Origin of the sequence: Pseudoalteromonas sp. NZS11_1 (genome assembly GCF_015864275.1) — a bacterium.
Lineage (GTDB): Bacteria > Pseudomonadota > Gammaproteobacteria > Enterobacterales > Alteromonadaceae > Pseudoalteromonas > Pseudoalteromonas arctica.
Genome location: NZ_JADYXK010000011.1, coordinates 57,672 through 115,342, shown reverse-complemented (window position 1 = coordinate 115,342; position 57,671 = coordinate 57,672). Strand labels below are relative to the sequence as shown.

Here is a 57,671-nt window from a genome sequence, read left to right as displayed (position 1 = left end):
GCGCCTGCACCGGTGGCAAGTACTAACGGTACAACACCTGCTGTAAATGCAATTGAGGTCATTAATATTGGGCGCAAGCGCATACGACATGCCTCAAGTATTGCCTCTAAGTGCGATAAGCCTGAGTCGTGTCTATCTTTTGCAAACTCAACCATCAATATTGCATTTTTAGAAGCCAACGCGACCAGTACTATTAACGCTATTTGGGTGAATATGTTGTTGTCTGAGCCAACAAACCACACACCTAACAAGGCTGAGAAAATAGTCATTGGTACTATTAATATAATTGCCAGTGGTAAACGTAAGCTCTCGTACTGCGCTGCAAGTACCATAAATACAAGTAATACAACTAACGGGAATACATAAACCATGGTGTTACCGGCAAGTACTTGTTGGTACGTTACTTCAGTCCACTCATATTCAATACCTGTTGGTAGTGTGTCTGCGAGTACTTTTTCAATAGCAATTTGTGCTTGATCAGAACTATAACCTGGCGCTGGGCTACCATTTAGCTCTGCACTTGGGTAACCGTTGTAATGCATAACACGGTCAGGACCAATCGTTGGAGTTACAGTTAGTACAGACCCCAGTGGCACCATATTACCTGAGCGGTTACGTACTTTTAAATTAAGTATTTGATCAGGATCTAAGCGATAGTCAGCATCAGCCTGTGCATTTACTTGGTACGTTCGGCCAAACATATTAAAGTCATTTACGTACACAGAGCCTAAGTAAATTTGCAGTGCATTAAATACTTCATCAAGTGGAATACCTTGAATAAGCGCTTGCTCACGGTCAATATCAATATCCATTTGTGGAACTTGGATACGGAAACTTGAGTACAAGCCCATTAATGCAGGGTCTTGTTGCGCTTTAGTAATTACGGCTTGCAGACTATTAAATAAGGCTTCAAATCCTTTATTAGCTCTGTCCTCTATTTGCAGTTTAAAACCACCGGTAGTGCCTAAACCTTGAATTGGCGGCGGTGGAAATACCGCTACAAATGCTTCATCAATGGCAGCAAAACGTTTATTCAACTCTGCAGCAATCGCCATCGCTGATTGGCTTGGGTCGGTACGTTTGTCAAAGCTTTCAAGTGGTGTGAATACAATGCCGCTGTTAGGGCTATTAGTAAAACCGTTCACTGATAAGCCAGGAAAAGCAACTGTATGTGCAACGCCTGGTACTTCTAATGCAATTTGCTGCATTTGAGCAAGTACGTCTTCAGTACGATCAAGGCTTGATGCGTCAGGTAACTGCGCAATAGCCACTAAATACTGTTTATCTTGCTGTGGAATAAAGCCACCTGGTACGGTATCAAATAACTTAATTGTGCCACCAACAAGTGCAATGTAAGCCACCATTACAACAACGGTCATACGAATTAGTTTTTGTACCAGTTTTTCGTAACCTTTAGCACCACGATTAAATACGCGGTTAAATGGTTTAAATAACCAACGACCAAACAATTTATTAAGTAAACGCGTAAATGCATCTGGTTTTGCATCATGCGATTTTAATAACAATGCAGCAAGCGCAGGCGATAACGTTAATGAGTTAAACGCTGAGATAATCGTCGAAATTGTAATTGTAAGTGCAAATTGCTTATAAAACTGACCTGATAAACCGGTAATAAACGCAGTAGGAATAAATACAGCACTTAGTACTAGCGCAATGGCAATAATAGGGCCTGTTACTTCACTCATTGCAACGCGGGTTGCTTCAAGTGGCGATAAGCCTTTTTCAATATTACGCTCTACGTTTTCAACAACTACAATCGCATCATCTACAACAATACCTATGGCCAATACTAAACCAAACAACGACAAGGTATTAATTGAGACACCTAACCACTGCATTACGGCAAACGTACCAATAAGTGAAATAGGCACAGCAATTAGCGGAATAATTGATGCTCGCCAGGTTTGTAAAAATACAATAACAACAATAACTACCAGCACAATTGCTTCAAGCAACGTTGCAATTACCGCGTCAATTGAGCCGCGAACAAATACCGTAGGGTCGTACACAATGTCGTATTCAACACCAGTAGGGAAATCTTTAGATAAGCGCGCCATTGTTTCGCGTACTTGATCGGAAAGCTCAATAGCGTTTGAACCTGGGCGTTGGAATATTGGCATTGCAAGAGCTGGTTGGTTATCAAGCTCAGCACGCAGTGCGTAAGTGTCTTGACCTAAATCAACACGGGCTATATCAGATAAACGCGTTAACTGACCTTCGTCGCCTACTTTAATAATAACTTGTTCAAATTCTTCAATACTGTTTAAACGACCTTTAACGTTTAACAATATTTGAAATTGACTGTCGTTTGAAATTGGTTGCGCACCTAAGCTACCTGCAGCAACTTGCTGGTTTTGCGAGCGAAGTGCTGTTACTACATCTGTTGCTGTTAATTCGCGTGCAGCAAGTGCATCTGGGTTTAGCCATACTCGCATTGAGTATTTGCCAGCACCAAACATGCGAATATCACCTACGCCTGGTAAGCGCGCAATTTCATCTTTAATGTTTAAATCAGCATAGTTAGATAAGTAAGCTGTGTCGTGCGTTTTTTCAGGAGAGTATAAATGCACTACCATGGTTAAATCTGGTGATGACTTTTCAGCCACAACACCTAAACGTTGTACTTCTTCTGGCAAACGCGGAAGTGCACTGTTTACACGGTTTTGTACTTGTACTTGAGCACGGTCTAAATCGGTACCTAACGCAAAGGTTACCGTTAGTGTCATGCGGCCATCACTGGTACCTTGCGAAAACATATATAGCATGTTTTCAGTACCGTTAATTTCTTGCTCCAGCGGTGTTGCCACTGTTTGCGCAATAACGGTAGGGTTAGCACCCGGGTAGTTAGCGGTAACAACAACTGTTGGAGGAACTACTTCTGGGTATTCACTAACTGGTAATTGGAATAGTGATATACCACCAGCAATTAAAATAACCAATGACAGCATGGCCGCAAATATTGGACGCTGTATAAAGAAATGCGAGAATTTCATCAATAAACCTTATTGCTTAGCCACAAGTTGTGCGTTGTCATTTAACAATGTAAATGCCACACCACTTGTATCAATTGTTACTGTTTGCGGAGAGATTGGCATACCAGGGCCTACGCGAGCTGGGCCATTTACAGCAATAACATCACCTTCGTTAAGGCCCGATGTAACCGCACGTAATGCACCGTAACGCTCACCAGTAGTGATAAGTTTGTATTCAAGTACGTTGTTTTCGCCAACCGTTAATACAAAACGATTTTTTAAGTCGGTACCAATTGCACGTTCTGGGATAATAATCGCGTCGCTAATAGAGTTGGCTGCAAGCTTAATACGTGCAAACGAGCCTGCGCGTAATTGGTTGCTGTCTTCATTAAATACCGCACGTACGCGTAATGTACCCGTTGATGAATTAATTTGGTTATCAATAAAGTTAATGTAGCCTTTGTATGCAAAATCGCTTTGACCCACTTTTTGCATTACAACAGTTTGGTGGCTCGCAGCAGTAACATCATTAAAAGAGCTATTCCATGTGCGTTCATCAACATCAAAATAAGCGTACATAGCTTGGTTTGAAACAATTGACGTTAATACGCTTTGACCCGCAAGTATGTTATTACCTTTGGTAATATTTGCGCGAGAAATAATGCCATCAATTGGTGATACTACTGACGTAAACTCTAAATCAAGCTCTGCTGAAGTAAGTTGTGCTTGAAGTGCAGAAAGCTGTGCTTCGCGTTGGCGTAGTGTTGAAGTACGCGCTTGTGCTTGCTCAGTTGAGATTGCCTTGCGGTCTAATAAGCGTACCGCACGTTTGTCTTCACTTTTAGCTTGCTCTAAGGCAGCTTCTGCGCTATTGATTTGTGCTTTTAAGCTTGCAACAACCGCTGCAAATGGGCGAGCATCTAATTGAAATAAAACATCGCCTTCTTTAACCACGTCGCCTTCTTTAAATTCAATGCTATCGATGATTCCCGATACACGCGGCATTAAAGCAACTTCTTGTGGAGACTCTAAACGAGTTGTATATGTGTGCCAGCTTTGTACCGGCTTAACAAGCACCTGTGCTACATCAATTGGTTGAAGTTGCTGTGCAGGTGCTGATTGAGCTGTGCTCTCATCAGCACAACCCGCAAGTGTTAAAGATGCCGCAGTAAGTGCAGCAGCAATTAGATGTTTGTTCATGAAGACGCTCCATTGTTGATTAGCCTCGCATAATACGGATTAAACCCGTGTGTAAAAACCATAGATTTTTAAATTCATTAATGCCAAAATGGCATCAATAGATTAGTTAAGGTGTAATAATGGATACAACAAGTCGACTTTTAATGTTACTTGAAGTGGTTGAGCAAGGCTCTTTTGCAAAAGCTGCAGAAATACGCAACATAGATCGCTCTGTTATATCTAAACAAATTAGCCGTTTAGAGGATGAGTTAGGCGTTAGGTTACTTAACCGAACCACGCGTTCATTTTCGCTCACAGCGGCGGGTGCCGAAATGATCAAAAAAGCCGCTGAGCTTAGAGAGCTGCTCGGCGAAACCGTACGCATGGCTGAAAACTACCATTTAGAACCGCGTGGCGTATTAAAAATCACTTCTTCAACACTTATTGGTCGTCGTTATTTACAACCTGTACTTAATGATTTTCAAAAACGCTTTCCTCAAGTAGAAGTTGAACTGCGTTTAGACGATAGATTAGTAGATATAGTCTCTGAAGGATTTGATTTGGCTTTTCGTGTAGGTGAGCCTAAAGATTCGTCACTTATTGCACGTAAAATAGCGCGTAACCGATTATTAATTTTAGCTGCACCGCAGTTTATTGAAACTTACGGTATGCCAAAAACAATCGAAGAGTTAGCGCAATTACCAGCAGCAAGCTATGCCAGTAATTCTATTCGAGTAGAAACCATAGATTACTACGATAGTAAGGGTGAACGCTGCGAGCAAAAAATAAAAAGTGTGTTTCGTGCTAATGATGCCGAGTCATTGTTAATGAAAACATTATCGGGAACAACTTACTTTGTTGCCCCTGCATTTATTATTGGTGATGAAATAATACAAGGTAAGCTAGTGCCTTTATTGACCGATGTAAAACTGATGGAGTTTAGTGCGATGTATGCCGTATATCCGCACCGAGATTTACCAGTGAGGACCCGGTTGTTTTTTGATGCTGTGCGCGAGCATTTAGGAAAAGATAAACCGATTTGGGAAAACGGGATCCCCAATTTTGAGCAAATGTATTAAGTAACCCTGCTTAAGCAACTACCGTTTCGTAGTCATGTTCTTTTTTAAACTTACAATACACTTTATTGCGGCCAAATTGTTTTGCTTTATATAACTGTTTATCTGCTTGGTTTACAAAGCTTTCCAATGAATTAGTACTTTTAAATTTTGCAACACCAATACTGGTTGTAACATTAATTGCAAGGCCGTCAATGTCAAATGTGGTATTTTCAAAGCGTGCTCTTATTTGTTCAGCGGTATTAAGTGCAGCCTCTTCATTTGCAAAAGAGCTAAATAAAGCAAACTCTTCACCGCCTACTCTAAATACATACCCTCTACCAAGCACAACTCTTAGTAAAGTGGCCACTTCGATAAGTACTTGGTCACCGACACCATGGCCATGCTCATCATTTATCTGCTTAAAAAAGTCTAAATCGAGTAAAAACAAATATAACTGTGACTTATCTTGTAGTTCAACTTCAAAATAGTGGTTCATTGAAAGGCGATTACCTGCACCCGTTAACGGATCAAGTAACGCTAAATTTTTAAGGCGCTTTGAAAAATGTGAGCGGCTCCCTTCAAAAACATGAGAAATCGCCCAAATACTTAAATAAGCACAGAGTAGATTAAGGGATAAGTTAAAAGTTTCAAAGGGGGCAAGTGTAGACTTACTCCCTAAAATAAACACTTGGATAACTAATAAATTTGCAGAGAAAATTACACCATATTGTTTACCTAATAACAGGTAGTACAAAATAGGTAATGCAAATGACCATACAAACACACCATTACGAGGCGATGCTAAGGATGTACCTAAAATAACAATTAGCGTTATAAGTACACACATTATTAAGGATTGCCAAAACTGTAGTGGACGGCGTATAAGTGAAATATAAGTAAATATACAATAAATAGAAAAACAGATTTCGATGTAGCCAAGCAATGGAAAGTTATTTACGGTTAAATTAAATCCCGCAAATCCTACCGATAAAAAACCAAAACAAAGACACATCCCTCTCAGAACGTCCTTTCTTAATGATTTAGTGCTATTAAGAGCCGCGATATCCATTCTAATCACTTAATAAAAATAAAAAGTAAGTTTAACGTGAAAATACAATTTAACAAGCCTTGTTGATATAAAACCATGTAGATACAACCAGTTATTTACATTTTAGGGATAATGTAGTGTGTTTTAGAAACACGTTTGATGCTTTAATATCACTAAGTGGCTTTAACAACTAGCCACCTAACATGGATAAATTAGTAGTAATACCTGTATTACCTTGGTGTAAAAGGTGAGTTGGCTTTTTGGTTTTAATATAACGAGATAACAATGCCATTAATTCACTGTTTGAACTGTCGTTCATATATTCTCTTAGCGAAATACCCTCTTCAGAAAACAAACACAAGTGCAGATTCCCTTTTGCTGTAACCCTTAATCGGTTACAGGTACTACAAAAGTCGTTGCTGTAAGGCATGATCAAACCAATTCTGCCTTGATAATCAGGATGAGCAAACTCTTGAGCAGGACCTGCTGATGCACTACGCGCAACTTGCTGCCAACCCGTTTGTAATAACTGAGTTTTTAAAACTTGCCCAGAAACATGGTTAGCATCAAAAAAAGCTTTGTTGTCGTTTGTTTGCATCAATTCTATAAAGCGGATGGTAACGGGACGGTGTTTAACCCAGTTTAAAAATGTATCAAACTCTTTTGCGTTGTATTGCTTCATCAGCACGCTGTTTATTTTTACCGAATCAATACCCGTTTCAAGCGCAGTATCAATGCCTTTCATTACTGAGGTAAATTTGTCATGCCCAGTAATGGTGTTAAACATGCGTGAATCTAAACTATCAATGCTTACATTAATGGCGTTTAAGCCTGCATCTACCCAGTCATGAATATTCTTATGAAGAGAAAAACCATTGGTAGTCATTGCAATTTTTTTTATGCCCGCGACATCTTTTGCCGCGCGAACAACATCTATAAAATCTTTTCTAAGGGTTGGCTCTCCGCCAGTGATCCTTACTTTTTCGATACCATGGTGTGCAAACGCTTTAAGCGTGTTGCTAATTTCATCAATTGTGAGAAAACCACGGTCATGACCGCCCTGATAACCATCTGGTAAACAATAAACACACTTAAAATTACATACATCAGTAATAGACAAACGTAAGTAACTAAACTCTCGCCCTGTTGGGTCGATTAGCATAAATAAACCTTAACTAATATCAACAAGTAATAACAACCTAATACCAATTTGCAATAATACTTAATCATTTAATTAAGCGAATTAGTATAAACAACGCTACTTATTGATACATAAATAATAATTACATAAATATATTTAATAACTTAAAGGAGCAGCATAAAGCATACCCCTTTAGTTATTTTTGTTTTACGCTTCTAAGCCTTTTTTAAGTTCGCTTGGCTTCATTGGTAGGTCACGTAAACGCACGCCTACTGCATTAAATACAGCATTACCAATCGCAGGAGCAACCCCTATAACGCCAGGTTCGCCTAAACCAACTGGAAACTCATCACTTTGTAAAAATTCAATGTCAATATCTGGCACATCTTGCATTCTTAGCGGTAAATAAGTATTAAAGTTAGTCGCTGATACCTGTCCATCTTTATACGTATTTGATTCATGCAATGCAAGGCTGCTGCCCCATAGTAACGACCCTTCAATTTGCGCCAATGCGCCATCTGGGTGAACTATTAAGCCCGCATCTACAACAACATAAAGCTTTTTAAGCGTTATTTTACCACTATCACGGTTAACGTGAACATGCGCTGCGGTTGCAAGCCATGCTGGCATAGTACGTTCTTGCCCTGAGCTTACAGAAAAACCAATGCCCTCATCTTTAGCTAATTTAACAGAAGCTACTTTGTCAGACACCGTTTTAAGCACATTACGTAAGCGCAGTGCTCCACCAACGCTCTCAGGTGCTTTACCCGCTTGCTTGCCTTTACCATCTAACATTTCAATTCTAAATTGAACTGGATCTTTGCCTTGCTTATGGGCAATTTCATCAATAAACGACTCAAGGCTCCAAGCAATCCAACCTGGCCCTACTGAACGTAACCAACCTGGAGTAAAGGTGCTTTGTGCAACTTCGTTATTAATAGCGCGTGCACGATGACTGCTCATGCTATACCAATGATCGGCGCCCGATGCCGAAAATGCATCAAATTTACCTTTACCATCAACACCCGGTGATAAAAACCCAGGTGCCATTGCTTTAGTAGGCCAACCTGCAGCAAATGCATGCTCTAAACCAGTAAAAGTACCGTTTTTATCAAACGACGCCGTCATTTTTGCAGCAGATGCAGAACGAGACTGATCGAATAAACTATCGTCTGCTCGTGTAAATACCAGTTTTACTGGTTTACCTACTGCTTTTGCGGTTAGAGCTGCAGGTACAGTCCAGTCACCAAATAATCGACGACCAAAACCACCACCTAAATAATAAGGACGAATAATTACTTTGTTTTGTTCTATTTCGAGTGCTTTAGCAAGCGCAGGTAACGTAAGTGACTGCCATTGGTTACCAGTATGAATAATCCAATTTCCGTCTTTAAATTCTGCAACCGCATTTAATGGCTCTAGCTGATAATGACTTGCTGTCGCTGTGGTATACATTGATTCTAACGACTCACTGGCGTCTGCTTGGGTTTTCTTTATATCGCCTTGATCAACAAATAAAGTACCCGAGTCGCGTTGCTCGCATAATCGCTTACCTTCTTTTTGAATATCAGCTTCAGATATATTTGCTGACTCACCCTTTTTGTAACTCACCTTTAAAGCATCTACTGCTTTAATGGCACTTGGGTAACTATCAGCTAATACAACAACCCAGCCTTGCACTGTGTTACTAGGGTCATTTAAAATTTCATAGCCTTTGTAACCTTTAATAGCTTTTGCTGCACTATCGTCAACGTTTGTTACTGTGCTGCCATAACGGGTTGGCGGTATTACTGGTCGCGCGTACAGCATGCCTTCAACTTCTACATCTATCCCATATACTGCGGTACCATTTGTTTTGGCTGGTATATCAAGCGCTTTAAAGTCTTGTTTAAGCCCAGTTAAATGACGTTTATTAGCAGGTTTTAGTGGAAGGTTTGCAACTTCATCACTGGTAAATGTACGATTAAACTCGCCTTTTTTAACTATGTCAGCATAACTAACCGATTTTTCGCCTGCAATAATATAGCCCTTTTCAGCACGACATTTGTCTGCAGGCACGCCGAGCATTTTAGCTCCGGCTTCTATTAATGCAATTCGACCCGCAGCGCCGGCTTGAGATAATGGCTTGAAGCTTTGAAATACAGACCACGAACCACCCGTTACCATAAAGCCCCATTTTTCATGGGTATCTACGTAGGTAATTGATACTTTATCCCAATCACATTCAAGCTCATCAGCCACAATGCGCGCAAGAGCAGTACCAATATGTTGACCCATTTCAGCTTTAGCAATACTCACTTCTACGGCGCCGTCGGTGCTCATAGTCCACCAAATAGTGGGTGAAAAAGCTTGTTGCGCAATTGATTCTTTTGCACTGACCGAACCCGAAAATAACGCAGGGGCAAACGCCATGACTAAGCCTGCGCTAGCAGTGCCAATCATAAACGAGCGACGATTTAAATTAACGGTTTCGCTATTTTTTTGAAATAATTTTTTCATTATCGGCTCCAGTTAAGCGTCTTGTGCATTTGGATCAAATATATTTACTACACTTTGTGACTCATCTGCAGCGCGTTGAATAGCAGTTTTAATACGTTTATAAGCCATACAGCGACAATAGTTACCATTCATATGGCTTACTATTTCTTCATCTGAAGGACTTGGATTAGCTGCTAGTAATGTAGCAGCTTGCATTATTTGCCCCGACTGACAGTAACCGCACTGTGGTACTTGCTCTTCAACCCATGCTTTTTGAAGTGGGTGTTCGTTATTAAGCCCTTCAATTGTAGTAATGTTTTTTCCTGCAATTGCGCCAATTGGTAAAACACATGAGCGAGTTGCTTGCCCATCTAAATGCACCGTACACGCACCACACATTGCAATACCGCAACCAAACTTCGTACCTTTTAATCCAATTTCATCACGAATAACCCATAACAATGGTGTATCTTCACTTGCGTGTGATTCAACCACCTTGCCATTAATTGTAAACGTCACCATAGCTTGCCCCTTGATTAAGCTTTATAACCCGTGTTTAAATTATTTAATTTAAACACGGGTTATAACAGTTAAGATTGTTGTAACTACTAACCCATAACACATATAGTTACCGCATCAGCTACATTAACAGCTAAATACCATAACCACTGCACTAAAGCGTTAGCGCAGCTAAAACTTATTTTGCCCTACTAATACTTTTTCACTCATTTTTAGCTATAAAATTACTTAGCTGCTTTTGAGTATCTATGTCTAAACTCGCACTACGTAAACTAATTGTATTGACGACCTCACTGCTGAAGCGCAGTAATTGCTGTGCACCTCTATCTGAAGTTAAGCTTGCAAGCTGAGATAAATCAACCACTGGGAATATAGCGGGTACACCTAAACGCTCGCCATAGTTTGCGCACCAGCGCGATGGATTACGTGTAAAACCAGTAACTAGCTCACTTAAGTGCGCTACTTTTAGCTCAACCTGATCCGCGAGCATAAATAAAATCCCATCAAAGGACTTATTTTTAAACACTGTTTGAGAAGCTATCGCGATTGAATTACCTAAACCTTGGCTCCATTGCTTGTTCTCAATGAGCTCTATGTTTTTATAACCTGCCAGTGCTTGTGATACTTCTTTATGCCATGCCCCGGTAACTACATACACCGGCGTGTCATCAAGTGCTTGAAGTGTATTTACTGCATGCTCAATCATTGTTTTGCCAAACCCGATATCAGCCGTTAATTTACAGCCGTTAAAGCGAGATGATTGACCTGCGGCTAAAACAACTTTTGCAATTAGCACGCCTCTTGCCCCCAATGGCTTAGCGATTGGGCGTTTTTGTCACACAGCACTGCATGTATTTCGCTGATCAGCGATAGTGCAATACTCTCTGGCGAGTCGCCGCCTAAATTTAAACCGACAGGCCCAAAAACAGGAGACTTTATTTGTGAAACACGCGTATTTGCGTGCTCTAAAACTTGTTCACGTCTGTGCTTAGGACCCAATAACCCTATGTATTTAAATGGAACATCTTTAAATTGAGCCAACGTACTGGCGTCAAGTTCAACGCTGTGAGCCATTAAAATAGCAGCATCGACTTTATTGGTTATGCAATATTCTTTTAACTCACTCGGTGTGGAGCGCAAAATAGCATCTGCATTTTTAAAATATTGCCTTTTTGCATTAGCCGCGCGTGTATCCCATACAGTTACACTCCAACCAAGTTGTTTGGCAAATGTATAAACCGGAACTGCATCGGCCCCACCACCCACTATTAATAAATGAGGAGGCGGATAAATAGAAGTTTGCAAGCACGTAGCGCCTTGTAATTCTACCAACTGCGCTTTGCGGTTCATTGATAAACCATGTAACTCATCATTTTGCGTAAATACACCACTGCCGGCTGGCAAAATGGGGCTTACTTGTTGAAGGTATCGCCCTGGTTTATTCTCATTAAGTGCTTTAGATACAAGCTCTAGCTGTAAATAGTCATTAGCTTTGTGAATGGGCTGCAGTAAAATATGTACTATGCCCCCACAACCAATGCCAAGTTGAAATGTTAAATCGTCTTCATCGGTGGCATCATAACTAATGGTTTTACTGGTTAAAGTACTCATTACTTGTTTAGCGTGGCGCTGTATGTCAGCTTCTAAACAGCCTCCCGAAAGCATCCCCAAGCGCTCGCCTAGGCTCGAAATAAGCATCATAGCCCCTAGTTTTCTGTAGCTAGAGCCTTCAATTTTGTACAAAGTAGCTAAAACCCATTCTTGGTTGTCCCTATTGAGATACCAAGTGTTTAAGATACTTTTCAAATCTGTAACCATATATTGCCCTTTAAAAAGCATTTTTTGCGTTTAAAAACAAACCAGCCTAAACAGCTAATTTAAAACTTAATAATTCACGCACAATTTAGTTTTCTATTATATCGTTTAAGGTCTCAATTAACTCATCAAATTGATCATTAACGCTTTGGCGTTGTTTATCATTTAGAGTTAGGTTTAATTCGTAGAGTAAATTTATATATAAATTTAAGTTTGCTTCATTGCTTTTCAATAGTGCGTCGCTCATATAAAGTTCGCGCTCTTCAATAACCGTACTTAACTGATTTATAAGTTCTTTTTTTGTAATTTCAGCATTTGTAAATACCTGTTTGGCTGCATTCAAACGGTTTTGCTTGTACTCTAACCACAGCGCTCCTGAGTCTTGATGTTGTTCATTAGTTGATTTAATCAGCGCTTTTTGTTGTTTATTAAGCTTGCCTATCCACTGCTCGTAGTATTCAAATTGCTCTTCTAAACGCTCACTTTTTCGCTCAAGCGGGGTTTGTTCGTTAAACTCTTCGCGTTCGTCGTTAATTTTTATTTGGATATTGTCTAAAAGCTCACCTCTTTGCTCACTTGATAGGGTTGCCCCAAGTTCAGCTAAAGGCAGTTTTGCGTACCCAAGTAGGTTCTGCCAATGTTGTTTTGCAAGCACAACCTGTGTTTTTAATTGTTTAGCCTCCAATGTTTGGTTAAACAATACTTTTATATTTTGTATGTCTTGTCTGTAGGCGGGTAACTGGGTAGTTCGGTGCCAATTTTGTGTTGTTGTAATTATGTTTTTTAGCTGTGTATTTTGCTTTTTATTTAAATCAACATAATCGTCAACCCAAAACGATGAAAGCCAACTCAAATTATTGTAAGTAAAAGATGCCGAACAACTACATAAAAACAACATACTTACAGCAAGGCATATCTGTTTTAGTTTTTTTGCTTTGAAATTATTAAGCATAACCTTCTCTATTATTTAGATTGTGGCAAAGCTCAAAACTCATTTGATAATAATTATCATTTAAGTGTTGACTTGCATTTAGATCTAACTGATAATCGTTCGCACAAACACAGTGTAACAACCTCAGTGCCTACGGAAGAATATTCAGCAAGGATGCTGACACATTAAAAGAAGAGCGTGCCGCTTCGTGTTATTACTTACTCGACCCAAGTAATAACATCAAATATCACATTTACTTGCTACATTGCTCATATTAGTGACGGTTAATATGACTCAAAAAAGCCCTAACGGGCTTTTTTTATTTCTTTAAATTTTCTATAAAATCTGTATCTTACACTTCTTAAACTCGTTTACTTACCTTAAAAGTCCACCGCGCTATTATTTACATTTTATACGCACGATCTGATAAGGTATCGCCTTGCGTTTGCGCTAAAGCTGGCGTAAAACATAACAGTAGACACCCTTTTTTGCATCTATTTATAATAATCGATTTAGTCTCTACTTAAATGCATTGAGTATTAAACGTTTAAAATGCGCAAATAGTGCAAAAATTTAATAATTTAGCATTTAACTAAAGTCTGTTTACCTTTCGGGATTAAAACTTGTTCTATTTAGGCCCTATTTAATCGCGGCAAGATATACTGGCCCTAAAACCTATCGTAACTATTACTAATTGGAGACATTAATATGTCACAGTTTAATTTGAAAGCACTCGTTCTTGCTGGCGTTTTACTTGCCAGCCCTTTCGCTCATGCAACATTAGAAGATGGCATAAGAGCAGCTAACGAAGGTGAATTTGCAGTCGCCCTAAAAGAATTTCAATACCTTGCCGATAAAGGTTTTGCGCCAGGAATTTACGAACTAGCTAAATTATACGAAGGTGGATACGGTGTAACACGCGATTACCGCAAAGCAGCTGCGCTTTATCAACAAGGCGTTAAAAAGAACCATCCGGATTCAATGTTTGCGTTAGCTGTTTTATACGACGAAGGTAAAGGCGTAAAGCTTGATCACCAAATGGCTGTTACCTTATTTGAAAAAGCAGCCAATAAAAACCTGCCTGCGGCTCAGTTTAATTTAGGTGTAATGTATTCCAATGGCGTGGGCGTTACGCGAGATTATGAAGCGGCACGCAACTGGTACGAAAAAGCAGCTGCAAACAATTACTCTTTAGCACAATTCAATTTAGCCCTCATGTATTTTGAAGGGCTAGGTATGCCAAAAGATTTAGAAAAGTCGTACATTTGGAATACTATCGCTGAGTACAACGGCAATATGCAAGCGAGTCATAGCCGCAAACTTGATGAGCGTAAAATGCTGCCTAAAGAAATTGAAGAAGCTAAAGAAAAAGCCGATGCCATTTATGCAAAAATACAAGTGGGTACCTATGCTGGCGAAGGTCGCTTATTTTAAAGTTTAAGACTATTAAGAGTTTAAGACCTTAACCTTAGTTTGAAACTAATCTAAAAAAGGCTGAATTACATAACGTAATTCAGCCTTTTTAATATATCTTGATTTAGCAGATTCAAAATCTATTCAACTTTACAAAATCAACACACTCTTATTTTATGTAAAGCCACTTTAGTAGCTTAATAAGAAGTTTGCTTTGTTTTAGCAGCATAACAATACGAGGATTAAACGAGCCCGATACTAACGTATTTTTAGCATGGCTAAACGTTAAAAACCCTTCTATGCCATGATAATGCCCCATTCCTGAATGCCCTACACCACCAAAAGGGGCATCGTCAGCAGTTACTTGCACTAACGTATCGTTTATTGCCACAGTGCCACTGATTGTTTGCTTCATAATGTATTCTTGAGCGTGCTTATCTTGCCCTAAAATATAAAGCGCTAACGGGTGGTGATGGGCTTTAATATAGTCAATTGCGCTGTCGAGCGTGTCATAACTCATTATTGGTAGTATTGGGCCAAATAGCTCATCTTGCATTAGCTGCATTTCGTCAGTTACTTGAGTCACTAAATGCAGCCCCATACGATGTTTTTGCTCATCTTGCTGGTTTTGCTCAAGTGGCTTAATAATGTTTGCGCCAAGCTCTTGTGCTTGCTCTAAGTAGGTTGCTAAACGTTTATAGTGTGCATCGCTAATAATAGAGGTTAAGTTTTTACCTTCAACACCGTCTTTAAAGTGCTTTTTATAAAGCTCGCATAATTGCTGAACCAGCTGATGCTCAAGCGCTTTGGGTACAAATACGTAGTCGGGAGCAACGCATATTTGCCCTGCGTTGGCCATTTTTCCAAACAGTATGGCTTGTGCCGCTTTTTTAATATCGGCATTTTGCGTAATAATAACTGGCGATTTACCACCGAGCTCAAGCGTTACTGGTGTTAAATTACGACTCGCTGACGCCATTACTAATTTACCTACGGCCGATGACCCCGTAAATAATAAATGAGCAAATGGCAGTGATGAAAACTGCGCGGCTACGTCGCTACCGCCTTGTATTATTTTGCAATGCGTTTGCATGTCGTCTTTAAATATTTTTTCGATAACGACGTTTGTGTGAGGTGTAAACTCGCTTAATTTAAGCATCACTCTATTACCGGCAGCTATGGCGGTAAGCACAGGTACTAACGCTAACTGAATCGGGTAATTCCACGGTGCAATAATACCAACCACACCTTTAGGTTGGTAATTAACACTTACTTTTGAAGGCCACAAACTTAAACCTACAGAGCGATTACTTGGCTTTGCCCATTTTGATAGCTTTTTGATAATGTGCGCGAGTGTTTGAACCGTAGGCAATATATCGCCAAGTAAAGTATCGAAAGCGGTTCTGTAACCAAAGTCTTTTGAAGCAGCATCCACTAGCTCTTGCTCAAGTTCAACAATACGTACACGGAGTTTTTTTAATAAAACGAGACGTTTATCAATTGGCAAGTAAGGTGTTTCGAGAAAGCTTTTTTGCAATTCATCAAATTGGGGAATTAAAGGCATTGCCTGTGATGTGTCGGTGCTCAAAATAGATTACTCAATTTTTAAAGTTACCGCAGACTATAACCTTGTTCTGTTTTTCGAGCAATAACACTAATTTGCTTGAAAGCGTAATATATAACTTGAGTTTTTAAGGGTAAATCTACCCTAAGCAACTCTTTTGAACACTAATGGTGTGAATTTAACTGAAATGATTGGATATAAAGAGTAGCTTTGCTTTAAGTTATAACTTTAAACAAAACTACTCTAATATAGGTTGGTTGGAACTAATTTAGTACAGTTTTAAAAGCCAAATACTTGGGCTGCAATCGTCATTGTTACAAGTGTTATTAAAACAATTGCGACAATATTTAGCACAAAGCCGGCTCTTATCATGTCGCGCATTTGAATTTGCCCTGAGCCAAACACAATCGCATTAGGTGGTGTTGCTACAGGCATCATAAATGCGCAACTACACGCAATAGCAGCAGGAATAACCCATACAAGGGGTGAACCTGTTATCGATTCAGCAACAGGACCTAATAACGGTAAGAAACCTGCAGCGGTTGCTGTATTGCTTGTAATTTCAGTTAAAAATGTAATTAAAGCAACCACAACAAGTACGCTCATAACAAGAGGAATCGCACTTGCGCCTTCAATCATGTGAGCAATAAACTCGGCAAGACCTGACGATTTAATTTGAGATGCAAGCGTAAGTCCGCCCCCAAACAATAGCAATACGCCCCAAGGTACTTGTGAGGCGTTTTGCCAATCAAGAATACGCTCATCACTGCCTTTATTAGCAGGCATTACAAACAGCAGTAATGCAGCAGCAATTGCAATTGTAGTATCTGAAATTTTAAGACCTGTTATATCACCCAATAAAGGTCTAAATATCCAGCAAAGTGCAGCAAGCACAAATACAAACAATACGCCTTTTTCTGCGCGTTGCATTATTCCAAGCTTTTTTAACTGTTCAGAAAATACCGCTTTGGTATCAATTTTTTGATCGTTTTTAACATTAGCATCTACTTTATACGCAAATTTGGTAAGCCAAACCCAACTAATAATAAGCATACTTAAAGACAGTGGTACGCCTACAACCATCCACTGAGCAAAGCCTATTTCAATTTGGTAACTGTCAGATAGGTATGCAGCCATTAATGCATTAGGCGGTGTACCAATTAAAGTAGCAATACCACCAATGCTTGCACCATAAGCAATTGATAGTAGCAATGCTTTGCCAAACCCTTCATTACTTGGGTCTGATTGCTTAACCAAATTGGTAATTGAAAGTGCAATAGGCAACATCATTACGGCTGTCGCAGTATTAGACATCCACATAGATAAAAATGCAGTAACAAGCATCATAGCTAAAATTTGTAAACTTGGTTTTTTACCCGCATATAACATGGTGCTTAATGCAATACGTTTATGTAAACCCCAACGCTCCATAGCAATTGAGATTAAAAATCCGCCTAAAAATAAAAAGATTAACGGGTGTGCATATGGCGCAGCCACACTTTTTATTGCTGCTATGTCAGCCAGTGGTGATATTACCAGTGGTAGCAATGCAGTTGCCGGAATTGGTACAACTTCACTTACCCACCACGATGCCATCCAAAACGCTAAACCTGCAGTTTTAAATGCCGCAACCGACATTCCTGTTGGCGGATCAAGTAAACATGTTAATAGCATTACTAAAGGGCCCAGTACTAAAAAAAGCCATTGAAAATGTCTGTTCTTATCTGGTTCTTGCGTCAATATATTATCTGTCATGGCTAGCCTCTAAAACTTGTATTTAAGACCAAGCGCAACACTGCTGTCGTCTTGTTCTTCTAAATTAAGATCGGTATATAAAAGATAAGCTGTAGTTTGCTTATCAAATACATAATCAAGGCCTGTGCTCCATTGCGTTGCCTCAGATGCTTGACGAAGAGTTGAGTCATCTTTAGCAAATTGAATTTTTGGCACCCACTTATCAAGTGTATAACTGGCACTTAATACGTAACCATTGCCCGACTTTGTGCCATCTACTGATTCTGAATGTTGGTATAACGCACCAAGTTGTAATTGTTCGAACTTATAAACACCGGCAATTCTGCTTGCAGTAATATTATTAAGTGAATCAACATGGCTTAACGATAAGTAATATGGCGTATTATTTAAATTACGATCACCATAAATAAGCGTAGCAGCAAAACCTGCTTCATTATCTTTATTATCGTCTTTAGGAGCGTAGGTAAATGAAAACTGCGTATTATGCCAATAGTTTGAGGTGTAAGTTATTGTGTCACCGAGGCGGTCTTGACCTGCAATAACCTGTGCCATATCGGCTTGAGTTTCGTTAAAGTTATCGAGTTTACCTTCAGAGTATTTAAAGCGAGTGTCGTTACGACCTACAACAACTTCACCAAAAGCACCTTTTAAACCTAAGTAAGTATTACGTGCAGTAAAAGGCTCTTGCGTATCATCTTCTTCAAAACCTTTAACTTGTACCTCATATTTAAAAACAGCACTTAAATATTCGTTAAGTTTATGATCGCCCTTAATACCAATACGCGAGTATGGCGCTTCAATTTGAGTACCCTCTTCGGCATAACGCATTATGCCCGTATCAGTACTGGCAATTTGTACTTCGGCTTTACCGTATACAGCGTACTCTGCAGCAAAAGATGTGTGTGAAAATGTAGCTAAGCAACCATAGGATAGAAATAAAATACAGGTGTGTGTAGTTTTTGTCATCGTGTGCCCTAATTATTAGAATCTACTTGTTGTAGCGCTAATAAGGCAACTTTACTGCCAAGTGTATAAAAGTAATCTATTTCAATAGCTTACTAAAATAAGTCGTTTAATTTAAATAAAAGCGTGTGAATTACCACACATAAGAAAGTGGGTCTTGTCACCAAACCCACACATTTAGTCAGTAAACATATCTCTATTAAGATTGTATTTACTCATTTTATCGTAAAGTGTTTTACGGGCAATTTGCAGTGTTTCCATGGTGTTTTTAATACTGCCGTGGTTTTGCTCAAGCGCGTACTCAATAAGTGACTGCTCATAAAAAGAGACTTTTTCAGATAAGCTTAAATCGGGAGATAAGCCACCTAATTGTTGTGTTTTAACTTCAGCAAAAGCAAGTTCGGCACCAAGTAATACAGCTCGCTCTGCTTGATTTCTTAGCTCTCTCACATTGCCCGGCCAGTCATAGGCAACTAACCGCTGTTGTATTTCGTAATTTACTGCCGCCGGCGGCTTATGATAGCGAGTTGCAGCAATAGAGCTAAAGTGTTTAAACAAAAGTAATATGTCAGCTTTTCGCTCTCGTAATGGCGGAATATTAACGTTAACCAAACTAAGTCTGTAGTATAAATCAGCTCTAAAATCACCCTTTTCAACTAACGCAAGTAAGTCTACTTTTGTAGCTGCAACAATTCTGATGTCTAAATCAATTGCTTTGTTATCGCCTACAGGTGTTACTTTTCGCTCTTCTAATACGCGTAATAACTTAACTTGCAGTGCCATTGGAGTGCTTTCTATTTCATCTAAAAAGACCGTACCACCTTGTGCATATTCAAACTTACCTTTTCGACTTTGAGTAGCCCCTGTATAGGCACCACTTGCTGCACCAAACAATTCGCTTTCTATTAACTGCTCTGGTACTGCGCCACAATTAATAGCAACAAAATTACAGCTAGAGCGATTACTCTGATCGTGTAGATACCGCGCTACAAGTTCTTTACCTGTGCCAGTTTCACCTTCAATCATTACATCGGTTGGGGTGTCTATAATTGTGTTTAATAAGTGCATCATGTGTTGCATTTTAGGTGTGTCACCTAGTATGCGTACACCTGGGGCTGAGGTTTTCTGTACAGCCACTTTTAATGCGCGGTTCTCCATAACAAGGCTTCGTTTGTCGCACGCTCGTGCTATGCAATCAAGAAGATGCTCGTTAACTGGTTTTTCAAATAAATCATACGCACCTAATTGCATCGCTTTAACTGCTATCGATACATCAGCGTAACCAGTTAAAAATATTACAGGGAGCTCACTATCAAAAGCCGTTACTTGCTCTAAAAGCGTTAAGCCATCCATGTTCGGCATATTTATATCGCTCAGCACAACTCCAGCAAAGCGCCTATTGAGTTTGCTAAGAGCGGTACTTGCGTCATTAAAGCACTCAACGGTGTATCCTTCGAGAGTGAGCAATTGCTTTAAAGAGTCTCTGATCATTGCTTCATCATCAATGACTATTATGTGATTACATGGGGAGCTATCAATCATCTTTATTTTCCTGCCTGTTAGAGAGGCTAATTATAAATTCAGCCCCGCCTTCAACTCGATTGTGCGCGCTCAAACAACCATTAAACGAATCTATTATTTGTTTTGATATAGATAAACCAAGTCCTAAACCTTTACTTGATTTAGTACTATAAAAAGGTTCAAACAAATTACCAAATGCATGTTGCTCAATACCAGAGCCAGTATCTAAAATCGACAGTTTTACTCGCTCTTCAAAACACTCCAGCTGAAAACTTAAGTTACGAATAATTGCACCATTCATAGCTTGGCTAGCATTAGTAATTAAATTAACCAGTACTTGTTCAAATTTAAGCGAATCGACCCACACAACGACTGTTTCATCAAACTGAGGTGGCTCTACTTGTACGTTATCTTGCTTTAACTGCGCGCTAGAAATCATTAATGCGTTATTAACAAGCCCTGCAAGAGGGTAAGGTCTGAGCTGCATTTTTGAAGGTTTACTAAAATGCTTTAACTGACCTACAATTTGGTGCACTCGATTAACTAATCCCTCAATCACTACTAAGCTTTCACCAAGTGCTGAAGTATTTCCTTTAGCTAATAAACGCTTTGCTGAAGCTAAATAAGTATTAATAGCACTGAGCGGCTGGTTTATTTCGTGGTTGATTCCTGCACTTAGCTGTCCTATTGTCGCAAGCTTTGCAGATTGAACTAAAGCCGTTTGTACTTTTTCCAAAGCCTGAGTGCGCTCAAGGACTTCAAGTTCAAGGCTATGTCTGGAGTACACCAGCTTTCTATAGCCCGCAAAACGAGTTAATAAAATATAACTAACAATAATAACTAAACTACAGATAATAAATACCCAAAATAAGCGAGGCAGTTGAGCTGAATTAACTTTTGTTATATCAACGAGTACGTTCATTGTGGCATTAAAATATCGTAAAGGTCTTTGCGACATTACGTAAAGTTTTTTGTCTATTTTTAAATGTTTAATACCTTCATTAGAAAATTGAAACTGCTTTATATACAAAGGCTGATGATCTAAATAAGCCCGACGAGATTTAATATCTCTGCGCATAGTTATATCAAGCTCAGTGAAGCTGTTTAATCGCCACGTTTGCATATCTGACATTGCAATTACCTCATCTGCAAGCTGCAAAAAAAAGTGACTACCCTTTGAAGTATTTAGAAGCTCTCTGTCATCCTCAAATTTACTTACATTCACTTTTAACACAACAACACCAATGGCTTTATTGTCGCGATATACTGCTTGTGAAAAGTAAATACCACGCTCTTTAGAGCGCATGCCTAATGCAAAGTACGCTACTTTTTCGCCTGCAAATGCACGTTTGAAATAAGGTCTAAACGCAAAGTTGCTACCTAAAAAAGTATAATCTGCTTGCCAATTACTACTGGCAATAACTTCGCCTTGAGTATTTAGAACAAAAATATCTGAGGAACCGCTAGCTTGTTGAATATCAGCAAGGTAGTTATTAATAGCGTTATAGTGCTGTGGCTGCGCATCTACAAAGTCTATCATTAACGAGTTATAGGTAAGTAACTGGGGAATAGCAGAAAAACGAGCAAGCTCAGTATCAATATAGTTATTTAATTGCGTAACTTGGCGCTCAGCCTGGTAGGTTGCTTGCTCAACATCATGAGAACGACCAAGCCAAAAAGTAACAACTAATATAAGTACGAGTAACACACAAACAGTAATGATTTTTTTAGAAAAAGAAAACATGAAGAACTCGCAAAAAATAGCCAAGAAAATTTTAGGGCGCTAGTGTAACGGCTAATCTCTAGCAGAGATATAAACTTTTTGTTAACAACAGTTTTAAAGTGTTTAAAAACAAAAATCGCCGTAAACAACTATGTTTACAGCGATCTGTTTAGCATTAAATTAAAAAACAATTAATTTGTAGCTAATGTTGATCTATTTTTAACATATTTATATAAGCCAATTAACGATGCTGCAATCCAAAATATTTCGATTACAAAGCTCGCTAAATTAAAGTTATAACAAAGGCTAATTAACAGTAAAATTGCCCCTGTTAAATTCATCATATTATACGTTAAGCTAGCTGGAGATGTTTTACCTAGCTGCAGTAAAAAAAATGAACCAACTACTAAAAAAGTACCTGTCATGCCTATGATGTCAAATAAGAGTGCTATCACGAAACTATCCTTTATCCATTTTTAAATAACCCAATAAACTGGCCCGATCCATGGGGAGGGTATTTTTTCATTCATTGAAACAGCAAACCGGGCGATTCTATCAATATGGTAAATTCTAACAAGGCCATATGTCCGCATGCACAAGGCTTTATACTTATTCGCTTAATTAAGTATTATTGCGGTTTAGTATTACTTCATATACCTTATTTAAAGGTTACTTTGCCGCCAATTATTTTATAGGCCGGCGCACCGCGAATAATCGTCTCTCGGGCAAATGGCCGGCTACAGTTAGGGCAAATACAAGCCTCTGTTGTAAAGTCTTGGCTAATACGCTCTTTAAAGCACTTAACTAATGCTCCTTTCCCCCCTTTTCGATATTTAAATAAAGAGGCTTTACAAGCAGAGCAAAAAATATCAACCGTTTTAGTAGGGCCTTTTTTATTAGGTTTCGCCATTAAGTTCTGCTGTATTATAAGAAGAGTTATTGACTATGATATCAGTTTAGATAGGTAAAAGTGACAACTGGGTTTTAGAATTTTTGTGCGGTATGTTCATTCAAGCTAGCTCATAATAAATTATTGGTTATGAGGAATATAACCTAATCTCTAAAAAAGAAGCGGTTTAATTGAGATGATAATACATTCATATTAAAAGGTTTAATTATAAACCCCGATACTTTAGCTGCGATAACTTGCTTAACTTTATCCGTACTGTCTTCACAAGTAACCATTAAAACGGGAATATCAGCGAGTTCTTTATCTTTTCGAATATTAGTGAGTAAATCAACGCCATCCATTTTTGGCATATGAAGATCTGTAATAACCAAATCGAAATGCTGGTGGCGTAATAAAGCCAAAGCTTGCAATCCATCAGTTGCTTCAACGATATTGCTATACTCTAGTTTTCTCAGCATATTAATTAATACATGTCGCATAAGCGGCATATCATCAACAACTAATATTTTCATTAGTACGTTTACCAAGTCATGTAAAGGGGATTATATAAAACTACTCTACTCGAAGATAAGGAGCAAATTTGGATTTGCTGATTATTTAAATCTTACGGCCATATCCCTAAAATGAACCCCATTAACGAAAACTGTAAAATATGATAACCCCCGTTAATTAAAAAAAGCTTTAAAGGACGTTGCTCAAATATATAACTCAATCCAAATGAACTACTGATCCAAAAAAAGCCGATCACAAAGCCGGTTCCTATACTTTCACCTACGCTTGCATCCTTATCTAAAAAAAGAGATAGCATTAAAGCCGCTATAAAAACTAAAAAAAAACTGCCACCAAATATCAACTTAGGGTTAGCCGATTGTAAATCCAGATCAGTTAAGCCAATACTTTCTAGCCATGCATTTTTAAAGAGAGCTTTTGAATACCATATACCGCCAAGCATAAAAGAAGACAGTGCAGCCACTAGTATCGCAAAATAATCTACATCTAAAAGGTTCATACAAACAGCCGTATACAAAGAGTGTAATACCGTTTGGTATTAAATATTAACGGTATAAAGATACTCCCAATGTAGTTATAAATAGGGGATTGAGCAAATGGCCTAACTTAAATTAATTTTTGGTATAGAAGATAATTATAAAAATAAAATTTATAAATCGCCAAATTTTGCATTGGTCAATAAGGCTAAATCAGTTGGCGAGAGTGCTATTTCTAAGCCTCTTTTTCCGGCGCTCACATAAATAGTGTCAAACAGTGAAGCACTGCTATGAATAAACGTAGCTAGACGTTTTTTTTGTCCAAGCGGACTCACCCCTCCTAAAATATAACCGGTACTAACTTGTACTTTTTGTGGGGCAGCCATAATTACTTTTTTAGCCCCACATAATTTAGCTAACTGTTTTAAATTAACTTGTTGAGATACAGGCGTTACAGCAACAATCAGTTGCCCTTCATGTGTTTCAAGTACTAAGGTTTTAAATACTTGTGCACTGTCTAAATTTAACTTTTCAACGGCTTCAAGCCCGTAGTGGCTATTATTCTTATCGTGCTCATAACTGAGTACTTCAAAGGTTTTTTTTTGCTTTTTAAGTAGATCTATTGCTGGTGTCATGCTGTTTCATCTTTTTTATTCACAGTAACAAAAATTAAGTTTAAAGCAAAAAAAACGACGCTAAAAGCGTCGTTTTTTTGTTCATAATAATTTAAATTTATTTAGTTAAATCATCAAAAAACTTTTTAACACCGTCAAAAAAGCCTTGCTCTTTAGGACGGTTTTTAGAGCTATCTGTGCCCATGCTTTCATCTAACTCTTGAAGTAGTTCACGTTGACGCTCGTTAAGATTAACTGGCGTTTCGATTACCACTTTACAAATTAGATCGCCTTGGGCACCACTGCGTACAGACTTAACACCTTTGCCACGCATACGGAACATTTTGCCCGTTTGAGTTTCAGACGGTATTTTAAGTTTTGCACGACCATCAAGTGTTGGCACCTGAATTTCGCCACCTAGGCCTGCTGTAGTAAAGCTAATTGGTACTTCACAATATAAATTATTCGCTTCACGTACAAATATTTCATGTTCACGAACCGATACTTGCACGTACAAGTCGCCCGATGGCGCGCCGTGCATTCCGGCTTCGCCTTCACCCGTTAAGCGAATACGGTCGCCTGTATCAACGCCAGCTGGAATTTTAACTGAAAGCGTTTTAGTTTTTTCTACGCGGCCTTGTCCATGACAACTGTTACAAGGGTCTGAAATAATTTGACCTTGTCCCTGACACGTTGGACACGTTTGCTGAACAGCAAAGAAACCTTGGCGCATTTGCACCTGGCCAGCACCATGACATGTAGTACATGTTTTAGGCTTAGAACCCGCTTTAGCACCACTGCCATCACATGGCTCACAACCAACCCATGTAGGTACTTTAATTTCAACTTCTTTACCACGAACAGCTTCTTCTAAGCTTAAGTCCATGTTGTAACGTAAATCAGATCCACGTTGTTGACGAGATTGACGTCGACCACCGCCGCCACCAAAAATATCGCCAAATACATCGCCAAATACATCACCAAAGTCGCCATGTCCGCCACCAAAACCACCGTGACCACCGCCACCGCCTTGTTCAAAGGCTGCGTGACCATGTTGGTCATACATTTGACGTTTTTGATCGTCGGTTAGTATTTCGTACGCTTCTTTAACTTCTTTAAATTTTATTTCGAGATCTTTATCGCCTGCGGTACGATCTGGATGATATTTCATCGCTAAGCGTTTATACGCTTTTTTTATGTCTCGCTCACTCGCATCTTTGCTTACGCCGAGGACTTCGTAATAATCGCGTTTTGACATATCTATCACACTACTCTTTTCTGTTTACAGCGTAAGCTGCTGGATAAACCGATAAATCGCATCGATTTATCATTGAATTTTTAAACCTTGAATACATGCAAAAGGCGCGACAAGCTATTGCTCGCGCGCCTCAATTGTTCATCCTAACCTAAACACCTAACTGAGTTAAGTGTTTTTGGCTAGCGAGAAGCGGTAGCAACAATTACTTGTCGTCTTTCACTTCTTCGAACTCTGCATCAACAACGTCGTCGTCTTGCTTAGTTGACTGTTGTTCGCCAGCGTCTGCTGAACCTTGCTGTGCTTTCGCTTGAGCAATTTCCATTAGTTTTTGAGACTTTTCAGCAAGAGCTTGAGTTTTAGCTTCAATCTCTTCTTTGTTGTCGCTTTTAATTGCAGCTTCTAAATCTACAACAGCAGCTTCAATTGCTTCTTTGTCTTCGTTTGGTAATGCATCGCCAGCTTCTTCAATTTGCTTACGTGTACCGTGAACTAAAGCGTCAGCTTGGTTACGAGCAGCTACAAGTTCTTCAAACTTTTTATCGTCTTCAGCATGTGCTTCTGCATCACGAACCATCGCTTCAATTTCGTCATCGCTTAAGCCTGAAGATGCTTGAATCGTAATCTTTTGCTCTTTACCTGTATCTTTATCTTTCGCAGATACATGTAAGATACCATCGGCATCAACATCAAATGTTACTTCGATTTGTGGTGTACCACGTTGTGCTGGACGAATACCTTCTAGGTTAAATTGACCTAGAGATTTATTGTCGCTTGAACGTTTACGCTCGCCTTGAAGTACATGAATTGTTACAGCAGATTGATTATCTTCAGCTGTTGAGAACGTTTGCGATTTCTTAGTAGGAATCGTCGTGTTTTTCTCAATCAATGCAGTCATTACTGAACCCATTGTCTCAATACCTAGAGATAATGGAGAAACGTCTAGTAATAGTACATCTTTAACGTCACCAGCAAGTACACCACCTTGAATCGCTGCACCTACGGCTACTGCTTCATCAGGGTTAACATCTTTACGAGGTTCTTTACCGAAGAACTCTGCAACGATTTTTTGTACTAAAGGCATACGTGTTTGACCACCAACAAGAATAATGTCGTTGATGTCGCTTACTGATAAATCAGCATCAGCAAGTGCACGTTTAAGTGGCTCAATTGTTTTAGTTACTAAATCTTCAACTAGTGACTCAAGCTTAGCACGTGTTAGTTTCACGTTCATGTGCTTAGGACCAGATGCATCAGCAGTTACATACGGAAGGTTTACTTCTGTAGACTGTGCAGATGAAAGTTCAATTTTTGCTTTTTCAGCAGCTTCTTTAACACGTTGCATTGCAAGCGGATCATTTTTAAGGTCTAAGCCTTGATCTTTCTTGAATTCAGCTACTAAGTAGTTGATTACGCGGTTATCGAAATCTTCACCACCTAAGTGAGTGTCGCCGTTTGTAGCAAGTACTTCAAAAGTGTGCTCGCCTTCAACTTCATCAATTTCAATGATTGATAAATCGAAAGTACCGCCACCTAAGTCATATACTGCAACTACGTTTTCGCCACGGTTTTTATCCATACCGTAAGCAAGTGCCGCAGCCGTTGGCTCATTGATAATACGTTTAACTTCAAGACCCGCAATACGACCAGCATCTTTCGTAGCTTGACGTTGTGAATCATTAAAGTATGCAGGTACTGTGATTACGGCTTCAGTTACTTCTTCACCTAAGAAGTCTTCAGCTGTTTTCTTCATTTTTTTCAGTACTTCAGCAGAAATTTGTGGTGCAGCGCGTTTTTCGCCGCCCGCTTCTACCCATGCATCGCCGTTATCAGCTTTAACAATTTTAAACGGCATGATGCCGATATCGCGTTGTACTTCTTCGTCTTCAAAACGACGACCAATTAAACGCTTAATTGCAAATAATGTGTTTGTCGGGTTAGTAACCGCTTGACGCTTAGCAGATTGACCTACTAATGTTTCGCCGTCTTGCGTGTAAGCAATAATAGACGGGGTTGTGCGATCGCCTTCCGCGTTTTCAATAACACGTGCTTTGCCACCATCAAGTACTGCAACACAAGAGTTTGTAGTACCTAAATCGATTCCAATAATTTTACCCATGAAACTTCTCCAACTTCAATATTCGTTAATACGTTCGATGACATAGTAAATAGGGATGCGCCAAACTTATTTCAACTGTAAAAATGAAAAAAAATTCATTTTTTATGATTTATTTACAAAATAACCCTAATAATTGTAAGGAATGATGATTTTTACACCGCTGGAGTCGCTTTTAATTACTGGTCTGACTAGTTTGATTGTGTTATAAATTTATTAAATCGCACTATAAAAGGATATCTTCTATGCATTTTGAACAATTACTTCAGCAAGCCTCAAAAATTGGAAATTCAGACAATACCGAACAATCAACTAGCACAATGCAATTCCCAGAAAACTGGTGTCAGGGCAGAACTGCTTTTGGTGGGCTTTCGGCTGCGCTGTTATATCAAGCAATCAGAGGCAAGGTAACGGATGATCGTCGCTTACTTTCACTCAGTACTAATTTTGTAGGGCCGTTACTTGCCGATACCCCTTTTTCATTGTCTGTTGAAATACTGCGCCAAGGTAAAAGTAGCACACAGGTACTCGCCAAAGCGATTCAAAATGAACAAGTGTGCGTAATTGTACAAGCGTGTTTTGCTAAAAGTAGAGAGTCGGGTATTAATGTGCCTGTTTCGAAGTCTTTGGGTTTAAAACCAGTAGATGAGCGCCATACATTACCTTTTATAAAAGATCAGATGCCTGAATTTTTCCAACATGTTGATTTGTGCCCACAGCAAGGGGGTATGCCATTTAGTAGTGCAGAAACTTCTCATCTAGGTGGCTGGATGCGCTTTAAACATACGCCCGAACAAATAACTGAAGCCCATGTGATTGCACTTACCGATGCATGGCCGCCAACACTTTTACAAATGTTTAAACAACCCGCTCCTGCAAGTAGCATGTCGTGGTATTTAGAATTTGTGCAAGAGCCAAACTTAACACCTGGAGAATGGCTTGGCTTTGAAGCAATTACTCATCATTCAAAAGATGGTTACGGTTTAGAGGATGGCTGTATATGGTCGCAGTCGGGTGAGCTAATAGCGCTTACACGTCAAACAGTGGCTTTATTTGATTGATGAATGGGTTTGGCCTTCATCAACAATCCTTTTATAAGTACCATTTTGCTTGATGAGCGCCAAACCAATATCAAACTCAGTAGCTAAAGAGAAGTTGTTAAAATAAGCAGGTCGATCTGCTTTTGGAAATAAAGTGTAAATTTGCACAGCTTCGGGGGATTTATGCCGATTGTAGTAATGGTAAAAAATACGCTTATCTAACACAATTACATCAACCCAACCTTTTAACAGCTTATCTACCTGCGCTTTTTGATTAATAACCTCTTGATATGAGCTAAAGTGTTTAACATTCCTTTTAAATATAGGAGGCAGATATGCCGTTGCATTTTGAAAAGCAAGAACGTTTTTATTAAACATGCCTTCTATTTTATCGATGTTATATTTATTTCGCTTGAGTGTAATGGCCACATTTTCATAACTAAGTACCGTTTTACTTGGATAAATACCCGCACTAATTCCTCCAGCATAATTTAAAAGTATATCTACTCCTTTATTATGTAATTGATGCTCAGCGCGTTTGTTCGACATATATTGCACATTAATATTAGCAAATCCATTGGCCTTTAACGCGGCTTTTATTAAATTTAGGTGTATACCCGAGTCCGTTTTTACAAAAACATAGGGTGGAATTGATGCGCTCGCAGCGATGATTATCTCTCGCTCTTTATTAATAGCCACAGCATTTTGCGAGCAAACAAAGAGCCACATTAATATGTAGTAAAAATAATATTTCACACGCTTCCTTTATATAACGAACAGCTTGATGGCAGAACGCGTTGTATTAATGTATTAAATATAGCAAAATTGAAGAAATATTCTTCTTGCTTGGTATTAAATTGCAAACTGTATGCCCCTGCTGCGATCTGATCATAGATATACCTCGCATAATCGCAAAACAAATGGCGATATGCCCACATTGCCACCATAAACTTTGCGAAGCCGATGTTAATCATGATAGTCGTATAGTTGCACTAAGCTTTAGCGCACTATTAATGCTGCTGAGCAGTATGTTTTACCCTTTTATTTCTTTTAGCAGTAGTGGTATTACTCAAACTATTACTCTGCCCGACGCGGCTCGAATTTTATTTAATTATGATAGTGAACTGCTTGGCTTATTTATTGATTTGAGCATTATTGCTCTGCCTATGGGTTTGCTTCTTATTTTAATTCCTTTGCATCTTGGGCTTTTAAAAACATTACCAGAGGGCATAGCAAGGCGACTACTAAAGTTCACCCTTGCGTTAGAACCGTGGATTATGTCGGAAATATTTTTAATTGGCGTACTTGTTAGTATGGTTAAAATCATGTCGCTGGCTGATATTAGCTTTGGCACGAGTTTTTGGGCTTATGTGGGGTTTGTTATTTTATACATAGCTGCGCTTGTTCACTTAAATCGCCCACGCTTATGGGCTCAAATAAAGCCTGTAAAAGTACTCGAAGGCGCAGAGCATGCTAAACGTGCAATAGATGAAAATATTAAAGCCTGCCATGTGTGCCACCAACTATGTACCGGTAATATTTGTCAGCGTTGCCATACAAAAACGCACGTTAGAAATCCTTACAGCGTACAAAAAGCAGCAGCTTGGCTAATTACCTCTGTTGTTTGTTATATTCCAGCTAATGTGTTGCCTATTATGCATACCACTAGCCTTGGGGATGAATCCCCTTCAACTTTAATTGGTGGCGTAATTACACTTTGGAAAAGTGGCTCCTACCCTATTGCCGCTATTATATTTTTAGCCAGCGTTGTGGTGCCACTTGCTAAAGCTTTTGTGTTGAGCTTTTTATGCTTTATGGTAACGAGACCTGCCAATAGACATACAAAAAGTTACACCCGAATTTATCAACTGACTGAGTTTATTGGAAAATGGTCGATGATAGATGTATTCGTGGTTGCTATTTTAGTTGCCTTAGTTCAACTGGGTAATTTAATGTCAGTAACACCAGGATTAGGCATTGTATTTTTTACAGTTATGGTAATATGCCAAATGATGGCTGCCCATGCCTTTGACCCACGCTTGTTGTGGGATTCCCCTAAAAACAAAAAATCAGAGAACAAAGCATGACCGAAACTGCCGAAATAACAAAAGAACCGAAAATTTCCGCTATCTGGATCATTCCGGCAATTGCGCTGTTAGTGGGCATGTGGATGTTATACCAATACCAAGCAAATAAAGGCCCTACAATTTTTATCGAAATGCCACAAGCTGAGGGCATTATTGCAGGTAAAACTGAAATAAAAGTGCGCAGTGTAAAAATAGGTCAAATTGATCATGTTCGACTATCAGACACCCAAGACAGCGTTATTGCCCGTGCGCAAATAGACAAAAATTACAATAACTTATTAACTGATGATGCCAAAATTTGGGTCGTAAAACCACGCATTGATGAAACGGGTATTAGCGGAATGAGCACGCTATTGTCTGGTGTATATTTAGAGTTTTCACCCGGTGAAAGTAAAGAGCTAAAAGAGCGTTTTAAATTACAAGACGAACCCGCCCTCATTGGTAAAGATGTGAAAGGTGGCCGTTTCAAATTAATGAGTTACAACGCTGAAGTGCTTGATGTGAGTACCGGTATATTTTTCAAAAATTACAAAATAGGTCAAATAGAAACCGCCACTTTTGATTGGGAAAACCAAGCAATGAAGTACGGCGTATTTATTAAAGAACCTTATCAAAATCTCATCACCATGAACTCTATTTTTTGGGTGAACGCAGGGATTGAAATTGACCTATCTGCCGATGGCATCAATATTAATACGGGCTCTTTAAGTAAACTTTTAAAAGGCGGTATTTCGGTTGGCTTACCTGAGCAACAGGCCCCGGGTGAAATAGCACAAGATGGGCATAGCTTTTCATTAAGCCAAAGCTATAAAGAAGCGCTAGAAGAGCGCTTTTACGATTTTGATTACTACCTCATTGAATTTGAACAGTCAGTTCGAGGACTACGCACAGGTGCTCCTGTCGAATATAGAGGTATGCGTGTAGGTACTGTTGTTGAAACCCCTGCCAATGTAATTATTGACGGTAAACCTGCCCACTTTAGAAACCATAATACGGCGGTTCCAGTACTTATAAAAGTAGAATACGGACGCTTGTATCACGACAGTGCCTCAGCTAAAGAGTATTGGCAAGGTAGTTTAAAAGGCTGGATTGAAAGTGGTATGCGCGCCTCGTTAAAGCCTGGTAATTTATTAACGGGTGCAGTGTACGTTGATTTTGATATATACCCAGATGCACCGCAAGCACACCTAGGTAAACTTGTGCAATATGATGTTTTTCCGAGTATTTCTAGCGGCATAACCGTATTAGCAGACCAAGTCTCTGACGTACTTAATAAAGTAAATAACTTAAAAGTTGAAGATAGCTTAGAACAAATGCAAGCCACATTTACCGATTACCGAGCGCTTGCTAATGAAATGCGAGAGCTGCTAAGCCAAAAAGATACACAAAACTTACCAGGCGACTTTAATCGTAATTTCGAAAAGATGACAAAAAGTATGGAGCAGTTTGAAGTAACTATGCGCCAATTTGATAAAACCATGGCCAGTTACCAAGCAGGTTCTGAACTTCATCATCAAATACAGCAAACATTAAAAGAGTTTAAACGTTTAAGCGAGGGCCTACAGCCTCTAACTCGCGGATTAAACGAGCAACCTAATATGCTAATTTTTGATAAATCATTACCAGCAGATCCAAAACCAAGGAAGCAATAATGAAATCGTTATTTTTAACTGCAAGTTTATTATTACTATTGGCAGGTTGTAGTTCATCAATACAAACTGCGACACAGTATTACCAGTTTGAGCAGCCTATTGGTGCCTCGTCTCGAAATGTGACAGACACAGACGCACAATTAAGAATACAAACAGTTGTACTTAGGGGTGCTTTAAATAATTTAGGTATTGCTATGAAAATAGATAGCAACCAAATTCATGCCGCAAATTACAACCTGTGGGGCGAATCGCCGGATGTAATGCTCACTGCAACAGCCCAGCAAACTCTTTTTAATGCTATGCCAAATTGGATGGTAATAAAGGGCTTACCGGTCATTACTGAACTCGATCAACAAACGTTTTATGAGCTTGAATACGAAATTCACCACTTTAATGGCGACATGGAAGGTAACGCTGATATTTCAGGGCTTTGGCGTTTATATTACACACACCCTGAAACAGGCCGACGTCTTATAAGTATTCATAATTTTTCAAACCTAGTGCCTATAGATGATGATGGATACGACGGTTTAGTTTCAACGCTTGAAGCAACATGGCTAAATATAAACCTAAATGTTGCAAAACAAATAGAACAAGCAAGACTTTAATCATTAAGCGAAAATATAATTACGGCGGTTTGATCATTATTGATAACCGCCTTGCCCTCTATTTTAAAGCCCAATTTCAACAACACATTCTGCGATGCCCTATTATCTGGTGATGTTATTGCACACAATTTTGTAATTCCAAATTCATGCTTATGGCGCAAAAGTGCGCTGGCCGCTTCAAAAACATAGCCCTTTTTTTCAAAACCGCTTACAAGTGCAAAACCTAAATCAGGTTGTTGTAACGCTGCTCGTTTATAAAACCCAACAACGCCAACCACTACAGCATTATGCAAAGTAATAACATAAGGCCCAAAGCCTTGGTATTTATGAGAAGCAACAAATGACTGATTGATGTATGACTTGGCATCATCAAGGGTATAAATTGCTTTATCACCAATGTGCTCTATAAAACTAGCCTGATTAACTAGCTTAAGTAAAATAGCTGCATCAAGCTCATTTGCATGGCGTAACAACAGACGATTTGTTTTAAGTACGGCGTTCAATGTAAGTTCCTCTAAAAAACTTTGTTTAGCATATAACTTTTTGTTGACTGAAATTAAAAAGCAGATTATTTTTGCGCCGATGTTTTTACAGGCACAACAATAGCGGTTTGCACTCCTTGCACCGTCTGGCGCCAAAGCCAACGCGTTTCACTTAAACAGCTATTTAACATAACTGTTTATGTGTCCCTCCCTCGCGTACAAAAGCAGTGACTTGGAAAATGATTTAACAACAAACTTATCATCTTCTTTGTTTTTGTATAAGCAGCTTGAAAATTAATTTAATTTTTATGCATGCTTTTAATTTTGTGAATACTTAAATGCTTGAACCTTCTGCGTTGAGTTTACTACCACCGTTAGTGGTGGTTGTATTGGCTGTTGTATTACGCCGCCCTATTTTATCTTTACTTATTGGTGCTTTAGTTGGTTTAGTTATAGCCGATCCTGCACAGGTACTTACTAACTTTGCGAGTACATCGCTAAAAGTGATGACAGACGAAACCATCGGCTGGCTAATACTTGTATGTGGTGGTTTTGGCGCTTTAATCGCACTGTTAGTGCGCACAGGTGGAGCATCGGCTTTTGGCAAGCTAGCTCTTAAGTACACCAAAGGTAAGCGTTCATCGTTGTTCATGACCTTTTGTTTAGGTGTGGTTATTTTTATTGATGACTACTTAAATGCGCTTACTGTGGGTGAAACCATGAAACGCATTACCGATAAATTTAAAGTTAGCCGCGAAATGCTTGCTTACGTTGTTGACTCTACTGCTGCACCAATTTGTGTGCTTGTGCCTTTATCTACCTGGGCGGTATTTTTTAGTGGCTTATTGGTAGATAACGGTATTGCTGAAGAAGGCAAAGGTATTGCTGTTTATATTCAAGCTATTCCGTACATGTTTTACGCGTGGTTTGCGGTGCTTGTTGTTTTACTTGTTGTGTTGGGTGTTATTCCTGCGATTGGTCCAATGAAAAAAGCAGAACAAATGGCGCAAATTGAGCAAGCTCAAGTCGATCCAGCTCAATACAATAACGTTCAAACGGCAGATGAATACGCAGTAAAAGCAGCTGAAGAAAACTTTGAAGACGCTGATCCTAAAGGTAAATTACGTAACTTTTTAGTGCCGATTATTTTACTAATCGCATTTACTGTTTACTTTGAAATAGACGTATACAAAGGCTTACTAGCAACAATGGCGGTCACTCTCCCGTTTTATGCGCTACAAAAATTAATGAGCGTAAGTGAAATGATTGAGCGCATGCTTGATGGCTTTAAAAGTATGATCCCCGCTATTGGTACTGTTATAGCGGCGTTTATATTCAAAGACGTATGCGACTTAATTGGTTTGCCTCAGTTTGTTATTGGTAGCTTAAGCCCTTATATGACCGCAGCATATTTACCAGCCGTGGTATTTATTTCAATGGCTATTTTAGCGTTTGCAACAGGGTCGAGTTGGGGTATTTTTGCTGTATCAATTCCGATTGTTATGCCACTGGCAAATGCGGTTGATGCAAACATACCACTGGTCATTGGTGCGCTATTATCGGCTTCTTCTTTTGGTAGCCAAGCGTGTTTTTACTCAGATTCAACGGTGCTCGCAGCGCAAGGCTCTGGTTGTAATTTAATGAGCCATGCCGTTACACAATTGCCTTACACGCTAATTGCTGCGGCATTAGCTGTTATAGGCTTTTTAATAATGGCTTAAATATTATACCAATCCGCAATAATACTTAATCATTTTGCGGGGCTAAACGTGTCGCTACCTGCGTTAAAAATTTTCATTTAGAACAACTAAATAGCGAATTTTTTGCCTAGCTATCAACACGTTTTTCCATCCTCAAAATAGATCACTTAATTAAGCGAATTGGTATTATTAGTAAATATAGTGAGATAAATAATAAACCCCAATGTATTACTACATTGGGGTTTATTTTTAGCTACGTAAATAAAGCTTATTTTTGTAGTTTAATACCATTGTAATAGGCATCAAGCGTTGTGATTTTAGTTTGATTTGGTAAATCGGCAAAGTCACTTTCTATAAACTTAGTACCACGTAATTGCACATTTAAACGTGCCGCATTAGGGTTAAGCATTGTTTGCTTGTAGTAGTCTTTTATATCTGCGAGCGTTACTTTTTCAACTTCATCAATCAGCTTTTGCTTAGAATCAAAGGTAAAGTTTTCACGGTACCAATCGTTTATAAGTGGGCTCATTTCGTCACTTAAATTTTTAGGCTGCTCTTTAAGTGATACAAGGGTAGAGTTTTTAAGCTGCTCAAAAGTCTCTTCGCTCATGTTATCAAGTTCAACTGCGTATTCTTTTTTAAACTTATCAAAACGAGCTTGTATTTCTTTAGGACCTTTAACCGGTGTTTGAATATACAAACCAATTGCAGAGTAATCCTCGATTGGGCGAGCTAATGCACCTACTGCGTATGCAAGTTGCTCCTCAGTACGCATTTTATCAAACGCAACTGTTCTAAAGTGGCTTTGTAATACAGCCGCTTCTGCTTTTTGTTTGTAACCCGCAACAGGGTGAACGGTCATATCAACCACCGCTACATCGGCTACATCAATATCTTTTTGCAGTACCAGCGTTTCGCCCGGTTGTGGCAACCATGCTTTGCTTCGCGCAAATTCACTGCGTTTATGGTTGCTTGGTAGCGTTGCACTTAATTCGTCTGCAATCGCGTCTATATCTTGCTGATTGTAGTTACCGTAACTAAATACGCGTAAATCGTTTTGTGCAAACGTAGCTGTTTTTAATTGTGCTAAGTCGGCAACACTCACTGAGTCAGCGGCTTTAATAAGCGCGTCTGTATCAAAACCACCTGTACGCGTTAGTTTTGAATACTCGCCAAATGCTTGTGCATACGGAAACTGTTTTTGTTGGTTTAGTAAATTACGTTTAAAGCGATCAACTGCTTGGCTAAATGCTTGTGCTGTTTCATCGGCTTTTAATCCGGTTAAAGCTTGTTTAAGCAATACAACTTGTTTATCTGTAAAACCACTCATAGATAAAACGAGACCATTACTCGGCGCAAGGCTTACACTCATACCAGCGATTGCTGCTTCGGTACTTAACTGACTTTGTTGAATATTGTATAAATCAGCCCAAACAGAATAAAGTACTTCTGCTTTAATATCGTTCAAACCTGGTTGAGTATTTATATAAACTTCGACAAGCCCTTTTGGCTGTTCTGCAAATTTTTGACTTGCTTGGCGCCATACTTTTACACCATTTTTATCGTAAGCAAGTTCTGGGTGTTTTTGCTCTTTAAATGCTTGAGTTTTTATTGCAAAATTTTCAGGCAATAAATTGTTTACAGTTGGTAGTGCTAACTTAAATTCGCTTGGTTTTTTCCAGCTGGCAATTTCATCATCGCCAATATCACTAATGCGGTATTTGCCGTCGTAAAAGTGTAGTTGCGAGTCAGTCTCTTCTTGCTGCGATACATACCAAATACGAAGAGTATCGGCATTTAACTGCTCAAGTACTTTATTTACCGCATTAGCATCAAATTTTGCATAATAGTAAGGTGCATTAATAGCGTGATTTAACGGATAGTCTTGCATGCTTTGTGTAAGTGAGCTTACATAATTAAACTCATCACCTTTTTCTAAAAACTTAAACTGGTTATTTAGTGATGTACGAATTTCGTTGAAGTACTTGCTATCAACGCCCTCTTTTTTAATTAAATCGATGTACTGCATAATAGTCGCAACTATTTCGTCACGATTTTTCATGCCTTCATCTGTAAGCTCTGCGTTTACGTTTAATGACCCGTAGTTACCATATTGATTTGGTGCAGCTGAAGCTGACAACTGAGATACCCACCCTTTGTCACGAAGCAGTTGCGCTGGGCTGCCCGGCATTTCATTACTTAGTAAATACGCTACAAATCGGTTTGGTTTAAGCGCGAATTCGCTATTATTATTAGCAATGGTGAAATCAAGTTGTAGCTGTTTTACATCTTCATTTGGTGCATAAAACACGCGTTTACCGCCAGCGTTATCAAAATCAAGCTTTGCAGTTACTGTTGGTTTTTCTATGTTTTTATTTTTTATATCAGCAAAGTATTTTTGTGCTTTTTGCTCCATTTCAGCAATAGGTAAATTAGAAATAAGCGCTACTTTCATGACATTTGAAGAATAATATTTATTATAAAAATCAACCGTTTCTTTATGAAGCGAACTGTTTTCTTTATCACCAAGTGTTTCTAGATTACCAATTAAAAAGCGATTAGCTGGGTGATCGCCCATCATTTTACGCGCTAGTTTAAATTGACCAAAAAAGTCCATTTCGCGACGCATTGACCACTCTGCGTTTACTGCATTTTTTTCTTTGTCTGTGTATTCAGGGTATAACTTAGGTGCCTTAAAAAAGTCGGCAAAACGGTCTAGCCCTTCATCAAACGCGTCGTTATTAATTTTAAACATGTAATTAGTAATATCGAGCCAAGTATACGCATTGTGCGCGCCACCATTTTTGGTCATAAAATCAGAATACCCTTTTGTATCTGGGTAACGATCAGTGCCTAAAAACAGCATGTGTTCTAAATAATGCGCCATACCCTGTTGCGACATCGGGTCGTGTAGTAAACCTACACCTACACTTAGTGCCGCTGCTGACTTTTCAGCACCCGGATCAGACACTAAAATAACTTCAATGTCGTTTGCTAATTTAAGTGTTTTATATTCGCGGTTATCGTTAGGACTTACAACTAACGTGTCTGATAATAAAGAGGCCGGAGGCGCCACAGAAACCGAAGCTGTATTTGAACAACCACTTAAAACTGCAAGTGCGATAGCACTAAAACCAATAATCTTTTTCATTTTTGTTTTCCATTAAAAAGTATTGCGCAAAATAGCGTGCGCCAATTCAAAGCAATATAGTTAAGCTAAACTAACATTTTCAATTAATAACTTTCTACAAAATAACGCTATTTTGTGTAACACATTGTGAAAAATGTCTTCATAATCGGATATTAGTTGGGAGTCTGCCAACCTTGCGAGATTAAAAATCATTCAATATCAAAAGATACGCAAATTCTAAATAATAATAAGGAAAAACAATGGAAAAAATCATCATACTTGCCATGTTTGCACAAGTTACGCTTTCACTGGTTGTCATGCTCATTATGGGTAAAAGGCGCTTTGCAGCAGCTAAAAACAAACAATTAGATTTAAGCGATTTTAAAACAATGCAATTAGATAAGGCTGGCGACACTATTAGGGTTGCAGATAGAAACTTTTCAAATCAGTTTGAAATACCTATGCTTTTTTACGCGGGGTGTTTACTTGCACTACAGCTAAATAGCGCCAGTACACTTGTGGCTATACTGGCCTGTTTATTTGTAGCAACACGTATTGTGCATAGTGTTATTCATTTAGGTGAAAATAACGTACGCGCACGTTTTAAAGTGTTTTTACTAGGTTGTGCTTGTGTGTTTTCAATTTGGCTTGCGATGGTTTGGCGAGTATTACTTTAAACAGCAAAGTTTAATAATAATGTGGGCGGCTGGTTTACGCCATCCACATTACCGTTAATTTTAATTATTTAGCACGTTTTAAACGAGGAACCGCAAGTAAAAAAGCACCTAAAAGCCAAATTAATCCGCCGCCAGAACTGCTACCTGAATCTGTTGATGTGTCAGAATCAATTAGCGTATTTTCAGTAACAGTAAGACCTGCGGCTGAATTAGGATCATCATCCATTACCGCCACGTTTTGAATAGTCACTAAATTAGCATTGCTAATTGTTACATCAGTGCTTGCACATTGTTCAGCAGTAATACCAACAACGGGTGTTTCACCACAGTGTACTAATGCTGCAATTTTATCTAACGTTGATTGGCTTGCTGCAGTAATTTGTCCAAACACAGTAAAGCCACCGTTTTGCGTATCAAGTGCTGCACTATTGTCTGTAATATTAAAAAACCACTGGCTTGTTGCGCTATTAGCATCACCCGATAGTTTAGCCATCGCAATGGTGCCCTTAACATTAGAAAAAACAGGCTCATTTTCTACAGCAGGCTTTGTGGTAATCGCATCTAGCGAGTCAGAAAATGTAAATCCTCCCCCTTGAATAACAAAGTTACTAACAGAGCGGTGAATTACTGTTTCGTTATATGAATCGTCTTGAACGTAACTTAAAAAATTTGCAACTGTTTTAGGTGTTTGTTGATCAAACAAGTTAATTTCTATGACACCTTGGCTCGTGTTCATTTCGACAATAGTGGCAGCACTTGTAAAGCTTGCTGCGGCGAGCACTGAGCCAAGTAAAAGTTTTTTCATGTTGTATTCCTGTTGTTATATTTTTAGATAATTGTTAATGCGTTAACACATTAATGCCATAGGCGATCAAAATCGATTCTAAAGTGCGAGTTGATACAAATTAGACCGTGTTGATAACAAATTAATTACATATACCATTACTTATATTCTTTTTAGCTATATAAATCTAATTATTTAAAATTAAATCATCTTAAGAGTATGGCTACTTTTTGTTACCTTTAAAAAACACAAAACAACAGGATCTTATAATGCCACACACTAAACATGCAATTTGCGACTTTGGTTTACACAAAGGCGAACCCTATACAAAACTGCCTGCAAGCTTTTTAACCTGGATGATAGGTACTAATCACCACAAGCGAGAGTATGCGAATACGGAGTTGAAGCGTCGTGAACGTGCTGCCACAAACCAATTAACAGCCCCTTCCAAATAAAATGTAAATAAGTACGTTTTTTTAGCATAGAACTAGTTTAAACTAGCTGCCTGATAAATTAAGTAGACCTTAATCCATAGGTATTTTATGCGTATAATTATTTTATTTTCGGTTATTTTTAGTGTACTCGGATGCACATCTCCTGCTCCTGAATCCGTGTTTAGCGCTACCCCGACTAAATATTTAACTGTTCTTCATACTAATGATAACCACGGGCGTTTTTGGCAAAACGAAAAAGGCGAATACGGTATGGCCGCTCGCAAAACGTTAATTGACTCTTTACGCAATAAAGCTCAAAAGCAAGGTCATGCAGTATTACTACTCTCTGGTGGTGATATAAACACAGGTATTCCTGAGTCAGACTTACAAAAAGCAGAGCCTGACTTTAAAGGAATGTCGCTGATTGGTTACGATGCAATGGCATTGGGTAATCACGAATTCGACAACCCTATTGATGTATTGAAGCAACAGCAAAAATGGGTGAACTTTCCTTTTCTATCAGCCAATATATTTGAAAAGGAATCAGGCGAACACGCGTTTGATAGCTATAAAATATTCAAAAAGAATGGATTAACTATTGCTGTTATTGGTTTAACAACAACCGACACAGCTAAAATTGGTAATCCTCAGTATATTGGGCACTTAGAGTTTAAAGACCCTGTTGACGTTACAGCAAAACTAGCTAAAGAAATAAAAGCTAAGTATAACCCTGACATTACAATCGCCCTGACTCATATGGGTCATTATGTTGATGCTAGCTTTGGTATTAACGCACCCGGTGATGTAACACTCGCTCGCTCACTTCCTGCAAACACCCTTGATATGATCATTGGTGGCCACTCTCAAGAACCTGTATGCATGAGCGATACAAATGTAAATGACGATAGCTTTAAACCAGGTCTTGCCTGTAAACCAGACCAACAAAACGGTACTTACATTATGCAAGCCCATGAATGGGGTAAGTATGTTGGTAAAGCTGAGTTTAAGCTTGAAAACGGAAAATTAACGTTACTAGACTACAAACTGATGCCAGTTAATTTGTATGTAGATAAAGTACAAGCTGATGGCTCAACTAAAGAAGTATTAGCAAACGAGTACATTAAACCAGACTCAAAACTTGAATCTTATTTAGCGGTATACCAAGCTAAAGGCGCTAAACAAATTGAAGGTACCATTGGTGAAGTAGATGCTCGCTTAGAAGGTGACAGAAACAAAGTTCGCTACCAACAAACAAATCTTGCACGCGTAATTATTCAAGCTCAAATGGATGTAGTGGGTGCAGACTTTGGACTAATAAGTGGTGGTGGTATTCGCAGCTCAATAGAGGCTGGTGAAGTGAGCTATAAAGATATTTTAAAAGTACATCCTTTTAAAAATCGTATTACTTACATGGATTGGCAAGGCAGTGATTTATGGGACTATTTAAATACAGTAACGAGCTTCCCACCGGATGCTGGCGCTTATTTGCAATACCATAAACTATCGTTTGAGCGTAAAAATAATCAGTTAGTTAATGTTGTTATTAACGGCCAACCTTTGAACAAAAATAAAACTTACCGTATGAGCTTAAATAGCTATAACGCATCAGGCGGTGATGGTTATCCTACGCTTACAAATAAAAAAGGCTTTGTTAGTACAGACGAAACAGATGCCCAAGCACTTCAAGACTTTATATCAAAAAACAGCCCTCTTAAAGCGGCTGAATTTACCCCTAAATAAATGAAGATAATAATAGGAAAGTAACTGTGTTACTTTCCTATTATTTCAATATTGCCTTTTCTAATATTTGTCAGCCCGTAACTATGCAGACGAGAGCGAGAACCCTCCCCGTATGCTTTAGGTGGATAATATAACTCTTTTTCTTCGGGATACTCGCTGAGTACTTCATCTAATGCAGCACGTACTTCGCTCAGGGTTTTTTCTAGGCTATTATTAAAGTTAGGCCTTTTTCTAACTGTATGGCCGAGTTCGACCAACCTATAAAAATACTTGTTAGCAAGCTCTAGCAGCTCCTCTGGCACATCTTTATTATGACTAAGCGCTACATCATCGTTATTTGTACAATACTCTACAAGTGCTAAATAAAAGCACAATGGCTTATTGGCTAAACACATTTTTTGTTCTGTATTACAACTACTTGATAATGTTTTATCATTAAGGTCAACAATAAGTATCAACGGCGTAGGCTCTGCAATTGATTGATGCTGTGCATTATTAAACTGCTTATTGCTCTGTTTAATAAACGCAAATTTCACCCAAAAACTAATCAACACACTTAACACTAAAAATATAAAATAGTAAATAAAATGACTCAATGTAAAGTGGGTTTGTTGGACGTTAAATACAACTAATACGAACCCATTACTAGTGCTCAAACTACGTATTATTTGGTGTGAGTTTACAGGTGTTACCATTTCGTTTTTTGGTGCAATAGCAACAACTTTGAGCTCGTTCGAATTAATGTAGCTGTTTAAAGTTTTAATGTAGCTGTTAACTGCATCTTTATTACCTGAATGCTTTAGCAGCTCATTCGATAAATCGAGTAATGGTAAGTCGAGTGCTATTTGCCTTTCTATCTGCGTAATTTTTTGTTTAGCTACTTGCTGGCTTTTTTGAGTTACAGAAATATAAAAGACTGACGATAAAATAAAAAACAAACTTATAATAACAAGTAATTGCTTATACTTACTCATCACCAGCCTCCTCTTTTAAGCCTACTAAGCTGGCGCCACAGCGCCAAAATGGCTGGACGTTTTGATAGTAATGCAAACTTTGATCTTTAGACATATCAAGCAAATTTTCCTGCACTGCGCATAATAAATCAGTGTTGTTTTGCTGCATTTTTAAATACCATCTTGTTCCAGAAATATTATTACTCAATGGCGTAATATAGTTTTTTGAAAAACGTTTTTCGTCGCTCTCTTTCCAAAACGAAGCAATAATATCTACTTTTCCATTAGCGAGTAAATCACGTAATTCGTTATGAGAGCTAGCATAAGTGATTTTCAAATTGGCTAAATTAATATCCAACTCTTTAAACGTTTGCTTTGGTAAAATATGCCCTGATCGGCTGGTCGGATAATCAAGCAAACCTATGCGCTTATCTAAAAAGTATTGTTTAGTGACTCGAGGTTTTTCTTTAGAAGATATAAAAAAAGCCGTGTAGTCAGAAAAACCAACAACGGGCTGGTAGTTATAGGTCGACTCTGCTTTAAAGGCTGCCATAATATTATTTTTAGCCAAAATCAAGTCAGCAATTCCTTTACCCACAAACTCAAAGCTGTCTGCCGTTCTATACCCCCAATACCCTTTTACAGAGCCATATTGCTTAGCCACCACGTTATCAGAGCATAACTTTTGTGTTAATAACTTAGCTATTTTTTTTGATTGCGTAAAAACAATTAATTGGCCTTTGTTACTTGTTGCAGTTGTTTGACACTCTGTTGAGGTTTCGATCATAACTGGAAAGTGTAATTCATCATTGTATACACTAACTTGACCGCAAACCCACGTAACGACCAATAATAGAAACAAAAATGTAACAATTAACATTTTGTGCAACACGATATTTTTAAAATTCAAAGCAATGCCACTCAAAAATAGACTATTTAGTGCATTTGAACAATTTCGCTTACTTATTACAACAAGTAATTTTACCTGTTAAACATAACCTATTGATTTAAAAGCAATGTAAATAAGAAACTATGAATTTTAATGAGTCCTTCCTATCAACACCAAAAGTAAGGACAATTGACCGCATTAGCCTGTAGCAACGCCATGAAATATTCATTAAGGAAGTTCTAATGCATAGCAATATAAAGTACTCGATATCTTCTGCGCTTTTGATTAGTGCAATATTTACAAGCACTGACTCACATGCTTGGGGTCAAAATGGCCACCGCATTGTAGGTAAGATTGCAGAATCTCATATAAGCGAAACAACTAAAGCGGCAATACAACCCTACCTTGATGGTGAATCACTTGCACAAATATCAACGTGGCCTGATGAAATGCGCTCTGCCCCTGGCGAGTTTTGGCAAAAGCAATCATCTCGTTGGCATTATATTAATGCAGCACCAGGAAAATCTTTCAGCTTCAATCACGATCACACTAAAAACAAAGAATCTGTAAGTAATATCCTAGAAGGCATTCACTATTCAATGCAAACGCTCACTGATAAAAATAGCACCTTAGATGCTAAACAGTTCAGTTTACGTTTTTTAGTACATTTGGTGGGCGACAGTCACCAACCATTTCATGCTGGTCGAAGTGAAGATAGAGGTGGCAACCGTATTAAGGTTTCATTTTTTAACGAAGAAACAAATCTTCATAGCCTTTGGGATACAAAGTTAGTTGAGAACGAGAATTTATCGTTTACTGAGTACGCACAATTTATTGATACAAATAACAGCGAGTTAATTGCTGAGTATTTACAAAGCTCACCTATGACATGGGTTGAAGAATCTCATAATTTAGCCACAAAAATTTATAAATATACCAACAACGAAATTGGTTATAGCTACATATATAACAATACTCCAATTATAAAGACGCGCTTACAACAAGCGGGTATTCGATTAGCTGGATTACTAAATGCCCTATTTGACCCTTCTGCAAAAGAGTTAGAAACGGCACTGAAAATGACGACTGACAAATAAACTGTATTAAATTTATATAACCTACACACGGGAAATCAACATTATGACTAAGCTTCGCCTTTCGAAATTAACTGGAGCGGTAATTTTAGCTCTAGGTGTTTCTACAAGCGCAATGGCTGCTGATACTTCATCTGCAATGCGTGGTAAAATTACAACGCCTTCAGGTGGCAGTGCTGCAAACGTTAAAATCAAAGTAATTCACCAACCAACGGGAACTATTAGCGAACTAACTACAAACGAAAGTGGTACGTTTATCGCTAATGGTTTACGTGTAGGTGGTCCTTACATGGTTATCATTGATTCTGATACGTTTAACGATACCACTGTTGAAAATATATACTTGAACCTTGGTGAAACTTACCGTTTAAGCTCGCAGCTTGCTCCGCTAAACATCGAAAAGATTGAAGTGTCTGGTTATAAGATTGTTCAACAATCAGGTGGCTCTAGCAGTACATTTGGCTCTGACACTATTGAAAATATGCCAAGCTTTAATCGCGACATTAAAGATATTGCGCGCTTAAACCCACTTGCCAGTATTAATGGCAATGGCGAGCTAACGTTTGCAGGTAGTAACCCTCGTACCAACGGTTTAACAGTTGACGGTATTGGTCAAAATGATGACTTTGGCTTGAACTTTGGTGGCTACCCTACTTCTCAGCCTCCTGTAGCACTTGACGCTATTGAACAAGTTTCTGTTGATGTATCTCCTTTCTCAGCTTCTAAAGGTAACTTTGGTGGCGGTACTATTAACGCAGTAACAAAGTCTGGTACGAATGAGTTTAAATTCTCTGGCTTTTATGAAATATCTACTCCTGAGATAGCTGGCGATGTTGATAATATTGTACAAGAAGACGATCTTGATGAGCTAGGTCATAAAACTTACTCTACAAATAAAGTAGAGCCGATTAAAACTGAAGAAAGATTTGGTTTGAACGTTGGTGGAGCGATTATTGAAGATGAACTGTTTTACTTTGTTAACTATGCAGAATGGTCAAGTGAATTAGATCTAGATTACGGCTTTGACGGTTCTGGTGCTTCAAATGAATTTAATACTTCTGAAGCTAACTATAATCGTTTCATTTCTATCTTAAATAATGAATACGGCTTAACTGATTCATTAGCCGGTGCGCCAGAAGATACAAACAAAAACTTGCTTGTTAAATTAAGTTGGAACGCAAGTGATGACCACCGTTTAGATTTCACTTATCAATGGCAAGACGACCAAGATGAGCGTAACTCTAGCACTGGCGGTGATAATATAGCCTTAGTTTCAAGCACTTATGCATACGTAACTAAGTTTAATAACTTTTCATCTAAACTTTACTCTGATTGGACTGAAAACTTTTCAACAGAAATTGGTGTGTCGTATAAAGATGTTACCTCTGATAGCGCAACTCGCTCTAACTTAGGAAGCATTACTGTTGAGGAAGACGGTCGAAATGGTCCTTCTTACAACTTTGGTACAGATCAATACCGCCATGCAAACCGTTCAGAAACACAAAATCTAACTTTTACGTTAGACGCTACGTATTTAATGGATGAGCATGAAATAAACTTTGGAGCTCAGTACGAGTCACTTCGTTTATATAACTTGTTTGCTCAAAACTCTCTTGGAACGTGGAAATTTGATAGCTTAGAAAATTTTGAAAACCGTGAAATTGGTTCTTATGATTTCTCTTATCAAAATGCTTACACTAATGATTCAGCTGATACAGCATATGATGTAAGACGTAACCAGCTAGCGCTTTACATAGAAGATACTTTTTATGTAGGTGATGATTTAGAAGTTACAGCAGGTGTTCGTTATGAGCGTTTATCATCTGATGATAAACCAACTCTAAATGAAAACTTTGCTAATACGTATGGCTTTACTAACCAAGAAAATCTTGATGGCCTAGACATTATACTTCCTCGTGTTGGCTTTAAGTACTACGTAACAGAAGCGCTTACTATTAATGGTGGTATTGGTCGTTTCCAAGGCGGCATTCCAAATGTTTGGTATAACAATTCATTCCAAAGTGATGGCATTACTTTAGTATCAGCACAAAACGATGTAATTAATGATTACTATGCAAATAACACAGCTGATATTACTCAGGTTCCTGATGAAATAAAAAATACATTAGAGCAAGGTGCTGGTAGCGTTGCGTATATCGACCCTGACTTTAAATTGCCTTCAAGCATTCGTACTCAAATAGGTTTTGAATATGAGTTTGATTCTGAACTATTAGGTGATGGCTTTAAATGGCAAGCTGAAATTGCTTACCATAAAAAAGAGAATGAAGCGGTATGGCATAATTCGTCTATTAACCCAGTAGGCTTAGCAGCGGACGGCGAACGTGTTATCAATCAAAGTATTTACAGTGGCGATAATGTTGACATAGAAATGACTAATTCATCGGATGATGGTCGTTCAATTATTATTTCAACGGGTATTGCTAAACAATGGGACAATGGCCTGTTTGTATCGGCAAGCTATGCTCACCAAGATGTTACAGAATCATCAGCCGGTTCAGCTTCTCAGGCAGAAGGTAACTATAAGCACAATATTACAGTAAATCGTAATGAAGATATTGCAGCACGTGGCTTTTACGAAGTTGAGCACAGCTTTAAAATTAACTTAGCGTATAACACTGAATTTTTTGAAGGATATGCAACCAAGTTCAATGTTTATTTTGAACGTCGTTCAGGTCGCCCATTTAGTTACACAATGAATATGTATAAAGATGAAGACTTAGGTGATACTAGCTCTTTATTCACTAATGGTGCTTACTTACCTTATATCCCTACAGGTGCTGATGATCCGAATGTAAATTGGGCTGATTCTAAAATGACTTGGGCTGAGTTAGAACCGTTATTAGAGCGTGCTGGTATATCTCAACGTGGTGGGATCTTAGGTAAAAATACAGCAACGCAACCTTGGGTTACTACAATGGACGTTAGCATTAAGCAAGAAATACCTGGCTTTGCTGAAGGTCACACTGGTGAGGTTTATCTAATGATTGATAATTTCGCAAACCTTCTAAACAGCGATTGGGGTGTAGAAAAACGCTTAGGTTACTCTAACCAAACTATTTATGACTTTGGTGGTCTTGATGATCAAGGTAGATATAAAATAGACAACAGCTTTGGTGGTGCGGATGTGCGTAATTACTCGCAAATCAGTTCATCGTCATCAGCTTGGCAGGCTAAAGTTGGTATTAGCTACAAGTTTTAAGTCTTAATAGGTAAGTAATAACACATTAAGTTATTTGTTAACAAAACCCATTGCAAAATTGTAATGGGTTTTTTGTTTTTCACACCCCAATTTCACATGTTTGTCATAAAGCCCACGTAATATATACCCCGATATAGAGTTATTGCTCGAAAAAATACTCAAATAGACAAAAATAGTACTATTTATTAAAAATATATTGCAGTTGTATTTTATTTGTAACGAATAAATAAGGTACACTAGTAACGGATTTTGAATAAATGAACTTCAACTGTTTATTTTGCAAAATTTTAAAATAAAAATATAAAAATTTAATTAATAACTACACGGGAAAATTAAATGAAAACTCAATTACGCAAAACAGCTCTTTCACTTGCTATTGCAGCATGTGTTGGTGTAAGTGGCGCTGCAATGGCTAACGAAACGACCTCTGCAATTAAAGGTCAAGTAATGGGGCCTAACGGCAACCCAGCAGCCGGCACTAAAGTAACAATTTTACACGTACCTTCTGGGTCAGTAAAAACAACTGAAGTAAATGACGCTGGTTATTTCACAGCTAAAGGCCTGCGAGTTGGCGGTCCTTATAAAGTAGTTGTTGATTCAGATGTATATGCAGACCAAGAATTCAATAACATTATTCTTAATATTGGTAACGATTACCCAGTAAACGTTTCTCTTGAGTCACAATCAAGCATGGAACAAATTGTAGTTTCTGGCGCGCCAATTAGCTCTATGTCTGGTGGTACTGGTCCGGCGTCTACTTTCACACTTACAGATCTAGAGAATCAGCCTGCTATTAACCGTGATTTAAAAGATATCATTCGTGTTGATCCACGAGTAGCAATAGATGATAGCCGCGGCACTATTAACTGTGGTGGCGGTAATCCAAAATTTAATAGTTTAACGCTAGACGGCGTTCGTATGAACGATAACTTCGGCTTAAGCTCAAATGGTTACCCTACTATTCGCGCACCTTTTTCTTTTGATTCAATTGAGCAAGTAGCTGTAGAACTTGCACCATTTGATGTTCAGTACGGTGGATTTACAGCGTGTAACATCAATGCTGTAACTAAATCTGGCGGCAACGAAATTCATGGTGGCGTGTTTTTCGATTACACAAATGATTCAATGAAAGGTGATAAAATTGAAGGCGAAGACGTTGATAACGGTAGTTATAATGAAAAACGCTACGGTTTTAATGTTGGCTTACCTCTAATTAAAGATTCATTATTTTTATATACTTCATATGAAAAGCTAGAAGGGGTAGCACAATTCAATTATGACCCTTTAGGTTCAAGTGTTTCTGAAAGCGACTTAGCTCGTATCCAACAAATTTCACAAAATGTGTATGGTTATGATGCAGGTACCACTCCTTCGAGTGCACCTGTAGAAGATGAAAAAATATTAATTAAATTAGATTGGAACATTAACGATTCTCACCGTGCTAACTTAGTTTATAACTATAATGACGGCTTTACATTATCTCAATCAGATACTGGTTCAACTCGCCTATCGTTAGATAGTCACTTTTATGAGCAAGGTGCAGAATTTACTTCAATCATCGGTTCATTATACTCAGACTGGAATGACGATTTTTCAACTGAAGTTCGTTTAGGTAAATCGGAACTAGATGCACGTGTTGAATCACTTGATGCTGCAAGCAGCTTTGGTGAATTCCAAGTAAACACATCGGATGGAGGTCGAGTATATTTAGGTCCAGATGATTCTCGTCAATCAAACGATTTAAATTACGATACAACTACATTTAAACTTGCTGGTACTTACTACCTTGACCAGCACACGATAACAGCTGGTTACGAGTATGAAGAGCTAGAAGTATTTAACCAATTCGTTCAACACACGCAAGGTGAATGGAGTTTTGCAAGTATTGATGATTACGAAGCAGGAATTGCAAGTGCAATTTTCTACAATAATGCCGCAGGTACGAATAATGCTGCAGATGCCGGCGCTAGCTTCTCATATGCTCAACATACTTTTTATATTCAAGATGAATATAGCTTCTCAGACATTGATGCATCACTAACGTTTGGTCTTCGTTACGACAGTTACACTAGCGATGACAAGCCTACTTTAAATGAAAACTATACTGCACGTTATGGTTTCAGTAACCAATCAACATTTGATGGTGTGGATTTAGTTCAACCACGTATTGGCTTTGAATGGTATGCAACTGATGCACTTGAAGTTCGCGCAGGTTTGGGCTTATTTTCAGGTGGTAATCCGAATGTGTGGTTATCTAACTCATATTCAAACGACGGCATCACAAATATTAGCGCAAATCAGTTTGGATCTATTGATTTATTTGCTACACCAAATGTGAATGGTGGAAAACCAGGTTTTGATGTACCACAATCACAGTTTGATAAAGTAGCTAACACAGTAATTGGTTCTGGAGATAGCTTTACGAACGCCGTAGCTTCTGATTTTGAAATCCCATCGGAATGGAAATATTCAGTAGGGGCTACTTATACAACAGAAGACGAATATGTAATCTCATTAGATTATCTCTACACCAAAAAGCGTGATGCAGCAACGTTAATGGACCAAGCCCTTACTGACAGTGGTACTACTACTTTTGATGGTCGTCCAATTTTAACCTCTATTGAAGGACGTGACGGTGATTTACTTTTAACAAATGTTAATGGTGACAGTGGTGAAACTTCAATTATCTCTGCAGCTGTAAGCAAAGCATTCGATAACGGTATTAAAGTACAACTATCATATGCTTATACAGATGCTGATGATGTTAACCCAATGACAAGTTCAACAGCGAGCTCTAACTACGGTAACTTGGCAACGTCTAACCCGTTAGATCCTGGTGTATCTTCATCAGATTATGAAATACCTCATCGCTTTACATTAAACCTTGCTTACACACATGAATTTATCGATGGATATAGCACTCGCTTTAATTTATTTGGTGAAGCATACAAAGGCTTGCCTTACAGCTTCACATTTAATGGTAACGATGAAGATACATTTGGTGATTTTAATTCAAATGATTCTCGCCAACTACTTTATGTACCGTTAGTAAACGATCCTAACGTTGTTTATAACATGTCGGCAGATGAGATTAATGAATTTAATGAGTTCATTGCATCTGAAGGATTAAAACGTGGTGAAATTTCAGGTCGTAACGCGCAAAACTCTGATTGGTTTGTTAAGTTTAACTTTAAGCTAACTCAAGAAGTACCTGGGTTCATGGATGGCCATAAAGGTGAAGCATTCTTCGTAATCGATAACTTAACTAATATGTTAAACGATGATTGGGGTGTACTGAAAAAAGGTCCTTTCGTTGGTGCTCGTATGATTTCAACAGATATTGATGACCAAGGCCGTTACGTTTATTCAAACTTTAACGGGAATAACGCAAGCACCACAACTCAACGTGATGCATCTCTTTGGGAAATGCGTGTAGGTGTTCGTTACACTTTCTAATTTAGAACTGTAGCCTAAAACACCTTTTAAAAGCCCACTTTGTGGGCTTTTTTATGCCTTTAATTTGTTATTTAACTTTTCAAAAATACTCACTAACACTTCGTATTCTTCGTTGGTTAAAGTACTCAGTAATTGTTTTTCCCAATTAAGTGCATCGGGTGCTATTTGCTCATATAAGTTTTGCCCTACTTGGCTCAGCACAAGTAATGCTGCGCGTTTGTCTTGCTCATTTAGCTCACTTCTAACTAAACCTTTATCTATTAAAACTTTTACCGCGCGCGACACTGTCGACTTGTCCATATTTGCTTGCGTGCATAAATCCTTTGCGTTGCTTTGGCCATACTGCGCTAAATTAGCAAGTATTCGCCACTGGGGAATATTTAAACCGTACTTAGTTTGATAAACCTCGGCAAAGTCGTTACTTACACGTGTTGCTACATTCGTTAATTGATAAGGTAAAAACGTTGCTAAATCAATTTTCATTTTTAGTTATCCCAGCTTTGTAAGGTTTACTTTGGTGTTCATTAATATTTACGCAGATGCATAGTTGCACATTTGATATTAGTCTCACTTGAGAGTATCTTAACTGAAATAAAAATAATATTAAACCACCCCCCTCTCACAGGAGTCAGTAATGGCGACACAATTAAGTTATATGACAGGTTTTGGTAATGAATTTGAAACACAAGCGCTACCCGGTGCATTGCCAATAGGACAATTTAGCCCACAAAAGGTCAAATACGATTTATACACCGAGCAACTTAGTTCGACTGCATTTACGGCTCCTCGCGCTTCAAATCGCCGCACTTGGTTTTACCGCCTTCGTCCGTCTGTAGTGCAAGGTAATTACCAAGCAATTGATAACGGCTTAATAAGAACAGCCCCAATTACTGAAGCCGTAACACCACCAACAATGCTACGTTGGAATCCTATTGATATGCCTTCACATCCTACTGATTTTATTGATGGCTTGGTAACTATGGCTGCTAATGGCAGTGCTAATGGGCAATCTGGTATTGGCATTCATGTATATGTCGCTAATCAGTCAATGCAAGGACGTTACTTTTGCAATGCCGATGGCGAAATGTTGTTTGTCCCTCAGCAAGGTGAGTTATTAATTCACACCGAGTGCGGTAAGTTAAGTATTAAACCAGGTGAAATTGCTGTAATTCCCAGAGGAATTAAGTTCGCTGTTGATTTAATTGATGATACAGCCCGTGGTTATATTTGTGAAAATTATGGCCATGCGTTAGAGCTTGCAGAGCGAGGACCTGTTGGTGCAAACGGTTACGCCAACGACAGAGACTTTCAATACCCCGTTGCTGCCTTTGAAGATAAAGAAGGTGACTTTGAGCTTGTATCTAAATTCAACGGTAATTTATTTAGCTGTGAAATTAAGCACTCTCCTTTTGATGTGGTTGCATGGACGGGTAACAGCTCCCCCTATAAATACGACTTATCGCGTTTTAATGTGATGAATACAGTAAGTTTTGATCATCCCGACCCATCTATATTCACTGTGCTAACCTCTCCTTCTGCTACTGAGGGTATGGCAAATGTCGATTTTGTGATATTTCCACCACGTTGGATGGTAGCCGAAAATACATTCCGCCCGCCGTATTATCACCGCAATATTATGAGTGAATTTATGGGCTTAATTGAAGGTGTGTATGATGCAAAAGAGCACGGCTTTGTACCTGGTGGCGCAAGTTTACACAATTGTATGTCGCCACATGGACCTGAAGCCGACGTATTTGAAAAAGCCTCAAACGCTGAACTTACACCACAAAAATACGAAAATACACTCGCTTTTATGTTTGAGTCGCGCTATATAATTTCACCGACAAAATATGCATTAGAAGGTAGGGAACGCCAACCAAACTACACCGATTGCTGGCGTACTATTAAAAAACAATTTACAGGTTCACAGGATTAATTATGAAATTATACAGCTACTTTCGCTCATCAGCGGCCTATAGGGTACGTATAGCGCTTAACTTAAAAGCAATTGATCATGAACTTGCTATTGTTAACCTTTTAAAATCGGAGCAGCTTGGGGAAGAATACTTAGCTACGAATCCGCAAGGGTTACTACCTGCACTTGAAACCGATAATGGTGTTTTAGCACAATCACTTGCAATACTGGAATGGCTTGATGAAACTTATCCGCAAGCCCCATTAATTACAGGAACTGCGTGGCAAAAAGCACAAATAAGAAATTTAAGCTTTGCCATTGCTTGCGATATTCATCCTGTTAATAATTTACGCGTGCTGAAGTATTTATCGAACGAATTAGGTGTTGATAACGAGGCTAAAAATAAGTGGTATCGACATTGGATAGAAATTAGTTTTGAAAAAATAGAACTGATGCTAAACGAAAATGATGACTACTGTTTTGGTAACCAACCAACACTTGCTGACATTTGTTTAGTGCCGCAAGTATTTAATGCAATTCGTTTTAACGTAGATATGAGCGCTTATCCAAAAATTGCAGCCATTTACGAACACTGTAATAAATTAGCTGCATTTAATGACGCTGCACCGCAAAATCAACCCGATGCAAATTAAGCTAATTTAAAACTAACTTTGTAGCGCACTATGAATAACCGTAATGTGCTCAATTAAATCTAAGCCCAGATCAGTTAAATACCCGCCATCTGGGCTATCTATAATCCCTTTTTCAAATAAGCGTTGCGCTGCACTAAGTAAGCTTGGCTCTGCGTCTGAGTGTAATTTAATACCCTGCATTTTACTGTCGCGAGGAAACTTTGCTAATAGTGTGAATTCTTCGATCATTGTTTGATTAAATTGCATTGTGTGCACCTTTTTATTTGAATCCAAGTTGTTCTGTGAGTAACTAAGTTTATAATTAAAATCACTTTGTGTACTTTACACTAGCACGTTTTTTAGCTTAATGTATTATTTTTAACCCTCCCTATTTAAAGGCCTCTAATGCGTAACTTTTTAATTCTATGCTTTTGTTTTAGCAGCTTATCGTATTCAATACTTAGTGAAGCAACAACCCTTAAAACCCATTCAATTATTGATGCAAACCAGTTTGTAAATGAAGAATCAAACTGTTGGTACGACAACAAACGCTATAGCGAAGGCGCATTAATACAAATTCACTCATTTACACTTTTGTGCGGTGCTAAAACACCCCAACACAGTAACAGCCAACTCATTTGGCTTAAAATAGATAAACAGGGTAATGCTATTTACCCAACAGCTCCTAAAACAATCACTGTGAATTAGCGCTAAAAGCTGATTTGAGCTACAATGCACGCAGTTTAAATAAGTAGTATGGCTATGGATAATCAACCTAAAAACCCTTTACATGGGGTAACGTTAGAACAAATACTTGTTGAGTTAGAACAGCGACTTGGCTGGAGAACACTTGGCGAGCAAGTAAAAATCAAATGCTTTACTGATCAACCGAGCATTAAATCGAGTTTAAAGTTTTTGCGTAAAACGCCTTGGGCTCGCGATAAAGTGGAAGCACTTTATATTCACACTATAAATAACAAACCTATTCGTAGACCAAAAAGTGCGCCAAGAGAAACATCTTCTCAAGCGCCGGATACAACAGGGTTTGTTTGGCCATCAATTAAAAAATGATGTAAAAAAGGAGCTAATTTAGCTCCTTTTTTGATTGTAATTAGCGCGATTTATTGCTCTTTGCAAATCACATTTAATGAGGCCGGCTCAATAGTAATAACGAGTTTGTGAGCAGTTTTAACTTCACCGTCAAGTACGTACTTAAACTCTCCTTCACCTGTCACCTCGACTCTTTTAGCATTTGTATGATGCGAATTTATAGCTAAATGTGTTTGAGTTAAACTGCTAAACATCAGTTCTGCAATGCTCAATATTGTCGTAGAATTTTCATTATTTGGTGTTAGCCAATTCACATCAAGAAGCCCGTCACTATGATTTGGCTGCCCACCACCTTGAGCCAATAACGTTGTAAAAGGCGCAGCATTAGCCACAATAAAGCTATTTGTACATATTTCTTTCGGCTCATTATCATCAAGTTTCACACTAAGTAACTGTGATTTCTGCTCGCCAAACGCTTCAAAAAAGCCATTTAAATAGGCAAGTTGCCCCGATTTATTTTTCGACTCTCTATCTGCTTTTTCAATCATTGATTGCTCAAAACCAATGCCCGCTAATAAAAGTAATAATTCGTTATTACAATAAGCGGTATCTATTGTGCTTGTTTGACCATCAATTATTAAATCACAGGCTTGTTCAACAGGAATAAATTTAGAGCTAATCCCCATCAATACATGCGCAAGTGCGTTTGCAGTCCCCATTGGTATAATACCTAGCTTACATTGTGTATTTACAAGTACGCTTGCAACTTCGGCCACTGTACCATCGCCTCCACACGCTATTATTATGTCTGGTTTTTGCGTAATCGCTTGTTTAGCAAGCTCAATACCGTTTACGTCTTGTGAAGTAGTAAGTACTTTTAAATCGTAATAGGCCGATAACCGCGCAACAATTAAATGCTCTTTTTCTTGCCATAACCGTGTACCAGATACAGGGTTTGCAATTAAAACGGCTTTGTTTTTAATCAGCAGCTCGCCTTTTTTATGACGCTTAGCTAAATGGCGAAGCTGATGCTTATTTAAGTTTGCGGTTTCGCGGGTTTCTTTTATTTGTGCAAGTACTTCATGTACATCTGCATTTTTGTTTTGACTCAATAAATAAGCCGCCATTACAAAAACAGAGCGCCCACGGCCTAAAGCACAATGTACAACTACGCGACGGTTTTCTTTAATATGATGATGTATCCAATTAATAGCCTGATTTAACTGAGAATGGGTAGGAATACTATGATCGAGCACCGGAATGTTTAAGTAATTTATATTCTCTTGTGTTGAACTCCACTCGAGTCCGTCGAATTCACACGTAACGTCTAAAATTGCCGTAATTCCGTTATCTTTTAATGTGTCTATGTCTGAGGGAAATAATCGGCAAGCTAAAAATAGGTTTTCGTTTATTTTTTGAATTGGCGGCACTTTATCGCGCTTACGTGACCAGGCATTATAAATTTGCACACCAAATAAAAATGGCACAAACGCCCAACGTATATAAAATGGGATCACCCCATTTTCACGTTTTCTAAATATTTTTGCTGTATTAAAAATATATGCGGTACTCACTAATAAAAGTGACAGTGCAGTCCAATAAAAAACAATAGCAAAGTAAACAGAGTTTACTTCCCAACCAATAAAAATAAGTAGTAATGCTAAAAGTGAATAACCAATTGCAGCCCACATAGTCTCTCCTTTGTGTAAATAATTCCGATTTTCTAATTTTAATTTAAACGGCTTTATGTACTCTTTTGCAAATATCACGCCATATAAATGGCATTTTAAATTCAAATTAAAATCATAAGCTATTGATATATAATGTTAATAATAAAATAAATTTAAGTGCAATCTGCTCTTTGTGCATTTTTTACAAACATGTGAATAAATTATACTTACACGTCTAAATTTCAAACACTGATCGGTTATTGCTTGTACTAACGTATAAAGCAGCTAATCTAAAAAGCAATTAAATTTTTTGCATCCAAATCACACTCTCAACCGTTTACTCAATGATAATAAGAAAAACAGGACCCCTATGGATAACGATGATTTACTCCCTCTTTTGTGCGCAACAGCACAGGGAGACAAAAATGCTTTCTCAAGTTTATATCAACAAACTAGCGGCAAACTTTTTGCTATTA

At 38.4% G+C, this 57,671-nt stretch carries 48 protein-coding genes (2 of these 48 cut by a window edge); 18 read left to right on the top strand and 30 right to left on the bottom strand.

Annotated elements, in window-relative coordinates; all coding sequences use genetic code 11:
* On the bottom strand, positions 1 to 3,014 hold the 5' portion of the coding sequence (locus I6F44_RS10180; RefSeq protein ID WP_121955252.1) for an efflux RND transporter permease subunit. Its footprint begins 139 nt before the window's first position; only the first 3,014 of its 3,153 coding nucleotides appear in the window; it begins with the start codon at positions 3,012 to 3,014; the stop codon falls past the left edge of the window.
* Positions 3,015 to 3,023: 9 nt separating this feature from the next.
* Positions 3,024 to 4,193: an efflux RND transporter periplasmic adaptor subunit gene (locus tag I6F44_RS10175; RefSeq protein ID WP_010553924.1), complete on the bottom strand. Its 1,170-nt coding sequence runs from the start codon at positions 4,191 to 4,193 to the stop codon at positions 3,024 to 3,026.
* A 119-nt stretch (positions 4,194 to 4,312) separates the two neighbouring features.
* Here I6F44_RS10175 and I6F44_RS10170 point away from each other — a divergent pair, with 119 nt between their 5' ends.
* Positions 4,313 to 5,251: a LysR family transcriptional regulator gene (locus tag I6F44_RS10170; RefSeq protein ID WP_007582020.1), complete on the top strand. Its 939-nt coding sequence runs from the start codon at positions 4,313 to 4,315 to the stop codon at positions 5,249 to 5,251.
* Positions 5,252 to 5,261: 10 nt separating this feature from the next.
* On the opposite strand, the gene I6F44_RS10165 is transcribed toward I6F44_RS10170, so the two are convergent.
* The 7 genes from I6F44_RS10165 to I6F44_RS10135 form a co-directional block, all read right to left on the bottom strand.
* On the bottom strand, positions 5,262 to 6,299 hold the full coding sequence (locus I6F44_RS10165) for a GGDEF domain-containing protein (protein WP_024593166.1): 1,038 nt from the start codon (positions 6,297 to 6,299) through the stop codon (positions 5,262 to 5,264).
* Between the two features lie 169 nt (positions 6,300 to 6,468).
* A complete protein-coding gene (gene moaA / locus I6F44_RS10160; protein ID WP_007582018.1) occupies positions 6,469 to 7,440 on the bottom strand; it encodes a GTP 3',8-cyclase MoaA in 972 nt (323 codons plus the stop codon).
* A gap of 186 nt (positions 7,441 to 7,626) precedes the next feature.
* Positions 7,627 to 9,918, bottom strand: a complete 2,292-nt coding sequence (locus I6F44_RS10155; RefSeq protein WP_121955117.1) for a xanthine dehydrogenase family protein molybdopterin-binding subunit — start codon at positions 9,916 to 9,918, stop codon at positions 7,627 to 7,629.
* A 12-nt stretch (positions 9,919 to 9,930) separates the two neighbouring features.
* Positions 9,931 to 10,419: a (2Fe-2S)-binding protein gene (locus tag I6F44_RS10150; protein ID WP_007582016.1), complete on the bottom strand. Its 489-nt coding sequence runs from the start codon at positions 10,417 to 10,419 to the stop codon at positions 9,931 to 9,933.
* A 199-nt stretch (positions 10,420 to 10,618) separates the two neighbouring features.
* Positions 10,619 to 11,212 carry a nucleotidyltransferase family protein gene (locus tag I6F44_RS10145; protein ID WP_197173726.1) on the bottom strand — a complete coding sequence of 198 codons (594 nt, stop codon included), beginning with the start codon at positions 11,210 to 11,212 and terminating at the stop codon, positions 10,619 to 10,621.
* Entirely contained in the window at positions 11,206 to 12,234 is a 1,029-nt protein-coding gene (locus I6F44_RS10140) for an XdhC family protein (RefSeq protein ID WP_121955119.1), read from the bottom strand. Before I6F44_RS10140 ends, I6F44_RS10145 begins: the two co-directional genes overlap by 7 nt.
* 85 nt (positions 12,235 to 12,319) lie before the next feature.
* Positions 12,320 to 13,183: a DUF6279 family lipoprotein gene (locus tag I6F44_RS10135; RefSeq protein ID WP_165735933.1), complete on the bottom strand. Its 864-nt coding sequence runs from the start codon at positions 13,181 to 13,183 to the stop codon at positions 12,320 to 12,322.
* Between the two features lie 687 nt (positions 13,184 to 13,870).
* Between I6F44_RS10135 and I6F44_RS10130 the strand changes: the two genes are divergently transcribed.
* Positions 13,871 to 14,596 (top strand): tetratricopeptide repeat protein, encoded by a 726-nt coding sequence (locus I6F44_RS10130; protein ID WP_007582012.1) that lies wholly within the window; start codon positions 13,871 to 13,873, stop codon positions 14,594 to 14,596.
* 148 nt (positions 14,597 to 14,744) lie between these two features.
* Here the strand turns inward: I6F44_RS10130 and I6F44_RS10125 are convergent, their stop codons facing one another.
* The 12 genes from I6F44_RS10125 to dnaK form a co-directional block, all read right to left on the bottom strand.
* Positions 14,745 to 16,163 carry a coniferyl aldehyde dehydrogenase gene (locus tag I6F44_RS10125; protein ID WP_197173725.1) on the bottom strand — a complete coding sequence of 473 codons (1,419 nt, stop codon included), beginning with the start codon at positions 16,161 to 16,163 and terminating at the stop codon, positions 14,745 to 14,747.
* A 255-nt stretch (positions 16,164 to 16,418) separates the two neighbouring features.
* Positions 16,419 to 17,894, bottom strand: a complete 1,476-nt coding sequence (locus I6F44_RS10120; protein WP_197173724.1) for an SLC13 family permease — start codon at positions 17,892 to 17,894, stop codon at positions 16,419 to 16,421.
* 9 nt (positions 17,895 to 17,903) lie between these two features.
* Complete coding sequence (locus tag I6F44_RS10115) at positions 17,904 to 18,860, bottom strand: porin (protein ID WP_165722576.1); 957 nt, start codon at positions 18,858 to 18,860, stop codon at positions 17,904 to 17,906.
* Between the two features lie 174 nt (positions 18,861 to 19,034).
* The gene (locus I6F44_RS10110) at positions 19,035 to 20,399 is read right to left on the bottom strand and encodes a sigma-54-dependent transcriptional regulator (protein WP_165735932.1); all 1,365 of its coding nucleotides are present in this window, start codon (positions 20,397 to 20,399) and stop codon (positions 19,035 to 19,037) included.
* Entirely contained in the window at positions 20,392 to 22,122 is a 1,731-nt protein-coding gene (locus I6F44_RS10105) for a sensor histidine kinase (RefSeq protein WP_165735931.1), read from the bottom strand. The genes I6F44_RS10110 and I6F44_RS10105 overlap by 8 nt, the downstream gene beginning before the upstream one ends.
* Positions 22,123 to 22,292: 170 nt before the next feature.
* Positions 22,293 to 22,556 carry a CBU_0592 family membrane protein gene (locus I6F44_RS10100; RefSeq protein WP_010553937.1) on the bottom strand — a complete coding sequence of 88 codons (264 nt, stop codon included), beginning with the start codon at positions 22,554 to 22,556 and terminating at the stop codon, positions 22,293 to 22,295.
* Between the two features lie 203 nt (positions 22,557 to 22,759).
* Positions 22,760 to 23,011, bottom strand: a complete 252-nt coding sequence (locus I6F44_RS10095) for a hypothetical protein (RefSeq protein ID WP_197173723.1) — start codon at positions 23,009 to 23,011, stop codon at positions 22,760 to 22,762.
* A 143-nt stretch (positions 23,012 to 23,154) separates the two neighbouring features.
* Positions 23,155 to 23,523, bottom strand: a complete 369-nt coding sequence (locus I6F44_RS10090) for a response regulator (protein WP_197173722.1) — start codon at positions 23,521 to 23,523, stop codon at positions 23,155 to 23,157.
* A gap of 92 nt (positions 23,524 to 23,615) precedes the next feature.
* Positions 23,616 to 24,020 carry a DUF1761 domain-containing protein gene (locus I6F44_RS10085; protein WP_197173721.1) on the bottom strand — a complete coding sequence of 135 codons (405 nt, stop codon included), beginning with the start codon at positions 24,018 to 24,020 and terminating at the stop codon, positions 23,616 to 23,618.
* Positions 24,021 to 24,170: 150 nt separating this feature from the next.
* Positions 24,171 to 24,632, bottom strand: coding sequence for a Cys-tRNA(Pro) deacylase (gene ybaK / locus I6F44_RS10080; protein WP_010553941.1), 462 nt, complete (start codon positions 24,630 to 24,632; stop codon positions 24,171 to 24,173).
* Positions 24,633 to 24,729: 97 nt separating this feature from the next.
* On the bottom strand, positions 24,730 to 25,869 hold the full coding sequence (gene dnaJ, locus I6F44_RS10075; RefSeq protein WP_010553942.1) for a molecular chaperone DnaJ: 1,140 nt from the start codon (positions 25,867 to 25,869) through the stop codon (positions 24,730 to 24,732).
* A gap of 202 nt (positions 25,870 to 26,071) precedes the next feature.
* Positions 26,072 to 27,985 (bottom strand): molecular chaperone DnaK, encoded by a 1,914-nt coding sequence (gene dnaK / locus I6F44_RS10070; RefSeq protein WP_008171317.1) that lies wholly within the window; start codon positions 27,983 to 27,985, stop codon positions 26,072 to 26,074.
* Positions 27,986 to 28,227: 242 nt separating this feature from the next.
* On the opposite strand from dnaK, the gene I6F44_RS10065 reads away from it, so the two are divergent.
* Positions 28,228 to 29,043: a thioesterase family protein gene (locus I6F44_RS10065; RefSeq protein ID WP_165735930.1), complete on the top strand. Its 816-nt coding sequence runs from the start codon at positions 28,228 to 28,230 to the stop codon at positions 29,041 to 29,043.
* Here I6F44_RS10065 and I6F44_RS10060 read toward each other — a convergent pair.
* Entirely contained in the window at positions 29,032 to 29,778 is a 747-nt protein-coding gene (locus I6F44_RS10060; protein WP_197173720.1) for a transporter substrate-binding domain-containing protein, read from the bottom strand. The genes I6F44_RS10065 and I6F44_RS10060 overlap by 12 nt on opposite strands.
* A gap of 164 nt (positions 29,779 to 29,942) precedes the next feature.
* Between I6F44_RS10060 and I6F44_RS10055 the strand changes: the two genes are divergently transcribed.
* Genes I6F44_RS10055 through I6F44_RS10045 form a run of 3 tightly spaced genes read left to right on the top strand, consistent with a single transcriptional unit; the run spans position 29,943 to position 33,369 of the window.
* Positions 29,943 to 31,109: a paraquat-inducible protein A gene (locus I6F44_RS10055; protein WP_010553945.1), complete on the top strand. Its 1,167-nt coding sequence runs from the start codon at positions 29,943 to 29,945 to the stop codon at positions 31,107 to 31,109.
* The gene (gene pqiB / locus I6F44_RS10050) at positions 31,106 to 32,761 is read left to right on the top strand and encodes an intermembrane transport protein PqiB (protein WP_007582433.1); all 1,656 of its coding nucleotides are present in this window, start codon (positions 31,106 to 31,108) and stop codon (positions 32,759 to 32,761) included. Before I6F44_RS10055 ends, pqiB begins: the two co-directional genes overlap by 4 nt.
* Complete coding sequence (locus I6F44_RS10045) at positions 32,761 to 33,369, top strand: PqiC family protein (RefSeq protein WP_007582431.1); 609 nt, start codon at positions 32,761 to 32,763, stop codon at positions 33,367 to 33,369. Before pqiB ends, I6F44_RS10045 begins: the two co-directional genes overlap by 1 nt.
* Here the strand turns inward: I6F44_RS10045 and I6F44_RS10040 are convergent.
* Entirely contained in the window at positions 33,366 to 33,872 is a 507-nt protein-coding gene (locus tag I6F44_RS10040) for a GNAT family N-acetyltransferase (RefSeq protein WP_101217035.1), read from the bottom strand. The two genes, I6F44_RS10045 and I6F44_RS10040, sit on opposite strands and share 4 nt — an antisense overlap.
* A gap of 317 nt (positions 33,873 to 34,189) precedes the next feature.
* On the opposite strand from I6F44_RS10040, the gene I6F44_RS10035 reads away from it, so the two are divergent.
* The gene (locus I6F44_RS10035) at positions 34,190 to 35,572 is read left to right on the top strand and encodes a Na+/H+ antiporter NhaC family protein (protein ID WP_024591807.1); all 1,383 of its coding nucleotides are present in this window, start codon (positions 34,190 to 34,192) and stop codon (positions 35,570 to 35,572) included.
* A gap of 247 nt (positions 35,573 to 35,819) precedes the next feature.
* On the opposite strand, the gene I6F44_RS10030 is transcribed toward I6F44_RS10035, so the two are convergent.
* Positions 35,820 to 38,702 (bottom strand): insulinase family protein, encoded by a 2,883-nt coding sequence (locus I6F44_RS10030; RefSeq protein ID WP_197173719.1) that lies wholly within the window; start codon positions 38,700 to 38,702, stop codon positions 35,820 to 35,822.
* A gap of 239 nt (positions 38,703 to 38,941) precedes the next feature.
* On the opposite strand from I6F44_RS10030, the gene I6F44_RS10025 reads away from it, so the two are divergent.
* Positions 38,942 to 39,358 carry an MAPEG family protein gene (locus I6F44_RS10025; RefSeq protein ID WP_197173718.1) on the top strand — a complete coding sequence of 139 codons (417 nt, stop codon included), beginning with the start codon at positions 38,942 to 38,944 and terminating at the stop codon, positions 39,356 to 39,358.
* A gap of 64 nt (positions 39,359 to 39,422) precedes the next feature.
* On the opposite strand, the gene I6F44_RS10020 is transcribed toward I6F44_RS10025, so the two are convergent.
* Positions 39,423 to 40,163: a peptidylprolyl isomerase gene (locus I6F44_RS10020; protein ID WP_007582426.1), complete on the bottom strand. Its 741-nt coding sequence runs from the start codon at positions 40,161 to 40,163 to the stop codon at positions 39,423 to 39,425.
* Between the two features lie 248 nt (positions 40,164 to 40,411).
* Here I6F44_RS10020 and I6F44_RS10015 point away from each other — a divergent pair, with 248 nt between their 5' ends.
* Both I6F44_RS10015 and ushA read left to right on the top strand, forming a co-directional pair.
* Entirely contained in the window at positions 40,412 to 40,597 is a 186-nt protein-coding gene (locus I6F44_RS10015) for a hypothetical protein (RefSeq protein WP_024591811.1), read from the top strand.
* 87 nt (positions 40,598 to 40,684) lie between these two features.
* Positions 40,685 to 42,316, top strand: coding sequence for a bifunctional UDP-sugar hydrolase/5'-nucleotidase UshA (ushA, locus tag I6F44_RS10010; protein WP_101163567.1), 1,632 nt, complete (start codon positions 40,685 to 40,687; stop codon positions 42,314 to 42,316).
* A gap of 29 nt (positions 42,317 to 42,345) precedes the next feature.
* Here the strand turns inward: ushA and I6F44_RS10005 are convergent, their stop codons facing one another.
* Positions 42,346 to 43,290, bottom strand: coding sequence for a hypothetical protein (locus I6F44_RS10005; protein ID WP_197173717.1), 945 nt, complete (start codon positions 43,288 to 43,290; stop codon positions 42,346 to 42,348).
* Entirely contained in the window at positions 43,283 to 44,149 is an 867-nt protein-coding gene (locus tag I6F44_RS10000) for a hypothetical protein (RefSeq protein ID WP_029751213.1), read from the bottom strand. The genes I6F44_RS10005 and I6F44_RS10000 overlap by 8 nt, the downstream gene beginning before the upstream one ends.
* 251 nt (positions 44,150 to 44,400) lie before the next feature.
* On the opposite strand from I6F44_RS10000, the gene I6F44_RS09995 reads away from it, so the two are divergent.
* From I6F44_RS09995 to I6F44_RS09985, 3 genes are all read left to right on the top strand, one after another.
* Positions 44,401 to 45,255: a S1/P1 nuclease gene (locus I6F44_RS09995; RefSeq protein WP_007582418.1), complete on the top strand. Its 855-nt coding sequence runs from the start codon at positions 44,401 to 44,403 to the stop codon at positions 45,253 to 45,255.
* Between the two features lie 43 nt (positions 45,256 to 45,298).
* A complete protein-coding gene (locus I6F44_RS09990; RefSeq protein WP_197173716.1) occupies positions 45,299 to 48,472 on the top strand; it encodes a TonB-dependent receptor in 3,174 nt (1,057 codons plus the stop codon).
* Positions 48,473 to 48,808: 336 nt separating this feature from the next.
* Positions 48,809 to 51,928 (top strand): TonB-dependent receptor, encoded by a 3,120-nt coding sequence (locus I6F44_RS09985; RefSeq protein WP_121953583.1) that lies wholly within the window; start codon positions 48,809 to 48,811, stop codon positions 51,926 to 51,928.
* Between the two features lie 51 nt (positions 51,929 to 51,979).
* Here I6F44_RS09985 and I6F44_RS09980 read toward each other — a convergent pair whose 3' ends face one another.
* Entirely contained in the window at positions 51,980 to 52,411 is a 432-nt protein-coding gene (locus I6F44_RS09980; protein WP_197173715.1) for a MarR family winged helix-turn-helix transcriptional regulator, read from the bottom strand.
* A 151-nt stretch (positions 52,412 to 52,562) separates the two neighbouring features.
* Here I6F44_RS09980 and hmgA point away from each other — a divergent pair, with 151 nt between their 5' ends.
* Entirely contained in the window at positions 52,563 to 53,864 is a 1,302-nt protein-coding gene (gene hmgA, locus I6F44_RS09975; protein WP_010553960.1) for a homogentisate 1,2-dioxygenase, read from the top strand.
* 2 nt (positions 53,865 to 53,866) lie between these two features.
* The gene (gene maiA, locus I6F44_RS09970) at positions 53,867 to 54,496 is read left to right on the top strand and encodes a maleylacetoacetate isomerase (protein WP_197173714.1); all 630 of its coding nucleotides are present in this window, start codon (positions 53,867 to 53,869) and stop codon (positions 54,494 to 54,496) included.
* A 12-nt stretch (positions 54,497 to 54,508) separates the two neighbouring features.
* Here maiA and I6F44_RS09965 read toward each other — a convergent pair whose 3' ends face one another.
* Positions 54,509 to 54,742 carry a TIGR02647 family protein gene (locus tag I6F44_RS09965; RefSeq protein WP_007582405.1) on the bottom strand — a complete coding sequence of 78 codons (234 nt, stop codon included), beginning with the start codon at positions 54,740 to 54,742 and terminating at the stop codon, positions 54,509 to 54,511.
* Positions 54,743 to 54,880: 138 nt separating this feature from the next.
* Between I6F44_RS09965 and I6F44_RS09960 the strand changes: the two genes are divergently transcribed.
* Both I6F44_RS09960 and I6F44_RS09955 read left to right on the top strand, forming a co-directional pair.
* Positions 54,881 to 55,183, top strand: a complete 303-nt coding sequence (locus I6F44_RS09960; RefSeq protein ID WP_008134362.1) for a DUF1496 domain-containing protein — start codon at positions 54,881 to 54,883, stop codon at positions 55,181 to 55,183.
* A gap of 54 nt (positions 55,184 to 55,237) precedes the next feature.
* Positions 55,238 to 55,546 carry a VF530 family DNA-binding protein gene (locus tag I6F44_RS09955; protein WP_010553962.1) on the top strand — a complete coding sequence of 103 codons (309 nt, stop codon included), beginning with the start codon at positions 55,238 to 55,240 and terminating at the stop codon, positions 55,544 to 55,546.
* 50 nt (positions 55,547 to 55,596) lie between these two features.
* Here I6F44_RS09955 and I6F44_RS09950 read toward each other — a convergent pair whose 3' ends face one another.
* On the bottom strand, positions 55,597 to 57,216 hold the full coding sequence (locus I6F44_RS09950; protein WP_197173713.1) for a diacylglycerol kinase family protein: 1,620 nt from the start codon (positions 57,214 to 57,216) through the stop codon (positions 55,597 to 55,599).
* A 349-nt stretch (positions 57,217 to 57,565) separates the two neighbouring features.
* Between I6F44_RS09950 and I6F44_RS09945 the strand changes: the two genes are divergently transcribed.
* Positions 57,566 to 57,671, top strand: partial view of a sigma-70 family RNA polymerase sigma factor gene (locus I6F44_RS09945; protein WP_197173712.1) — the beginning only. Its footprint extends 425 nt past the window's final position; 106 of the gene's 531 nt are visible here — the first part of the coding sequence; it begins with the start codon at positions 57,566 to 57,568; the stop codon falls past the right edge of the window.

Coding starts and splice junctions, on each gene's coding strand:
- I6F44_RS10015 (WP_024591811.1), top strand. CDS start 40,412: ATGCCACACACTAAACATGCAATTTGCGACTTTGGTTTACACAAAGGC.
- moaA (WP_007582018.1), bottom strand. CDS start 7,440: ATGCTAATCGACCCAACAGGGCGAGAGTTTAGTTACTTACGTTTGTCT.
- I6F44_RS10055 (WP_010553945.1), top strand. CDS start 29,943: ATGGCGATATGCCCACATTGCCACCATAAACTTTGCGAAGCCGATGTT.
- I6F44_RS10175 (WP_010553924.1), bottom strand. CDS start 4,193: ATGAACAAACATCTAATTGCTGCTGCACTTACTGCGGCATCTTTAACA.
- I6F44_RS09980 (WP_197173715.1), bottom strand. CDS start 52,411: ATGAAAATTGATTTAGCAACGTTTTTACCTTATCAATTAACGAATGTA.
- I6F44_RS10130 (WP_007582012.1), top strand. CDS start 13,871: ATGTCACAGTTTAATTTGAAAGCACTCGTTCTTGCTGGCGTTTTACTT.
- I6F44_RS10170 (WP_007582020.1), top strand. CDS start 4,313: ATGGATACAACAAGTCGACTTTTAATGTTACTTGAAGTGGTTGAGCAA.
- I6F44_RS10030 (WP_197173719.1), bottom strand. CDS start 38,702: ATGAAAAAGATTATTGGTTTTAGTGCTATCGCACTTGCAGTTTTAAGT.
- I6F44_RS10065 (WP_165735930.1), top strand. CDS start 28,228: ATGCATTTTGAACAATTACTTCAGCAAGCCTCAAAAATTGGAAATTCA.
- I6F44_RS10045 (WP_007582431.1), top strand. CDS start 32,761: ATGAAATCGTTATTTTTAACTGCAAGTTTATTATTACTATTGGCAGGT.
- I6F44_RS09990 (WP_197173716.1), top strand. CDS start 45,299: ATGACTAAGCTTCGCCTTTCGAAATTAACTGGAGCGGTAATTTTAGCT.
- I6F44_RS09955 (WP_010553962.1), top strand. CDS start 55,238: ATGGATAATCAACCTAAAAACCCTTTACATGGGGTAACGTTAGAACAA.
- I6F44_RS09985 (WP_121953583.1), top strand. CDS start 48,809: ATGAAAACTCAATTACGCAAAACAGCTCTTTCACTTGCTATTGCAGCA.
- I6F44_RS09965 (WP_007582405.1), bottom strand. CDS start 54,742: ATGCAATTTAATCAAACAATGATCGAAGAATTCACACTATTAGCAAAG.
- I6F44_RS10135 (WP_165735933.1), bottom strand. CDS start 13,183: ATGCTTAATAATTTCAAAGCAAAAAAACTAAAACAGATATGCCTTGCT.
- I6F44_RS10115 (WP_165722576.1), bottom strand. CDS start 18,860: ATGACAAAAACTACACACACCTGTATTTTATTTCTATCCTATGGTTGC.
- I6F44_RS10150 (WP_007582016.1), bottom strand. CDS start 10,419: ATGGTGACGTTTACAATTAATGGCAAGGTGGTTGAATCACACGCAAGT.
- I6F44_RS10165 (WP_024593166.1), bottom strand. CDS start 6,299: ATGGATATCGCGGCTCTTAATAGCACTAAATCATTAAGAAAGGACGTT.
- I6F44_RS10005 (WP_197173717.1), bottom strand. CDS start 43,290: ATGAGTAAGTATAAGCAATTACTTGTTATTATAAGTTTGTTTTTTATT.
- I6F44_RS10110 (WP_165735932.1), bottom strand. CDS start 20,399: ATGATTGATAGCTCCCCATGTAATCACATAATAGTCATTGATGATGAA.
- I6F44_RS09950 (WP_197173713.1), bottom strand. CDS start 57,216: ATGTGGGCTGCAATTGGTTATTCACTTTTAGCATTACTACTTATTTTT.
- hmgA (WP_010553960.1), top strand. CDS start 52,563: ATGGCGACACAATTAAGTTATATGACAGGTTTTGGTAATGAATTTGAA.
- I6F44_RS10085 (WP_197173721.1), bottom strand. CDS start 24,020: ATGAACCTTTTAGATGTAGATTATTTTGCGATACTAGTGGCTGCACTG.
- dnaK (WP_008171317.1), bottom strand. CDS start 27,985: ATGGGTAAAATTATTGGAATCGATTTAGGTACTACAAACTCTTGTGTT.
- I6F44_RS10140 (WP_121955119.1), bottom strand. CDS start 12,234: ATGGTTACAGATTTGAAAAGTATCTTAAACACTTGGTATCTCAATAGG.
- ushA (WP_101163567.1), top strand. CDS start 40,685: ATGCGTATAATTATTTTATTTTCGGTTATTTTTAGTGTACTCGGATGC.
- I6F44_RS10155 (WP_121955117.1), bottom strand. CDS start 9,918: ATGAAAAAATTATTTCAAAAAAATAGCGAAACCGTTAATTTAAATCGT.
- I6F44_RS10120 (WP_197173724.1), bottom strand. CDS start 17,894: ATGACAGATAATATATTGACGCAAGAACCAGATAAGAACAGACATTTT.
- I6F44_RS10020 (WP_007582426.1), bottom strand. CDS start 40,163: ATGAAAAAACTTTTACTTGGCTCAGTGCTCGCCGCAGCAAGCTTTACA.
- I6F44_RS10000 (WP_029751213.1), bottom strand. CDS start 44,149: ATGTTAATTGTTACATTTTTGTTTCTATTATTGGTCGTTACGTGGGTT.
- I6F44_RS10095 (WP_197173723.1), bottom strand. CDS start 23,011: ATGGCGAAACCTAATAAAAAAGGCCCTACTAAAACGGTTGATATTTTT.
- I6F44_RS09995 (WP_007582418.1), top strand. CDS start 44,401: ATGCATAGCAATATAAAGTACTCGATATCTTCTGCGCTTTTGATTAGT.
- maiA (WP_197173714.1), top strand. CDS start 53,867: ATGAAATTATACAGCTACTTTCGCTCATCAGCGGCCTATAGGGTACGT.
- I6F44_RS10090 (WP_197173722.1), bottom strand. CDS start 23,523: ATGAAAATATTAGTTGTTGATGATATGCCGCTTATGCGACATGTATTA.
- ybaK (WP_010553941.1), bottom strand. CDS start 24,632: ATGACACCAGCAATAGATCTACTTAAAAAGCAAAAAAAAACCTTTGAA.
- I6F44_RS10035 (WP_024591807.1), top strand. CDS start 34,190: ATGCTTGAACCTTCTGCGTTGAGTTTACTACCACCGTTAGTGGTGGTT.
- dnaJ (WP_010553942.1), bottom strand. CDS start 25,869: ATGTCAAAACGCGATTATTACGAAGTCCTCGGCGTAAGCAAAGATGCG.
- pqiB (WP_007582433.1), top strand. CDS start 31,106: ATGACCGAAACTGCCGAAATAACAAAAGAACCGAAAATTTCCGCTATC.
- I6F44_RS10025 (WP_197173718.1), top strand. CDS start 38,942: ATGGAAAAAATCATCATACTTGCCATGTTTGCACAAGTTACGCTTTCA.
- I6F44_RS09960 (WP_008134362.1), top strand. CDS start 54,881: ATGCGTAACTTTTTAATTCTATGCTTTTGTTTTAGCAGCTTATCGTAT.
- I6F44_RS10105 (WP_165735931.1), bottom strand. CDS start 22,122: ATGTTTTCTTTTTCTAAAAAAATCATTACTGTTTGTGTGTTACTCGTA.